Consider the following 41,643-nt stretch of genomic DNA (forward strand, 5'->3'; position numbering starts at 1 on the left):
CCAGCACCGACTACTCGGGCGACCTGAACATTGACGAAAAAATCTTGGCCCGTGTGGTGGACACCTACCGACGCGTTCGCAACACACTGAAGTTTTTGCTCGCCAACGTGAGCGACTTTGACCCCGCCACAGACAGCGTGCCGTTTAACGACTTGCTGGAAATCGATAAGTACGCCCTGTCGCGTGCTGCACAAGTGCAAGCCGACATTCGCGCCCACTTTGATGCGTATGAGTTCCACCCCGTGGTGTCGAAGTTGCAGCTGTACTGCTCGGAAGATTTGGGCGCGCTCTATCTGGACGTGCTCAAAGACCGTCTGTACACCACCGCCACCAAGTCGCTTGCACGCCGCAGCGCACAAACCGCGTTGCATCAAATCACCCACGCCATGCTGCGCTGGATGTCCCCGTTCCTCAGCTTCACGGCTGAAGAGGCGTGGACGACGTTTGGCAAGTCTGAGTCGATCTTCTTGGAAACTTTCACCGATCTCGGTGCAAGCAATGCGGCCTTGATGGACAAGTGGCGTACCGTGCAGCTAGTGCGCGAAATCGCCAACAAAGAAATCGAAAACAAACGCACCGAGGGTTTGGTGGGGGCATCGCTGCAAGCAGAGCTGACCATCCACTGCAATGGCGCAACATATGACGCGCTGGCCTCGTTGGGCGACGATTTGAAGTTTGTGTTCATCACCTCCAAAGTCACCTTGATCAAAGGCGAAGGCGAAGTCTTAACCGTCGAGGTGAAATCCAGCGCCGCAGCCAAGTGCGACCGCTGCTGGCACTACAGCGACGATGTGGGATACAACCCCGCTCACCCCACCTTGTGCGGCCGTTGCGACAGCAACTTGCACGGCGACGGTGAAGTGCGTCATTTCGCCTAAGGAGAGCACACACATGGCACGCCACACCTTCATTCGCAGCACCACCTCTTATTGGGTGTGGTTAGGGCTTGCTGCTTTGATTCTCTTGGCCGACCAATTCACCAAAGTGCTCATCGTCAGCACCTATCAGTTGGGCGAAGGGTTTGCGGTCAGCAGCTTTTTTAACATCGTGCGCGTACACAACGAAGGCGCTGCGTTTTCGTTCCTCGCCACCGCGGGTGGCTGGCAGCGTTGGTTCTTCACGGCTCTGGGTATCGTGGCCACCATCGCCATGGTGTGGATGCTCAAAAAGCACGCCGGCCAAAAACTGTTTGGCTTTGCCATCGCCTGCATCTTGGGCGGCGCTGTGGGAAACGTGATTGACCGCGTAATGTACGGTTACGTGGTGGACTTTCTTGATTTGTATTACGCTGGCATTCACTTCCCAGCGTTCAACATTGCCGACAGTGGCATCACGCTGGGTGCGGCTTGCCTCATCTTGGACGAAGTGCTGCGCGTTCGCCGCGGACACTGACTATGCAAATACTTTCACCTCAAACCGTTTCTGTTTCAGAACTCACAGCCACTGTCCAACAAAATGGCTATGCCGTCTTAAGCGCCGCCGATGTGGCCGAATGGGCGGATTGCACATTGGACGCACTGCAAGACCTGTCGCCAAGCTGGAACAACATGCCGCCCGACAACTACCTCAAAGACGGTGGCCGCTATCGGCGCCGCTTGCACAGCAGTTTTGTGTTTGAACACAAAGTCTTGGCCCAAGTGCCGCATCGCGCACATTGGCAATCGGTCGACTACAACGCACTGCACGGCGGCATGGAGCGCTGGTTTGAACCCATGCACGCAGCCACCGTGACGTCGCCAGCGTGGGCCAAGTTGCTCACGGCACTCGCCAACACGGCAAGCCAAGTGCACGGCACACCCCACACCAAATGGTGTATCGAGGCCCATCAATTCCGCATTGACACGACAGACGGAATTGGCCGCCCCACACCCGAAGGCGCCCACCGCGATGGCGTGGATTTTGTGGCGGTGTTCATGGTCAACCGCAGCCACATTAAAGGTGGCGAGACCCGCGTGTTTGAAGCCAATGGCCCACAAGGCGAACGCTTCACCCTGCATGAGCCTTGGTCTTTGCTGTTGCTAGACGACACCCGCGTGATTCACGAAAGCACGCCCATTCAGCCCTTGGCTGAGGGTGGCCACCGCGATACGCTGGTGCTGACCTGCCGCGCTGACAAGTTTCAGGACGCTGAGCCCAGCGCCTAAAAAGCCAGCGCTGTCATCACAAGGTGATGATGGTGCAACCCGTTGTCTTGCGGGCTTCCAAGTCCCGGTGCGCTTGGGCAATGTCGGCCAATGGGTAGGTTTGGTCGATGTGAATCTTCACCTTGCCGCTGGTCACCGCTTCAAACAAATCATCGGCCATCGCTTGTGTGCTTTCACGCGTAGCGATGTGACTAAACACGGTTTGACGTGTGAGGTAGATCGAACCCTTAGCTCCCAACAAGCCGGGGGCGATAGGCGCAGGTGAACCTGAGGCATTGCCAAAGCTGGCCATCAAACCAAACGGTGCGATGCAATCCAGTGACTTGTCCCACGTGTCTTTACCCACTGAGTCGTACACCACCTTCACACCCTTGCCACCTGTGATTTCTTTCACGCGAACAAGGAAGTCTTCGGTGTTGTAGTTGATCACGTGCGCTGCGCCATTGGCTTTGGCCAATTCGCACTTGGCATCGCTGCCTGCCGTGCCAATCAGTTGGTAGCCCAAAGCCTTGGCCCATTGGCAAGCGATCAGGCCAACACCACCAGCGGCAGCGTGGAACAAGATGAAGTCACCCTTGTGCAAGCCGCCTTGTGGCAAGGTGCTCTTCAACAAGTATTGAGCGGTCAAACCTTTGAGCATCATGGCTGCACCGGTTTCAAACGAAATCGCGTCTGGCAATTTGCACACGCACTTGGCAGGCATCACGCGCTCTTCGCAGTAGCTGCCGGATGGATGGCTGGTGTAGGCAGCGCGGTCGCCTACTTTCAGGTGGGTCACGCTCTCGCCCACGGCTTCGACGATGCCGGAGGCTTCCATACCCAAGTGCAGCGGCATCGGCATGGGGTACACCCCCGTGCGTTGGTAAACATCAATGAAATTCAAGCCAATGGCTTTGTGGCGAATGCGAATTTCACCAGGGCCTGGCTGGCCCACGGTGACGTCAACGAGCTTGAGCTCTTCGGGGCCGCCGTGTTGTTCGATGATGACTGCTTGGGTCATGGGGGGATGCTCCAGAGATAAATGATTTTTAGACTTTAATCCTGCCATGAATTTGGTCGCACAGATGTCACCTAAGTTATTGGGGCTCATGTAAAGTCATTTGCTTATGTCTTTCGTCCCTCATGCTTTGACGCCGCGCACGGCGGCACTTTTATTGGTTGCACCCCTTTTGTGGGCAGGCAATGCCATCGTTGGGCGAATGGTGCAAGAGTTAATCCCTCCGTTGACGCTGAACTTTTTACGCTGGGTGCTGGCCTTTGTGCTGCTCTTGCCCATCGCGCACCAAGTGTTGCGACGCACCAGTCCTTTGTGGCCGCATTGGAAGCATTACGGTTTGCTGGGCTTGTTGGGCGTAGGGTGTTACAGCAGCTTGCAGTATTTGGCTTTGCAAACCTCTACCCCTATGAATGTCACCTTGGTCGCCTCGAGCGCACCTGTGTTCATGCTGGCCATGGGGGCATTCTTTTTCAACCAAGTGGTGCGCAAGCGCCAAATATTTGGGGCCTTGCTGTCTATCGTGGGCGTTCTGCTGGTGCTGTGCCGCGGGGACTGGCATGCGCTGACCCATGTGCAATTGGTTTTGGGGGATGTGTTTGTGCTCATCGCCACCGTCTGTTGGGCTTGGTACAGCTGGCTGCTGTCGCACACCCAAGAGCCAGCCCAAGTGAGGGGTAACTGGGCTTTCTTTTTAATGGCGCAAGTCGTCTTTGGATTGGCTTGGTCTGGTGCATTCACCGCAGCTGAGTGGGCTGGCTACACAGGCATGGTGAATGTACATATCAGTTGGAGCTGGCCCTTGGTAGCGGCGCTGGTTTATGTTGCCGCGGGTCCCTCGGTTTTGGCTTACCGTTGCTGGGGCTTGGGCGTGCAACGCGTGGGCCCCAACATCACGAGTTTTTTTACCAACCTCACGCCGGTGTTTGCGGCCACCTTATCGGTCATCGCCTTAGGCGAATTGCCACAGATGTATCACTTGGCTGCGTTTGTGATGATCATCGGCGGCATTGTGGTGTCGTCACGCCAGTAACTCAATATGTCCCCGCATAAGCCCCACCATCGGTCAAGATGTTTTGACCTGTGATGTAGCCCGCTTGGACAGAACACAAAAACGCGCAGGTGTCGCCAAACTCTTGCGGATGACCAAAGCGCTGGGCAGGAATGGTTTGCTTGCGTGCCTCAGCTATGACCTCCATCGACTGCCCGGTTTTTTCGACTGCGCCTTTCATGGTGGACCTGAGACGGTCCGTGTCATAGGCGCCGGGCAGCAGGTTGTTGATGGTCACGTTGTTGGCCGCCAGCTTTGTCGTGCGTGCTAAGCCCGCCACAAAACCCGTCAGCCCTGAACGTGCGCCGTTGGACAAACCCAAAATGTCGATGGGTGCTTTCACGGCGCTGGAGGTAATGTTGACGATGCGGCCAAATCCACGCTCAGCCATGCCGTCCACTGTGGCTTTGATCAGCTCAATCGGCGTGAGCATGTTGGCGTCCACCGCCTTGATCCAATCGTCTCGCTCCCAGTTGCGAAAGTCGCCAGGCGGTGGACCGCCTGCATTGGTCACCACGATGTCAAAGTTTTTACCAGGCCCCCCCGCCACTGACCAAATGGCTTTACGCCCTTCGGGTGTCGTGATGTCAACAGCCACCGCAAGAACGGTTGCACCGAATTGGCGCAGCTCTGTGGCCGCGGCCTCCAGCGCCTCAGCTCCGCGCGCCACGATGACCACATGAGCGCCTTCACGCGCCAACGATTGCGCACAACCAAAGCCCAAACCCTTGCTTGCACCACCCACCAAAGCCCATTTGCCTTTGAGTCCTAAATCCATGAAATGACACCCCGCTTAAACCTCAAAACCTGAGTTTATGTGAGGACAACAAAAGGACAAGTCACAAACGCTCAGTACCATTGGGGCCATGTCTTCCCTTGAACTTACCCTGCTGTATCTGTGCGCTGCCGTGCTCTGCGTGGTGGCCTGCCGACTGCTGCATTTGCCCGCTATGTTGGGCTATTTGTTTGCAGGCGTGGTGATTGGCCCCAACGCATTGGCACTGGCTAAAGAGTCGGTGGCGGTAGAACACTTGGCCGAATTTGGCGTGGTGTTTTTGATGTTCGTCATTGGTTTGGAATTCAATCTGCCCAAGCTAATGCGCATGCGCAAGCTGGTGTTTGGCCTAGGGCTGGGTCAAGTGGTGCTGACGTTGATCGGCGCATTTTTACTCAACCTCGCGGTGGGTTTTGCACTCAAAGAATTGGGCCACATTTGGCGCTTGAGCTGGCAGACGTCTATTGCGCTGGGCAGTGCCTTGGCCATGTCAAGCACTGCAATTGTGGTCAAGCTCATGTCTGACCGCGTCGAGATGGAGTCGCCCCACGGCCAACGCGTGATGGGCGTTTTACTATTTCAAGACTTGGCCGTTGTGCCACTGCTGGTGCTTATCCCCGCGCTGGCTGACATGGGCGAACACAACATTTGGCGAGTGCTTGGCATCGCCATGCTCAAAGCTTCTGCGCTAGTGGGCTTGCTGCTGTGGGGAGGCCAGCGGGTCATGCGGGCGTGGTTGCAGGTCGTGTCCAAACGCAAGAGCGATGAGCTGTTCATGCTCAACCTTTTGTTCATGACGCTGGGCTTGGCATGGCTGACAGAGCTAGCGGGTTTGTCGCTGGCCATGGGTGCATTTCTAGCAGGTATGTTGATTGCAGAGACCGATTTCAAACATAAGGTGGAGGCCGACATTCGACCTTTCCACGATGTGTTGCTGGGCTTGTTCTTCATCACCATCGGCATGAAGCTGGATTGGGAAGTGTTGATTGACAGCTGGGCGTGGGTGCTGTTGCTGTCGCTGGTGCCTTTGTTTCTGAAAGCGGGTTTGGTTTTTGTGCTGGCTCGCCTCACGGGTGCGCCAGCGGGCGTGAGCCTGCGCACCGCTTTGTACCTCGCACAAGCGGGTGAGTTCGGTTTTGTGTTGTTGTCGCTCGGCTTGCAAAACTCTCTCATCCCCGCGGCGTGGATGAGCCCCATCTTGGCGTCCATGGTGTTGTCGATGATTGCCACGCCGTTCTTGGTGATGAATGCCGACCGCATCGTCAACCGCTTCATCAGCAACGATTGGCTGCTGCAATCGCTGGCCCTTACGGGCATGGCACAACGTTCGCTGAAAATTGAACACCACGTCATCGTGTGCGGCTACGGACGCAGCGGCCACAACTTGGCTGACTTGCTCAGCTTAGAAAAAATACCTTTTGTGGCGATGGACTCTGACCCTGAGCGCGTGCAAATGGGTCGCGACCACGGCCACCTCGTCGAGTTGGGCGACGCCACCCAATTCTCCAGCCTCATGTCCGCAGGCTTGGTGCGCGCCGCCGCCGTGGCTGTGACCTACCCAGACTTACCCTCTGCTTTGAAGGTGTTGGCGTGGGTCAAAGAACACGCGCCTCACGTGCCCGTGATCGTGCGCACCCACGACGATGAACACCTGGAAGACCTGCGCGCCGCGGGCGCAGCCGAGGTGGTGCCTGAAGTGATTGAAGGCAGCCTCATGTTGGCCAGTCAAACCTTGGCTCACATTGGCATTCCCCTCAAACGTGTGATTCGTTTGGTGCAAGGCCAGCGTATGACGCGCTATGCATTGATGCGCGATGCGTTGAAGCACAAAGAGGGTTTGGGCGATATTGAGCTGCGGTAACTCAGCAACTCAAACGATTCATCTCTGAATTTTCAATGCTTGGTAGCTTTTGCTAAGAAATTACGCCAGGCCTGCAACACAGCGTTCACCTCAGTCAAAGCAAATCTGCCTTCTGGCAAATTCCACCAATCCGTGTCCTCTGGCCCCACATTGCTTTGGTTGAACTGCACGCCACTGGTTTTGAAGTCCACGCAAAACATATCGCCATCGGCAAACCACTCAGCCAAGCTGTGGCTTTGCAATTGCGCCAAGGCGCTCAGCGCTTCGTCGCAACGCGCCACGTCGGTCATGTCACTGGTCAGCCAACTACATACAAAGCGGTTGATCGGATGCTGAGCATCATCCATGGCGTGTCCTTTCGGCGCACGCCATTCGCACACGGGATAAGTCACAGGCTTGGCTGTTGAGCCTGGCACTGGCAATTCTTGGTGGTAAAAAAAATGAATGTGTTGCATGGTCATTGGCTCATCATTTGGCATAAACGGGATACGCCGTGACACGCGGCGCGGTATAGCCCTCGACGCGCACACCACTGGGTGTGAGGGCGCTCCACTTGTCGCCACGGATATTTTTGTTGGGGCTGTTCCATGCAGCGTCTAACTCAGACGCCACGCGCTCGGCATTCCATGCTTTAGGAAACATGGTGTTTTGCATGGGCTTGCCATTGCGATCTGTTTTGGTCAGCCACAGGCCAGGCTTGGATGGGTCAGCCATTTGCACTTGCGCACGGTACACACCCGTGGCGTCTGGCGCTGACTCGCTGCCGGGAATGATGCGCACATCACCGTTAAGCAGGGTGTGCCCACCAGTAGGCAAACCTGTGCGACGGTTGAAATCCGCACCCAAGATGTGTTCCATATCGATGGGTGAACGTGCACTGGCCACACCTGAGGCCGCCAACACAAACACAGCAAGCGACCCCAACACAACGGAGCGCCACGTACTGATAAAACTTCGGTTCAAAAACATAGCTGACTTTCTTTCTCTTTCATCATTCACCTAAGACCGAACCTTCGCGTCGCGGATCAGCACCGCTGACCCACGACGTTGTTTGGTTGCTAGATTGTCGAACCACGGCCTGCAGACCGCTGGTCAATGCTTGTTCGCGCACCTCTTGCCCGCGCTCGCGCAAGGCCGCAAGGGTAGCAGGTGCAAAACGTCCGCCTTCCAATACCAAGGGCCCACCCACACTGCCAAAGTTGGGCAGCGCAATGGCTTGCTGTGGGCTTAGGCTCCAGTTCAACACGCCGTACAAAGTTTTGGCAGTGAAGTGAATGAGCATGGCGCCACCCGGACTGCCCACACTCATCACCAATTGGCCTGTGGCTTTGTCAAACACCAAGGTGGGCGACATCGACGAGCGCGCGCGCTTGTTGGGCTGTACACGGTTGGCCACCGCGCGGCCTTGCGGATCGCGCGGGGCAAAGCTGAAGTCGGTCAACTCGTTGTTCAGCAAAAAACCTTTCACCATTTGGCGTGCACCAAACGCGTCTTCGATGGTGGTGGTCATGGCCAGCGCATTGCCCTGCCCATCGACGATGCTGATGTGCGAGGTGCCGTACTCGGGCTGCTCAGCCATGGGCGCAAAGCTGCTGCCTTGAGCGCGCACAGGCACACCGGGCGAAGCTTGCGGCATGGCCGTGGGGCGAATGAGCTTGGCACGGTCGCGTAGATATGCAGGGGCCAGAAGGCTTTGCCACTCACCACCGGGGCCGCTGACAAAGTCAGGGTCGGCCACGTATTGGGCACGGTCAGCAAAGGCAAGTCGCGTGGCCTCGTTGTACAGATGCAACCAACGCGGGTCGGGCGCACCATCAACCGTGTCCACTGGCGAGGGCATCAAAGACGCCGGCGTGTGTTGCAACATGCCCAATATTTGCCCCATGGCAATGGCACCCGAACTAGGCGGCGGGAAACCGCACACCCGATACACGCGGCTCAGCGCTGCATGGTCAAAGCACAGCGGTATGCGTTCTCTTGCTTGGTAGTTGGCAAGGTCGCTCATCGCCAAACGGCCGGGGTTGCTGGGGTGCTGCTGCACTTTACGCACCATAGCTTCGGCGATGTCACCGCTGTAAAACGCTGGCACGCCCTCGAGGGCAATGCGTTGCAGCACCGCAGCCAACTCTGGATTGCGCAGCACATGGCCTATGGCGTGAGGCTCACCATTGGGTTGGTAAAAGTAAGCGCGGGCGGTTGGGTCAAGCCGCAAAAACGCATCGGCCTTCAGCAGTGCATGCAAGCGTGGGCTGATGGCAAAGCCTTGGCGAGCCAAACTGATGGCGGGCTCAAACAATTGGGCCCACGGCAGCTTGCCGTGTTGTAAATGGGCTTGCGCCAACATGCGCAACACACCAGGCGTGCCCACCGAACGGCCACCTACCGCAGCAGCGTGAAATGCCAAGGGCTTGCCTTCGGCGTTCAGCAACAGGTCTTCGGTGGCGGCTGCGGGCGCCGTCTCTCGGCCATCGAAGGCTTGCAACCTCGGAGCGGCGAGCACACCCTCACCCGCTGTGCTGTGCAACAAAAACGCGCCACCGCCAATACCACTTGATTGCGGCTCGACCAAGCCCAACACCATTTGCACAGCAATGGCAGCATCCACCGCCGAACCGCCAGCTTTCAACACATCAAAGCCCGCCTGCGTGGCCAATGGGTTGGCCGCCGCCACGGCAGACCTGCGCGTCACCACATCGGTTTTAGGTGTGAGGCCACTGGCAATTTCGGGCTGCAGCGGTGCAATGCCCGTAATACTAGGGGACGAAATGCATGCGCCTAACAACGCGCATAGCCCAAGGGCTAGAACGCAGCGCATACCAGAGGCGGGCAGTGCAAGGCCAGCTGTTGGGTGTGATTGATCATTGAGGTCATTCAAGTAAAACACGTTCATCCATCAATATAAACGAAGCCCCATGTTGACCAAATGAAAAACGGCACCCGAAGGTGCCGTTAGGAAAGTGCAACAGAATGAACTGAGTTACTCTTCCACGAAGGCTTCTTCGCGTTTGGATTTGATGGCCGGCAACAGCACGATCACCAAGAGCAGAGCAGCAGCAGCCAACAAGCCAGCAGACAACGGACGTGTAGCGAATACAGTCCAGTCACCACGCGACAGCAACAGGGCGCGACGCAGGTTTTCTTCCATCATGGGGCCAAGAATGAAACCCAGCAGCAAAGGCGCAGGCTCTACACCTAGCTTCATGAAGGTGTAGCCCACCAAACCAAAGCCAGCCACCATCCAAATGTCGAAGGTATTGTTGTTGGTCGAGTACACGCCGATCGCGCAAAACAGCACGATGGCGGGGAACAAGAAGCGGTAAGGCACAGACAACAACTTGATCCACATGCCGATCAAAGGCAGGTTCAGAATCACGAGCATCAAGTTACCAATCCACATCGAGGCAATCAGACCCCAGAACAACTCGGGGTTGCTGGTCATCACCTGTGGGCCGGGCTGGATGTTGTGAATGGTCATCGCACCCACCATCAAAGCCATCACGGCGTTGGGAGGAATACCCAAGGTGAGCAAGGGAATGAACGAGGTTTGCGCACCCGCGTTGTTGGCAGCTTCAGGCGCAGCCACACCACGGATGTTGCCTTGACCGAAGGGCACCTCACCAGGATGCAGCTTGGTTTTCTTTTCGATGGTGTAAGCCGCAAATGCAGCCAACAACGCACCGCCACCAGGCAACACGCCGAGCAACGAACCCAACGCAGTGCCGCGAAGCACAGCGGGCATCATGTTCTTAAAATCTTCCTTGGTAGGGAACAAACCCTCGACCTTGGCCGTGAACACTTCTCGATCGTCTTCAGGTTTTGACAAGTTCGAAATGATCTCGCCATAACCAAACACACCCATCGCCACCACAACAAAGCCCACACCGTCGGTGAGTTCGGGGATGTCAAAGCTGAAACGAGCCACGCCAGAGTTGACGTCGGTGCCGATCAAGCCCATCAAGAGGCCCAACACGATCATGGCAATCGCTTTGAGCAAAGAGCCCGAAGCCAACACCACCGCGCCGACCAAGCCCAAGATCATGAGCGAGAAATATTCAGCTGGGCCGAACTTGAACGCAAGTTCTGTCAAAGGAGGCGCGAAGGCCGCCAAGATCAACGTACCCACAGAACCAGCAAAGAACGAACCCAAACCAGCGGCTGCCAAGGCGGGGCCTGCACGGCCCTTACGAGCCATTTGGTAGCCGTCAATGGTGGTGACCACCGAAGACGATTCCCCTGGCAAGTTCACCAAAATTGCAGTGGTCGAACCACCGTATTGAGCGCCATAGTAAATACCAGCCAACATGATCAGCGCTGAAACAGGAGGCAGCGCGTAAGTGGCAGGCAGCAACATGGCGATGGTCGCCACGGGGCCGATGCCTGGCAACACGCCAATCAGCGTGCCCAAGATACAGCCGATCAAGGCATACATCAGGTTGATGGGCGTGAAGGCCACGCCAAAACCTATTGCAAGGTTTGAAATCAAATCCATTTTTTAATTCTCCAGGCTCAACCAGTGATGAAGGCGGGCCACACAGGCATCTGCAATTTCAGCAGCATGATGAAGGCGAGGTAACTACCCACAGACAAAGCGGTGGCCAGTATTAAAGATTCTTTCAGGGAAAAGGTATCGCCCGCCTTGCCAGCGATGATGACCAAAGCGTAAATAGCAGCGATCAAACCCATGGGTGGAACGCCAAAGCGTGGCAAGCCGGCCAACAAAATACCGAAAACAATGTTGGCACCCAAGATGAAAACAACGGGCTTCCAAGCAAATGCGCCCACTGGCTCGCCGTCTTCGGTGTGCTCAATCAATGAGTAAAAGGTGATGCAACCACCCAGCACGGCCAAAAAGATACCGAGCAATAAAGGAAAGTAACCAGGCCCCATGCGCGCACCCGTTCCAATGTTGTAGCTGGTTGCGCCCCAAGCAAAAGCAGCACCGACCAATGTAAACATCAGGCCAGAGAAAAAGTCTTTTTGACTTTTGATCATTTCATCTCCTCTATTCAAAAGCAAATATGCGCCAAATTATGGCGGTCTTGCTGTGCCAATATGAATGTGGGTTACACCTATTTTTAAAAGATGAAAAGCAAGGGGTAAACCCCTAAGCCCCTAGGCTTTCAAGGGCTTGAACACGCGCAACCATTTAGTGGCGGGCAATGGCCAACGCGCTTGAATAGCCTCGGCTCTCGCCATCAATTCGGCACGTTTGGGATGCACGGGCGTGCGCTGCGCCAGCACCACGGTGTTGCCTTCGCGTGTGGGCTTGAAGGCCCACAGTGCGTCTTCACCAAACGCTTTGGCCATTTTGGCAAGGCTTTGTTCATAGCTAGAACTGCGGCCAAACAAATTGACCGTCATGCAACCCTCGTCCGTCAACAGGCTGCGGCAGTCGGCATAAAACTCTGTGCTGTCCAGCACGGGTGATGCGGCTTCGTGGTCATAGAGGTCTACTTGCAAAGCATCAATCTGGCCTCGCCAATGGTCGTGTTTGGCCACCTCGTCGGCATCACCCAGCACCACTTGCAGTTTGGCGCTGTCGGCAGGTAGCTTGAACCATAGACGACAGGCGGCCACCACTTGGGGGTTGAGTTCAATCGCCGTGGTTTTCATACGCAGGTGCTTGAACGAAAACTTGGTGAGCGACGCAGCACCCAAGCCCAACTGCATGGCGTGCAGTTTGCCCACTTTGTCGATCTCCACAAACAAAAGCCACGCCATCATGCGTTGCACGTACTCTAGGTCGATCTCAAAGGGCTTGTCGATGTTCATAGAACCTTGCACCCACGGCGTGCCAAGGTGCAGATAGCGAATGTCGCCGTAGTCAGAAAAATTAACTTCTGGGAGATCGTTTTTTTTCTTGGTTGCCATTTTTATTCCGCCATGCCTTCCACCACAAAGCGCACGCGCTTGTTGCCCTGCCACTCATCGACTTCTAAGCGAAACGCCAAATGTGCCAACGCAGGCAGTGGATCGACACGGCCAAACCAAATGCCGTCCACGGGCTGACCTTGGTGGCGTAGTTTGAGCGCCAAATGTTTTTCACCCACCAAGCGCTGCCCCAACACTTCAACTTCTTCGCTGAACGTGGGCGGTGCAAAGCCTTGGCCCCACACTTCGCGTGACAAGGTGTCGACCAACTCAGGGATTCGGTATTCGGGCAACAAGGGGCCGTCCGTTTCTAAGCGGCGTTGCAAGGTGGCTTCGTCCAACCACTCTTGCGCAACTTGTTGCAGCGCTTCTTCAAAGGTGGCTAGGTTGTCTTCTTCCAAAGTGCAACCCGCCGCCATGGCATGACCGCCAAAACGCAGCAGCACCTCGGGATGGCGCTTGGCCACCAGGTCCAAGGCATCGCGCAAATGAAAGCCGGGGATGGAGCGGCCCGAACCTTTGAGCTCATGCCCCTTGCCCGCTGCTTGGCTGGGCGCAAACACAAAGGTGGGGCGATGGTGCAAGTCTTTGAGCTTGGCCGCCACGATGCCCACCACGCCTTCGTGAAAGTCGGGGTCGAATACGCACAGGGCGGAGGGCGGTTCTTCTTCTGGGTCAAACATGTCTTGCGCCAGCTCTAGGGCTTGCTCGCGCATGTCACCTTCAATCTCGCGGCGCTCGCGGTTGATACGGTCAAGTTGCGAGGCCAGTTCGGTCGCACGGCCGACGTCGTCGGTGGTGAGGCATTCAATGCCCAACGTCATGTCTGACAAACGGCCTGCGGCATTGATACGTGGGCCTAGCGCAAAACCAAAATCTTGAGAGGTGCACTTTTCGCTAGGGCGACCGGCCGCTGCAAACAACGCGGTCATACCCGCTGGCATTTGACCCTTGCGCACACGCGCCAAACCTTGGGCCACCAAGCGACGGTTGTTGGCGTCGAGCTTGACCACGTCGGCCACAGTGCCGAGTGCCACGAGTGGTAACAGCGTATCTAACTTGGGTTGCTGTTCGGCAGTGAACACCCCGCGCTTGCGCAGTTCCGCACGCAAGACCAGCAACACATAAAACATCACGCCCACACCGGCAAGTGCTTTGCTCTCGAACGTGCAACCCGGTTGGTTGGGATTGACCATCGCATCGGCCTCGGGCAATACCGCCGCTGGCAAATGGTGGTCAGTGACGAGCACTTGCAAGCCCAATTTGCGCGCGGTGGCCACGCCCTCGACGCTGGCAATGCCGTTGTCCACGGTAATGAGCACGTCCGCGCCACTGGCTTTGACGCGCTCGGCAATGGGAGGCGTGAGGCCATAGCCATCAACCACGCGGTCGGGCACGATGTAGTTCACGTGCTTCGCGCCCAACAAGCGCAGGCCGCGCAGGGCAACGGCACAAGCAGTAGCGCCGTCGCAGTCGTAGTCGGCCACGATGCAGAGTTTTTTATTCTCAGCCATGGCATCGGCCAGCAGCATAGCGGCAGCTTCAATGCCTTTCAGACTCGTGGGAGGCAACAGTTGCGCGAGTGAAGCGTCGAGCGTAACTGCATCTTGAATACCGCGTGCGGCATACAAACGCGCCAACAGCGGATGCACGCCCGCTTGCTCCAGTGCCCAAATGCTGCGAGGTGGCATGTCGCGTGGAATGAATTGCATGGGCTTAGTCTTTCAGGGGCGCAACGGCCAACACGGTGTCTAAAGAAATGGGGGCGAAGTGCGTGCGCACACGTTGCCAAAACGATGGTGCGGCGCTGTCATACACATGAAACTCATGCTCGCCGCACAACACCAAGCGCTGTGGCTCACCCGTGGCCAAGCGGGCCAGCATGGGTGCGATGACGTGGGCGTCAACGTGTTGCCACGCTTCTAACCAACCGATAAGGTCTTGTTGCAAAGCACTTTGGCGCAGGGTTGGAATGACAGTGGGTTCTGGTTGCTGCAGCGCAGACACCGGCAACGCGCCCGTGCCGTGTACCCAAAACGAGTTGATGGTTAGGCCTCGCCCTTCGTTGGCAGGATGGGTGTAGAGCAGCATTTGCATCTCGTTTTGCAAACGGCGCAGCAGTTTGGCTGCGGGGCTGAGCGCATCGGCCGCCACATGGCAGCCCACCAACCACGGGTCAATGTTGCGCCCTATGACGCGGTCAAGCGAAGCGGTGGGCAAGTCGACCAACAGCGGCGACTGCGCCAACCACTGGCCCGGCTTATAGGGGTGCAAGGCAATCCCGTCTTCGGCAAAGAAGCTTTGCATAGCTTTGAACAAGATGGCGTCTGTGGCTTCGTCCAATTGCAAATACGCGGGATCGCCCATCGTGACTTGGCCGTTGCTCACGTGCCAATTGCAAAGAGTGATGAAGGCCCAGCCAGATGGCGATGCGGTAGACGTCAAACTGACAAGGCTCGTCTGGGCTTCATGCTCGGCCGCCGCACGCGCCGCCCAAGGCAACGCACCATCCGTCGCAGGCCAGCCAACGCTAAGCGCCCAAGCACGTTCATGCGGAGGCGACAAAGTAGCGAGCAACGGTTCTTGCACGTCGTCCACTTGCACGTCGACACGTCGGGCCTTCGCCAACCACGCACGCAAATTAGGCAGATCAGCTTTGGCCAACACCGATGCTTCAGGGCCGTGCGTGGTCCACATCGAAAACGGAATCAGGGTCAGCGCAGAAGTCATGGGCTGGATTGTCCGTGATGCAGCTACACATCGCGACAAGGCTGTCTTTTCTCTACGGGATAATTCAGTCCACATGCAACCCACCTCCTCCAAACTTCCCTACGAGCTTCTCATTGGCTGGCGCTACACGCGCGCGGGCCGAGTTGCTGGCCGCAACGGTTTTATTTCGTTCATCTCAGGCGTGTCCATGTTGGGCATTGCGCTGGGTGTTGCTGCGCTCATCATTGTTCTCAGCGTGATGAACGGCTTTCAAAAAGAAGTGCGTGACCGCATGCTGGCCGTGGTGTCTCACATCGAGCTATTTGCCCCTGGTGGCGAAGGTTTTGCCGATGTCAATGCCCTGATCGCGCAAGCCAAGCAAAACTCACAAGTCATCGCTGCAGCGCCCTTCGTGTCACAACAAGCTTTAATGGCGCGCGGCGAAGACATGCGCGGCGCAATGGTGCGCGGCATTGACCCCGTGCCCGAAACTCAGGTAAGCGACTTCACCCTGCAAATCCCCCCCGAAGTGCGTGCCACTTTGCAGGCCGGTAGCTTCAATGTCGTGTTGGGCGGCGAACTGGCCATGTCCATGGGCGTGCGCGTGGGCGACCAAATTACCCTGATCGCCCCCGGCGGGCAAGTGACGCCCGCAGGTGTCATGCCGCGCTTGAAGCAACTGCGTGTATCGGGCATTTTTGATTCGGGCCATTACGAATACGACGCGTCTTTGGCGCTGCTACACATCGATGACACACAACGCATCTTTCGCCTTCAAGCGCCCACGGGCGTGCGCCTAAAAATCAAAGACAGCCAACAAGCCCGCAGCGTGGCTTATGACTTAGCACTGCAGTTAGGCCCCGATGTGATCGTGCGCGACTGGACCCGCCAAAACCGCACTTGGTTTGCCGCGGTGCAAGTAGAAAAACGCATGATGTTCATCATCCTCACGCTCATCGTGGCGGTGGCGGCGTTCAATCTTGTCACCACGCTGGTGATGACTGTCACCGACAAACGCGCCGACATTGCCATTTTGCGCACGCTGGGTGCAAGCCCAAAAAGCATCATGGCCATCTTTGTGGTGCAAGGGGCAACGGTGGGCGTGCTGGGCACGTTGGGCGGTTTGCTGCTGGGCCTGAGCGTGGCGTTCAACATTGACGTCATCGTGCCAGCCATTGAACAACTGCTGGGTGCTAGCTTCTTGCCGCGCGACATCTACCTGATTAGCCGCATGCCGAGCGACCCGCAATCGGCTGATATTTGGCCCATCACTCTTATATCTCTGGCGATGGCGTTCTTGGCCACCCTCTATCCCAGTTGGCGCGCTAGCCGCGTCAACCCTGCGCAAGCGTTGCGCTACGAATGAGGCTAAAAATGTCACACACACCTATTCTTTACGCCCGTAACATCAGCCGCCGCTTTCACGAAGGCCCGCTGGATGTGACCGTGCTTCAAAACGTCGACTTGTCGGTCAATGCTGGCGAAACGCTGGCGATCGTCGGCTCATCGGGTTCTGGCAAAAGCACCTTGCTGCATGTGCTGGGTGGTTTAGACGCACCTACCTCTGGCCACGTGTCCTTGATGGGTCATGCTTTGGCTGGCCTCAGTGCTGCGGCTTTGGGCGAGCTGCGCAACCAGCATTTGGGCTTTGTGTATCAGTTTCACCACCTGTTGCCCGAGTTCAGCGCACTCGACAACGTGGCCATGCCTTTGTGGATTCGCCGCATGGACCGCACCGCCGCCAGTGCCCAAGCGCAGGCCATGCTTGAAGCCGTGGGCTTAGGCCCACGCATCCACCACCGCCCCGCCGAACTGTCGGGCGGTGAACGCCAACGCGTGGCCATTGCCCGCGCCCTCGTCACCCGCCCTGCGTGCGTGTTGGCTGACGAGCCCACGGGCAACCTCGACCGCAGCACCGCCGACAACGTGTTTGCTCTGATGCTGCAACTGGCCCGCGAGCACAACACCGCCTTTGTGGTGGTCACCCACGACAACACCTTGGCCGCTCGTTGCGACCGCCAGCTGCACCTGAGTGCTGGCGTACTGCAAAACCATTGAACAGCACAAACCGCTGAATTCAACAACTAGCCGTTGAACAAACGTCCACGCGCGTTTTGCGTGATCGCCGCTACGCACGGGTGCGAGATACGGCGCTCCACCGATACCGCAAAAAACTCTTCCACCAGTTCGTCGCTGCGACCCAGAACCTCCACGCCAAATTGCGCCACGGTTTCGTTTTCCAAGATGCTGGGCGACATGAACACACCCCGCCCTTCACGGCCAAACGCAGTCATCAACGCCCCGTCGTCAAACTCGCCCACCACCCGCGGCTGAATTTTTTGGCGCACTAGCCAGCCATCGAGTTGTTGCCGCACAGAGGAAGATGAGCCTTGAATCAACATGGGTGCATCGTGCAAACACTTAGGAAACTTGCCTTTCAGTGTGGTGCGTAAAGCTGGCGTGCAAAAAAAACTCATGGGCGTGGAGCCCAGCTCATGGTTAAACGCCTTGACGCTGATACGTTTGGACAGCGGCTCATCGGCGATCACCAAATCCAGGCGATGCAAAGCCAGTTGCGCCAGCAGGTCTGGAAACTTGCCCTCACTGCCAATCAAGCGCACGGGCTCGGCAATCGACAACGCGGGTTCAAGCAAACGATAGGCCACCGACTTGGCCACCGAGTCGGCCACACCCACCCGAAACTCCAGCGTGCGCACCCCCGCTTGGGTCTGGGTCATGGCGGCTTTTAGCTCTGAGCCCAATGCAAAAATATCGTCGGCATAGCTCAGCGCCTTGCGGCCGTCTTCGGTCAGTTCGAGCTGTCGACCACTTTTGCGAAACAGCTTACGGCCCAAGCTTTCTTCCAGCAATTTGATTTGCCCAGACAAGGTTTGCGGCGTAGTGTGTAACTGCTCACCTGCGCGCATAACACCGCCAGCACGTGCTGTGACCCAAAAATAATACAAATGTTTGAAATTCATAATGTCATTTAACTTCGTTTTTTACGCATGAATAAATTTATAAATACGAATTTACACGAAGTAATTTCCTACGTAAAGTGATAACACCAACGATAGGAGAATTTCATGCGTTTAAGTACCAAGAGCCGTTTTGCTGTGACTGCCATGATTGATATGGGTTTGCGCCAACACCAAGGCCCCGTGTCATTGGCAGCCATCAGCCAACGCCAGCACATCTCTATTTCTTACCTCGAGCAAATCTTTAGCAAGATGCGCCAGCACGGTTTGGTGGACAGCACGCGCGGCCCCGGTGGCGGCTACAACCTCAACCGCGATGCCAACCTCATCAGCGTGGCAGACATTATTTATGCAGTCAACAGCCCCGACGAAAAAGAGGAATTGCCAGCAGATGCCGAGCAAAACGGTTATGTGTCGGCTGAAGAGCTTTGGTCTAGCTTGAATCAAAAAATGGACGACCACATGCAATCGATCAGCTTGCACAGTTTGATCGCAGCACAACTCTCCAAAGGTGGCCGTTCAACCAGTAACGGCTCTCCCAAGCGCGGTGTGTTTGCCCAAAAGCCGCAAGCTGCTGCCAAAACCAAAACGCCCAACTCGGTATTCGCGCTGGGCAACGCCTGGGTCAACAGCCACTGAGGATGTGGATTGACACACATGCCCACCTAGACGCCGCCGAATTTGATGTCGACCGCGCTGACGTGCATCGACGTGCGCGTGCCGCAGGGGTGGCAATGAGTGTGATTCCGGCCGTATCCGCCGCCAACTTTGATATTGTTCGCCTGCTAGCTCACGCGCAGCAAGACGCTTATGCGTTAGGCATTCACCCGCTTTTCACACCCGATGCCACCGAGGTGAATTTGGTCCAGTTGGATACTGCGCTGCACGCCCACCGCCACGACCCACGCTTGGTGGCCGTGGGTGAAATTGGTCTCGATGGTTTTGTGCCAGCGCTCAACTCACCCGAAGCCTTGGCCAAACAGCACTTGTTTTACAAAGCTCAACTCAAGCTAGCCCAACAACACCAGTTACCCGTCATCTTGCATGTGCGCCGCAGTGCCGACTGGCTGCTCAAAGGTTTGCGTGACATACCCGTGGTGGGCGGCATTGCTCACGCTTTTAACGGCAGCTTGCAACAAGCAGAGGCATTTATCTCAAGGGGCTTCAAGCTCGGTTTTGGCGGTGCGCTCACCTTTGACCGGGCCTTGCAACTGCGCCGATTGGCCACCGAGTTGCCGCTCTCAGCCATCGTGCTGGAAACTGATGCGCCCGACATTCCGCCACATTGGCTCTACACCAATGCCGAACAACGCGCCGCGGGACAGCCTCAAGGCCGCAACGAACCTGCAGAGTTGCCGCGTATTGCCCAAGTGCTGGCCGATCTGCGCGGCATATCCTTAGAAGCGTTGATAGCAGCCACCCGCGCCAATGCGCGAATTGCCTTGCCACGCCTACAATGAATGTGTGACTTCTTCCATCCTCAACGCCGACCTGCACTGCCACTCCGTGGTTTCGGATGGCACACTCACACCTGAGCAATTGGCCGAACGCGCCAAAGCCAACGGAGTAGAACTGTGGGCCTTGACTGACCACGACGAAGTGGGTGGCCAAGATCGCGCCTTGGCCGCAGCAAAGGCCAACGGCATGCACTACCTCACGGGCGTGGAAATCTCAATCACCTTCGTCAACAAAACGGTTCACATCGTGGGCCTTGGTTTTGACGCACACGACGCGCAGCTCCAAAAAGGCTTGCTCCAAACACGCGGTGGCCGTGGCGAACGGGCCAAAGAAATGTCTGAAGGACTCGCCAAAGTGGGCATCCACGGCGCTTACGAAGGCGCCCTCAAATACGCAGGCAACCACGAGCTGATTTCGCGCACCCACTTTGCCCGCTTCCTTGTCGAAGCGGGTGTTTGCCAAGACACCAACGAGGTGTTTCGCCGCTTTTTGACCGAAGGCAACCCCGGCTTTGTGCCACACAGTTGGGCATCGCTTAAAAACGCGGTGCAATGGATCGTGCAAGCCAAGGGTATGGCTGTCATCGCACACCCTGCGCGTTATGGTTTCACGCCCAATGAAGAGTTTGCGCTCTTCACCGAATTCAAAAACTACGGCGGCCAAGGCGTAGAAGTGGTCACCGGTAGCCACACCCCCGCAGAGTACGTGACCTATGCCGACATGGCCAAAGAGTTTGACCTTTTCGCCTCGCGCGGAAGTGATTTTCATAGCCCATCTGAGAGCCGCATCGACCTCGGCACCCTGCCTTGGCTACCCGGCCAACTCACCCCCGTGTGGGAAGCGCTTGCTGAGCGGGTTCAATAACCGCACGCCATCCCACAACTTAGGTGACCGCTGGGTGCTCAGCACCACAGCCAGCTTATTTTTCGGCGCACACGCTCATGTCTCAGTTTCTTCAAGTTCACCCCGACAACCCTCAACCCCGTTTGCTCAAACAAGCTGTCAAGTTGTTGCAAAGTGGCGGCATCGTGGCCGTGCCAACCGACTCAAGCTATGCCTTGGTCTGCCAACTTGACGACAAAGAAGCGGTCGAACACATGCGCCGCATTCGCCAAGTGGATGACAAACACCACCTCACTTTGATGTGCCGCGATTTGTCCGAACTAGCGAACTACGCCAAAGTGGACAACCGCCAATACCGCTTGCTCAAAGCGGCCACGCCAGGGGCTTACACCTTTATCTTAGAAGCCACCAAAGAAGTGCCGCGCCGCGTCAGCCACCCGCAGCGCAAAACCATTGGACTGCGCGTGCCGCTGAACAAAACCCTGCTCGATTTGCTTGAACTCCACGGCGCACCGCTGCTGGCCACCACGCTCATCGCCCCCGGCGAGACCCACCCCATGAACGACGCCGAGGAAATTCGCGACCGTTTTGAGCACGATCTTGCCGCCGTGATTGACGCCGGCGCTTGCCCGCTAGAACCCACCACCGTGGTAGACCTCACGCCCATGGACGGCGGAGGTGACCCCGAGGTGATTCGCCGAGGGCGCGGCCCGCTGAGCACATTGGGCCTGTGAACGGCTGAGCGCCTAGCCAAGCTATGCTGAATGCGACAATGATGCTGTGAATTTTTCTGAGCTGATTCAAACCGTCCTGATCTATGCCTTGCCCGTGGTGTTTGCCATCACGCTGCACGAGGCTGCACACGGCTACGTGGCTCACAAACTGGGTGACGACACCGCTTGGATGTTAGGCCGCGTGACGCTCAACCCCATCCCACACATCGACCCTATAGGTACGATTGCATTGCCTGCACTGCTCTACTTCGCCTCTGGCGGCAACTTTTTATTTGGCTACGCTCGCCCTGTGCCGGTCCGTTTTGGCAATTTAAACCACCCCAAACGCGACATGATTTGGGTCGCGTTTGCGGGCCCAGCCATCAACTTCTTGCAAGCTTTGGCTTGGTTGTTAGCCTTTTATCTGATGAAGCATTTCGGCGTGACCGAAACCTATTTTTTGAAGATGTGTTTGGCGGGGGTCGTGGTGAACGTGTCGATGTTTGTGTTCAACCTGTTTCCACTGCCGCCGCTCGATGGTGGCCGCGTGCTGGTGGGCTTGCTGCCTTGGCGTGCGGCGGTTTGGCTGTCCAAGGTTGAGCCTTATGGCATTTACATTGTGCTGGCACTGGTCGTCTTCAAACAACTTGACACCATCTGGATGGGGCCTTTGATGAAGTGGACTGTGTTCGCTTTGTCGCTCTTGCTGACGCCCTTTGAATTTATATTGCACCCCTGATTTAGAAAAAGTAAGCACGATATGAAAGAACGCGTTCTCTCTGGCATGCGCCCCACGGGTGCTTTGCATTTGGGCCACTACCACGGCGCTTTGAAAAACTGGGTGCGTTTGCAATCCGAGATGGACTGCTACTACTTCGTGGCCGACTGGCACGCCCTGACCACACACTACGAAAACCGTGAAGTGATCGAGAAGAACGTCTACGAAATGGTGATCGACTGGCTGGCTGCTGGGCTTGACCCCAACGCTTGCACCCTCTTTTTGCAAAGCCGCATTCCCGAGCATGCCGAGTTGTTCACCCTCTTGGCCATGGGCACACCGCTGGGCTGGTTAGAGCGCGTACCCACCTACAAAGACCAGCAAGAAAAACTCAAGGACAAAGACTTGTCCACCTACGGTTTCTTGGGCTACCCCCTGCTGCAAGCAGCAGACATCTTGATTTACAAAGCCAAGTATGTACCCGTGGGCGAAGACCAAGCCAGCCACGTAGAGCTGACGCGCGAAGCCGCTCGGCGCTTTAACCACCTGTATGGCCGCGAAATCAACGCAGAAGAAAAAATACAAGCGTCTCTGGCCAAGTTGTCCAAAGACAGCATCAAGCGTTTTGAAAAGTCACGCAAAGCCTATCAAGAAACGGGCGACGCCAAAGCCATGGAAGGCGCGCTGGGCTTCATCGCCTCTTCACCCGAGCTCGACGTGCAAGACCGCGAGCGCTTAGAGGGCTACTTCAAAGGCACGGGCAAGGTCATCTTGACCGAGCCACACGCTCTGCTGACCGACGCCAGCAAGCTGCCAGGCCTTGACGGCGCGAAAATGAGCAAGAGCTATAACAACTCGATTGCCATGCGCGAAGACCGCGCCACGATTGAGCAAAAGGTCAAGCGCATGCCCACCGACCCCGCACGCCAAAAACGCACAGATGCGGGCAACCCCGACAAATGCCCCGTGTGGCAGTTCCACCTCGTCTACAGCGATGCAGGCCAACGTGAGTGGGTGGCGCAAGGCTGCAAGACAGCGGGCATTGGCTGCTTAGACTGCAAACAACCCATCATTGACGCCATTCTGCGCGAGCAGCAACCCATGCTTGAACGGGCCGAGCCGTACATCACAAACCCCAAGATTGTTCGTGATATCGTGGACGCAGGTACTGAAAAAGCTCGCAAAACAGCCCGTGAGACTATGCGAGAAGTCCGGTCCGCAATGGGGCTAAACTACTAATATTGATTCAGGAGTAATAAAAATGAGTATGTACATCATTGATGACCATCCTTTGGTACGCCAAGCCATTGCCATGTTGCTGCGTCGCATGCGTCCCGCATCGAAAGTCATCGAACTGGAAAAGTTCAGCGAATTACAAGCGGCCATCATCAAAAACGGTGAGCCTGCTTTGTTTGTGCTCGATTTGTTGTTGCCTGGCGTCAAAGGCACATCAGCGGTCAAAGACATCAAGACTATGTACGCCAACGTTCCTTTGGCTGTGATTTCTTCTATGCCTGCAGGTGAGGCGGAAGAGACATGCATCGAAGCCGGGGCAGATATTTATATCGAAAAGTCCTCACCGGCTAATGAAATTTCATTAGCCATCCAAGGTTTGTTTGCTGCCGAGAACGGCGACGAAGAAGCTATTGCCGTTGGCGAGACCAAACTGTCCAAGCGCCAAAAGCAGCTCATCGTCATGCTCGACCGTGGTTTGAGCAACCGCGATATTGCCGCTGAGTTGGATATCAGCGAACACACAGTGAAAGTTCACTTGTGGCGCCTGTTCCGTCGTTTGGACGTGAAGAGCCGTACCCAGACCTTGCACTTTGCTCGCATGAACGGACTGCTGTAATTCAGCGGACACCCAAACAAAAAGCCCCGGAGTTTTGAAGACTGCGGGGCTTTTTTAATGCGCGATCACCACATCACTGCGGTGTGGATTGCAAGGTGTCTCGCACCATCAAGTTCAGGCCTTTGCTCCCAAGCTTCACAGGGGTCAGGCTGACGCCGTAGTCACCAGGCTGAGCCATAGCTTGGCCGCTCTTTGAAATACGCACACGCACCGTGACCTCGGCCATGCCCGATAGCTTGGCACTGGGGTTCATGGCGGTGCTGTCGTCCAGCACAAAGTCAAAGGGGAGTTTGTCGGCCGTGGTGCGCACAATGGCCACGGGCATGCGCGAGCCCGCCACAGGTGTGGCATAAACAAACACGGTGTCGGTGGGCGCAACCAAGCCTTGCAACTCTTTGATCAAGGTCACGCGGCCGCTGATGCTGCCGGCAGCCATGGCGGCTTTGCTGGCTTGCAGCTCGGATGCCTTTGCCGCACGCGGCGGGATGGCTGGTAAACCCATCTTATTGCGCGCTTCGGCAATGGCACGGTCTAGCTCGGGCGCATCGGGCGAATCGGCGGAAACCACTTCGCGGGCACGTTCCCAGTAGCGCAAAGCAGTTGTGAAGTTCATCTCGGCATACGACGCACTGCCGGCTAAGAACAAGGCATTGAGGTGAAGTGGGTCAGCCGTGAGGACGCGTTGAATGATGGCCCAAGGCTCTCCCGCAAAACTACCGCCATTTTTTTGCGCCAGCACCTCGGCTCGTTCAATCGACAGGTTGTCATCGCGGCTCAGTGCCAGGGCTTTGGCGTAGGCTTCGGCAGACTCTTCAAAACGGTCACGCGCACGCTGAACGCGCCCCAGCATGACCCAACCGTCCATGTTGTTGGGTTCATCTTGTAGACGGCGCGTGAGCGCAGTGGCCATTTCAGTCAGCTTTTCTGGCGTGACCTCGGCAGATGAATCCACACCTTGTTTCAGCGCCATCGGATCCAGCGCGGCAGGCTCGCCCAACACGCTGTACATAAGCATGGACGACACGGGCACCACAAACACCAGCAGGCCAATGGCCAACCAAGGCTTGCGCCAAAGCAACTTGCCGGACGCAGCAGGTGTCACAGGCGCAGAAGTCAAACCCTCGGCACCTACGTCGACCAATAAACGTTGCGACAGCTCATCACGCGCGGCTTTAAGCTCTTCGTAGTTCAGGTTACCCATCACAAATTCGCGGTCGAGCTCGGCCATTTGGTCACGGTAAACGGCTGCGTTGGCTAGGGCGGGGTTGTTGGCAGCGTCGTTTTGCTGCGACGCCATGCGCGCTCCCTGTTGAGAGCCTCGCCACAGTGCCACGCTCAACGCACCCATCACCACGGCCATCATGGCTACGGCTGAGAAAATAAAAACAAGTGGGGGATTCACATCAACCTTTCAACAGTTGCTTGGCGCGTTTGCGCTCGTCGTCGCTCATGGCCTCAGGCGCAGCCAGTGCACGGCGTTGACGCAAATACATACCGAGGAAGATGACGGCGATCACCAGCAACACAAATGGGCCAAACCACAACACCCAGGTGAGCGGTTTGACCTCAGGGTTGTACAACACAAAGTCGCCATAACGGGAGACGAGGAAGTCTTTGATCTCTCGGTCGGACTTGCCCGAGCGAAGCAGCTCACGCACTTCGCTGCGCAAGTCGTCGGCCAACTCGGCACGAGAAGATGCCAATGATTCGTTTTGGCACACCATGCAGCGCAGCTCATGCGAGAGCTCATCTAATCGCGCTTCAAGCTTGGGGTCTTCGGACATGAGCATGGCCTCACGACCCGTGCTCACAGACGCAAACAAAACGAGGCTAAGCGTCAACACGGCATTCAGGATCACACGTTTCATGACTTGTTCAACTCCGAAATCAGGGGCAAAATTTTCTCGGCCAACAAGGCTGGCGTGACAGCGCCCACAAACTTGTAGCGAATCACCCCGCCCTTGTCGATGACATAGGTTTCGGGCACGCCGTAAACGCCGTAGTTGATGCCCACACGACCATCGAGGTCCATGACCGTGGTGACGTAGGGGTTGCCATGACGCTTCAGCCAAACTTGGCTGCGCTCACGTGCAAGCTTGAGTTTGTCGTCAAACGGCGCTTTGTAGGCTGGGTCTTGAGGCTGAATTTCCTTGTAGCTCAGACCCACGATGGGTACTTGGGTTTTTTCAGAAAACGCCACCAACACGGGGTGTTCTTCGCGACACGCCACACACCAAGTGGCCCACACATTGAGCATCCACACTTGGCCTTGCAAGTCGATGGGAGAAAACTTGTTGTCGCCTTTGTCTAAGGTGAACAAAGTGAAGTGCGGCGCAGGCTTGCCAACCAAGGGGGAAGGAATGTCACGCGGGTCGCGCTTCAGGCCCACGGCCAAGAACACCACCAAAGCGACGAACAAGACCAACGGGATGAACACCTTTTTCATTTGCGGTATCTCCGGTCAAGGGCGGCCAACACGCCGCCCAACACCATCAGCAACACACCGCCCCACAACCACGGCACAAAGGGCTTGTAATACACCCGCATGCTCCACTCGGTGCGAGCGTCATTCAGCGGTTCGCCCAGCGACACATACAAATCGCGCATGAAGCCCGAGTCAATGCCCGCTTCTGTCATAGCCATGGCCGATGAGAAGTAGCGACGTTTTTCTGGCTGCAAAATTTCTATGACCTTGTCGTTGCGCAGCACTTCCACATCGGCGCGAACCGCTTTGTAGTTGGGGCCAAGCACTTCGTCAAGCGAGTTCAAGCGGAAGGTATAGGGCGCGATGGTCACCACGTCGCCAATTTGCATGCGCACATCGCGCTCCACCTCGTAGCACTTCACGCCCGTGATACCAATGACCAACACCGCCATACCTAAATGGGCCGTGTGTTGCCCCCAAAACGATGCGCCAATGCGACCCGGCTTGCCCAGACGCTCAATGACTTGCTGGCCCATACCCAAAGCCACCCAGCAACCCAGAAACAAACCAAACGCTGCGCCCATGGACCAACCGCCCAACACAAACGGCAGGAGCAGACCCAAGGCCAACGCCCCCGCAAAGGTCCAACGCAGTTTGTGTGCAATCTCACGCACATTGGCATCGCGCCAACGCGCCACCGAGCCGGGCACCATCAAAAACACCGTGGGCACAAGCAGCGGCGCAAACACCGCATTGAAATAAGGCGGCCCCACCGACAACTTGCCCATGTTTAGCGCATCAATGATGAGCGGGTAAATCGTGCCCAACAACACCGCTGCCGTGGCCACCACCAGCAACACGCTGTTGGCCAACAAAAACGACTCTCGCGATACGAGCTCCATGCGGCCACCCAAGGCCACACGCGGTGCGCGCCAAGCAAACAGCGTGAGCGACGCACCCACCACCACGGCCAAGAATACCAAAATAAACACACCACGCTTGGGGTCAGACGCAAACGCATGGACCGAAGTCAACACACCCGATCGCACAAGGAACGTGCCCAGCAGCGACAAAGAGAACGCTGCAATCGCCAACAAAACTGTCCATGCTTTGAAGCTGCCGCGCTTCTCAGTCACCATCAAGGAGTGAATCAGCGCCGTGGACACCAACCAAGGCATGAGCGACGCGTTTTCTACCGGATCCCAAAACCACCAGCCGCCCCAGCCGAGTTCGTAATACGCCCACCAAGAACCCAGGCCAATGCCAAAGGTGAGGAAGGTCCAAGCCACCACCGTCCAAGGGCGCGACCAGCGAGCCCATGCTGCATCCAAGCGGCCACTCATCAAAGCAGACACCGCAAACGCAAACGCCACGGCCATGCCCACATAACCCATGTAGAGCATGGGCGGGTGAATCACCAAGCCGGGGTCTTGCAACAAGGGGTTTAAATCCTTGCCGTCCAAGGCCGCGGGCAACAAGCGGTCAAATGGGTTGGAGGTGAGCAAGATGAACAACAAGAAGCCCACCGAGATCAAGCCCAACACGCCAATCACACGCGCCACCATGTCGAGTGGCAAGCTGCGTGAGAACACCGCCACCGCCACCGACCACAAGGCAAGCATCAGCACCCACAGCAAGAGCGAACCTTCGTGGCCGCCCCACACCGCAGCGAATTGGTAAGGCTTGGGCAGCAACGAGTTGGAATGTTGCGACACGTACAGCACCGAGAAATCGTTGTTCAAGAACGAAGTGGCCAGCGCGCCAAACGCAAACGCCACCAACGCAAACTGCAACGCGGCCGTCGGGCGCGCCAGCGATTGCAAAGTGACCTGCATCTGTGGCTGGCGCACCAAAGTGCCTGCGATGGGCAGCACGCCTTGCATCACCGCCACCAAGGCGGCAAGCATAAGTGCGAAATTACCGAGTTCTGGAATCATGGGTTGCCCTTGGTGTTCGGCTGTTCTAAGGATTTAGCGGCTTTGGCCGCAGCGGCTTGGTCCATCGCGTGTTGGGCTTCGGGTGGCATGTAGTTTTCATCGTGCTTGGCCAAAACTTCGCTAGCCACAAATAAACCATCGGTGCCCAACTTACCTTGCGACACCACGCCCTTGCCTTCTTTGAACAAATCGGGCAACAGGCCCACATAGCTCACGGGCATTTCGTTGACGGTGTCGGTGATGACAAAGCGCACGGTGTTGCCATCGCGCACCAAACTGCCCTCTTTCACCATGCCGCCCGCGCGAAAGGTACGCCCCTTGGGCGCTTCGCCATTGCTGACCTGCGTGGGCGTGAAGAAAAACACCAAATTGCTTTGGAAAGCATTCAGTACAAAAGCCGCTGCCGCGCACAACACCACAATGCCAACGGCTATCAGTGCAAATCGTTTGGTTCTTGGTTTCATCACATCAATTCTTCAACAGGTAATTGAGCCACTGCTTGCTCGGCTTTCAATTGATTCAACACTGCGCGGTGCGCCCAGCGGGCTTGCCACACTTCCAGCGCCATCAGCAAAGCCGTCACACCCACGCTGCCCCACACATACACGGCATAGCCGCCCATGGCCCAAAACTGGCTCCAGCTTTCCCATCTCATGCCTTCACCTCTTCGAGTTGGTGCACCCAAGTGGCATGGCTCTCGCGCTGCACGATCAGGGTGCGCACACGGTACAACACCAGCGCCACGGTATAAAACCAAAACGCCAGCGCCATCAGCAACATGCCCCACAACATGACCTCGGCCATGCTCGAGCCTTTGGTCATCGACACAGACGCACCTTGGTGCAAGGTGTTCCACCACTTCACCGAGAAATAAATGATGGGTACGTTGATCGCGCCCACGATGGCAATGAGGGCCCCAGCACGGTCGCTACGGCGCGTGTCGTCAATGGCAGACGTCAAGGCGATGTAGCCGAGGTAGAGGAAAAACAAAATCAACTCAGAGGTCAGGCGCGCATCCCACACCCACCAAGTGCCCCACATGGGCTTGCCCCAAAGTGCCCCTGTCCAGAGCGACAGAAATGCAAACAAGGCGCCGGTGGGGGCCAGGGCGCGGGTCATCATGCCCGACAAGCGGGTGTTGAAGGTCAGGCCCAACACGCTCCAAAAGGCCATGGCCAGGTAAATAACCATCGACATCCAACTGACGGGCACATGCACGAAGATGATGCGGTAGCCCTCACCTTGCTGAAAATCAGCGGGCGCGACGGCAAAGCCAAGCCACATACCCGCCAACATAAGCGCGGTGGCCAACACGGCAAACCAGGGCCAAGCACGTCCTGCAAAACCATAAAAGGTCTGTGGCGCAGCGTAGTGAAACCAATTGATACTTTTCATTCCAACGCGATCCTTAAAGCAGCTGCACATGCAAACGGGCTAAAAAATGCCGCAGGCAACAGCATGGCCATCAAAATCGACAAGTGCGCCTCTGCACCCAAACCACTGGCTTGCGCTTCTACAGCGCCTGCACCAAACACCAACACAGGGATAAACAAAGGCAACACCAACAGCGACAACAGCACCCCACCGCCACGCACGCCCAAAGTCAATGCAGCGCCAATACCACCCACCAAAGACAACACCGGCGTACCCAACAACAGGGCCAACGTGAGGGTGACCAAAGCATCCGATGAGAGGTCAAATTGCAACCCTAAAACTGGCGCCAATAATACCAACGGCACTCCTGACACCAACCAATGCGCCAAGAGTTTGGCACTGATCAGTAAGGACATTGGCGTGGGCGACAAAGCCATTTGCTCCAGCGTACCGTCGCGGTAATCGGCCTCAAACAAACGCTGCAAAGCCAGCATGCTCGACAGCAGCGCACCCACCCACAAGACACCGGGGGCCACGAGGCGTAACGTATTGAGCTCAGGGCCAATACCCAGCGGAAACAGCGCCGCCACCACGACAAAGAAAAACACCGCCGTCAGCACCTCGCTCTTGCGGCGCATCGCCAGCAGCAAGTCGCGCCGCAGCACAGCCATAAAAGCGCTGCCGCTCATGCCAGGCCTCTCAATCGGTAGGTTTGCACATCCATTGGCGAGCCGTTGGCAGGGGTAAGCACCACCGGCTGATGGCTGGTGAACAACACCATGCCGCCGTTGACCACATGCTCGGCCAACAGGCCGCGCAGACCGTCGACGGCTTTGGCATCCAACGCCACAAAGGGCTCGTCCAGCACCCACAGCGGGGCTTGGCTAGCCAGCAAACGTGCCAGCGCAGTGCGGCGCTTTTGGCCTTGCGACATAACACGCAGCGGCAAATGCTCGCGCCCGCGCAGCCCCATGCGGGCCAAGGCCACCAAGGCCTGTGCCTCGCTGAGTGATCGGCCCGACACCGCGGCATCTGACATGAGATTTTCTAAAGCCGTAAGCTCTTCTTTGAGCGACAAGCCGTGGCCCAAATAAAACAAGGCCGAGCGAAACGCCGCAGCGTTGTGTTGAATGGTTTTGTCGTGCCAACACACCTCGCCCGCATCGGCGGGTGACAAGCCGCAGACGATGCGCAGCAAGCTGGTTTTGCCCACGCCGTTGTCACCCTCAAGGTGCAAAGCTTGGCCCGCTTGCAACTCAAAGCTGACGTCGGCAAACAGTGGCTTGTTGCCACGGCTGCAGGAAAGGTGGGACACGCGCAGCATGGGTTAAATGAAGGTGCCAGCGCAAGTCAGCACTTGACCGCCCGTGCCTATTTTGAAACGCGCAATGCCCGCGCTGCGCGTGGTGTTGACACCACCAAGGTCAAGCGTGCGCACGCCGCGCTCGCGCAACTCTTGCATGGCGCGCCACAGGATAAGGTTGTGTGCGTTTTGCTCACGGCCTACATCGCCGCTCCAACCCACTTGGTAGGTGGCAGCCTTGCCATGAATCAAAAACATCATGCCCGCCACACGGTCACGACCCACATCGGCACGAACGGTCAAAATGGTTTGGGTGGGTTGTTGGCGCGAGGGCACATACAAATCAAAAAAGTGCAAGGGCAATCCGTGCAAACCACGTTGCTCGCGCTGCTGCATCTCGGCATCTAAAAGCCAGCGGTATTGCCCCGCATTGGTGCCGACGCGGTGGATGGTCAAATCTGCCTCTTCAGCGCGCGCCAAGCTATAACGCCAACGTCCGTCAAGCTGAGCGCGCAACACTTCTAACTCAGGCGAAAGGTCCAGCACCACGGTGCTGTGGCCCGTCATCACGCGGCGCCAACGGGACAAGCCCAGCCCTGGGCTTTGCGCCTCGTGGGGCGTGACAGCCACGACGCGCAAGTTTTTCAAGGGCATGGTTTGCTTCAAGGCTTTGTAGACCAGCGCTTTGTCAGTGCCCGACAAAGGCTGCAACCACACTGGGCCTAAGGAGCACAAAGCCATATTGGCCAAGCCGCCAACAAATCGGCGCACGATAAATTGGGCTAGGGCCACGGGTGCGCCGTCTTGCGACACAAAGGCACGCAACACGCCTACGCCCAATGTCTTCATGCATGCGCCGTAGGCCCAGTCTTGCTGCAGGGGCGCAGCGGCGGCGGCATGGTGCGCGTCCCACTCGGGATAGCTCAGGGTGTCCCAGTTGACTTTCATGCGCCTAAAATCTCCGCACCATGTTGAACAAACTTCGCCTTCGCCGCCAAGCTCAGACCGTGATGGGCCACCGCTTGGAAGAACCCCGCCTCACGCTGGTGTTGGTGCTGTGGGTGTTTGTTTACGCAGGCTTGCCCCTGCTGGCCATCAGCAGCTTGGTGGACGTGCTGATTCAACAAATCACGGGCAGTTGCACCGGTTTTTGGTGCTGGTTTTAAACACTGAAGCATTGCTGTCTTCACAGCCCTAACGGGGGGCGCTGCAAGGCCCCGTGATGTTGACGCGCACTTTTTTGCCCAGGTAGGTAGTGTCGGTGAAGGCGGTCACGATCACCGTGGCTTGCGCGATACGAATCTCTGACTCTGCACCCGACACCTTGTGTTTGCGAAACGCGCCCATTTCTTTGGCCGTGGTTAAATTTTTGCCATTGAACTCTTCTGTGCTTAAGCTGTTGGCGATCAACACATAAGGCTCGGGCCCATTCATCTTCAGAAAGATGTTGCTACCCAAGGATTGAATTTCAATCACCACTTTTTGCGGCTTGAGCTTGAGGTCCTCCATGGCAGGGATGGCACCCTCCACCTCGCAAGGCATTTTGAAAGTTTGGGCAAATGCGGTGCTTGAGAACACCGCCATACATAACAGCGTGGCTTTCAGCAAACGGGCGAGGTTCTTAGTCATAGCACCCATTCTATGAAGACTCAGACGGTGCATCGGTCTTGCGATGCCCAAGGCGTTGGGCGCGGTAAATTCCCGAATGGCCCGAGCACATGTAGCTCATCACACACGCTAACGCGGCAAACACCCCAATCTCCGCACCAAACAGCTCCATGGCCATCAGGGTGGAGGCAATGGGCGTGTTGGCGGCTCCCGCAAAAACCGCCACAAAACCCACAGCCGCCAGCAAAGGGAATGGCACATCCAACAACGGCGCCAAGGCATTGCCCAAGGTCGCGCCGATATAGAACAAAGGTGTGACCTCGCCCCCTTTAAAGCCAGAGCCCAGCGAAGCGATGGTGAACACCATCTTGCCCAAAAAGTCAGTGGGCGCGAGTGGGTGGGCAAATGCTTCCACCATCACTGGAATACCTAGGCCGATGTAGCGGTCAAAGCTACCCCACATCACCACAGTTGCAATCACCGCGCCGCCCAGCAAGGGGCGCAAGGGCGCATAGGCTATGCGCTTTGCCATCCAAGCACTCAGCGCGTGTGTGCCGTCGGCAAACAACTTGCCCGTCAACCCAAATACAGCACCCGCCAAAACCATGGCTACCAACAGCCAAGCGGTGATGCCAGGCATCACCCCCGCCATGTAATGCGTGTGTTGCACGCCCCACCACAAACCCACTTGATCGGCCAGCACCGCCGCAATCAAGCAAGGTAGCAAAGCATTTAGGCGCATGCGGCCCATGGCCAGCACCTCTAGCGCAAACACAGCGCCCGCCAAAGGCGTGCCAAACACAGAAGCAAAGCCAGCGCTGATGCCGGCCATCAACACCATACGACGGTCCGACGTGTTGAGCCTGAAAAGCTTCGTCAACTGATCGGCCAACGCCCCACCCATTTGCACCGCCGTGCCTTCGCGGCCCACCGAAGCGCCAAACAAATGCGAAATCACTGTGCCACCCAACACCAAAGGGGCCATGCGCAGGGGTACTACTTTTTTGGGGTCGTGAATTTCGTCAATCAGCAAGTTGTTGCCAGCCTCCACTTGCTGGCCAAACTTCAAATACAACCAGCCCACCAGAAAGCCCGCCACGGGCAAGCCCCAAATCAGCCATCGTTTGGCTTCGCGGGTGTGAGTGGCCCAGTCGAGCGCAAACAGAAACAGGGCTGATGCTGAGCCAGCCAGGGCGGCCACCAACGTTGCTAAAGCCACCCACTTTGCCAAGTAACGCAGGATTTTTAGCTTGGAAGATTGCTCAAGATGCGGCATCTGTCACCCTATTTATCCTTCTTATTGTTAAGGCGTTTATTTGATCGTAAATCGTACGGTCATAGTCTTGCCGCCAACGTTGCTCAGCGCAGCGACGAGTTTGTCACCTTTACCAAGCTTGACGCCCATGACGCGCAGTGTGTTGCCCCCTGCTTCTTTGATGTCGGTTTCAGTCTTGTTGCTGCCTTGCAAAACGGTGAGCTTGCCAGTAATGCCTTTGGTGACCATTGGTTTCTCATGGTCCATCAAATAAATCGTGGCGCCATCGGCCTGGGCTACCAACTCAAAGCTCAGGTCATTGACCATCTGCACGATACCGCCATGCTGGGGCTTGGCATCACCGTGGGCCAATACTGGATTCATGCTCAGGCAAGAAATGGCCAAACTAGCCACTGAAATCAAATACTTCATCTTCATATCTCTTAACTCCTTGTAGGGCGTGATGCGCTTGAAGGCGGCACCACCAAGCCTGTAGCTCAACTCGTCAAAACGCATCGTGCTCGGGTCGCTGCAGATCCTCTTCGGTGCTGCTTGGATTCAAAAGCCGATCCGTCGCCGCGGCTCCGAAGCGCCAGAATAGCAGCGGTGTAAGCAAGGTGTCCAAAAGCGTGGAACTGATCAAACCACCAAAAATAACCACCGCGACGGGGTGCAGAATCTCCTTACCCGGCGCATCACCGGCCATCAACAACGGCGTCAACGCAAAGGCCGCCACCAACGCTGTCATGAGCACTGGTGTCAGCCGCTCGATTGATCCGCGCACGATCATGCCTTGGCTGAAGGTCTCTCCCTCAAAACGGCACAGATTGATGTAATGACTGATTTTTAAGATGCCGTTACGCGTGGCAATACCCGCCAAGGTAATAAAGCCCACCATCGTTGCTACCGACAGCGTCACGCCCGCCAGCCACATCGCGACAACGCTTCCAATCAATGCAAGCGGAATGTTGGCCATGATGATGCCCGCCAGCACCGCCGAGCGATAACGCGAGTAAAGCACTAGGAACATAAGCGCCAACGACACCAGCGACAAGCCCACGATCTGGCCGGTCGCCTGCTCCTGCGCTTGAAATTGACCTTCTAGGTTGATGAAGCTGCCGCTTGGGAGCGCTGTGGCAGCAATGGCTTTGCGGATGTCTGCAACGATGCGGCCCATGTCGGAGCCATCGCTGTTGGCATAAACGACGATACGCCGACGGCCATTTTCGCGACCAATCTGGTTGGGGCCATCAGATTCCGTCACCGTGGCGAAACTCGAAACGGGCAAGCGTCCTGCCGGCGTATCTACCAGCGTGCGAGCCAGATCCTGCGGACTGCGCTTGTCGTCGGGCAGTCGCAACACCAAGTCGTAGCGCTTGGCACCATCCACAATTTGCGAGCCGTGAGCACCGTCCGTCAATGCCTTCAGGATGCGCAGTGCTTCACCCGGCGCCAGACCTGTCTGCGCGAGACGCTGTAGGTCAAGCCGAACCACGATCTGTGGAATCAGTACCTGCTTCTCAACAGTCAGGTCCACCAAGCCAGGAATGGTGGCCAGCTGGCTGCGCATCTGCTCGGCCAGCCCGCGCAAGGTGTCGGTGTCGTCGCCGTAAATCTTGACCGCAATTTGCGCCCGAACGCCGGAGAGCAGGTGATCCAACCTATGCGAAATCGGCTGACCAATCGCCACTTGCGCGGGCAATACAACCAGTTGGGCGCGGATGCGGGCCATCACTTGCTCGCGATCGACCGGCTTGCCATCGCGAATCAAGTCCACGTCAATCTCGGTCGAGTGCACACCCTCGGCATGCTCATCAAGTTCAGCTCGACCCGTACGCCGACCCACCTGACTGACGCCAGGCACCTGACCGATCAGTTGTTCGGCCACCGCCCCCATGCGGTTGGCCTCGGCCAGCGAAGTGCCCGGGTTGAACAACAGAGACAACACCAGCGAACCCTCGTTGAAAGCCGGCAGAAAAGCGCGTGGAAAAAAGGGCACACTGGCGGCGGCCAAAGCAACGGCAACAACTGCGCCAGTGATCAGGACCCGCGCACGCGGAAAGGACCAGTCCAGCAACCTTCGGTCCCAAGCCTTCAGGCGCGTCACAAGGGGGCTATCCCCGTGTCCCAGCTGTTTCATTTTGGGAAGCAGGTAACTGCACAAGACCGGGGTCACTGTCATGGAGACCGCCATCGACGCCAAGATGGAGACGATGTAAGCAATACCCAGCGGTGCGAACAGACGGCCTTCAATGCCTGGCAACGAGAACAAAGGTACGAACACCAGCACAACGATCACTGTGGCGTACACAATGCCTGAGCGCACCTCAACGCTAGCTTGCTGTACGACCGCCATCACCGAACGCGGCTGAGCTAGAGCCCGGTTCTCTTTGAGCCGACGCAAAATGTTTTCGACGTCTACCACGGCATCGTCGACCAACTCACCAATCGCAATCGCTAAGCCCCCCAGCGTCATGACGTTGATCGACTGGTCCAGCCAGCGAAAGACCAAGGCCGTGACCGCCAGCGACAGTGGAATGGCGATCAAGGAAATCAGCGTAGTGCGAACAGACAATAAAAACGCAAACAGCACGATGGCCACAATCACCGCGCCGTCGCGCAGCGCCTCCGTCACATTGCCAACTGAAGCCTTGATGAAATCAGCCTGCCGAAACAGCACCTGGGGTTTGGCCAACCCCTGTGGCAGGCCAGCTTGCAGGTCACCCAAGGCTTGCTCAATTTGCTTGCTGAGCTTGACCGTATCGGCCGCAGGCTGCTTTTGCACACTCAAAATCACAGCAGGCTGCCCTTGGTAACCCGCATCGCCACGCTTGAGGCCAGCAGCGAAGCGTACTTGAGCGACTTGCTGCAGCAACACGGGTCGACCTTCCTTCCAAGCCACGGCTATGCCTTGTAAGTCCTCCAGCCGCTGGGTACGGCCCATGTGACGAATGAGGTATTCCCGACTGTTCAGGTCTATGAATCCACCCCCAGCATTGCCGGCATATCCGCGTAGGGCCTGCTCGACTTGGCTCAGTGAAATGCCCAGTTGAGCCATTCGTGCCGGATCGGGCTCCACACGCAGCTGGCGTACCTCGCCGCCGATGGGAATGACCTGGGATACACCAGCGATACCAAGTAAGCGAGGCCGCAATACAAAGTCGGCGTATTCACGAGCCTGCATGGGCGTGGCAGCGCCCTCGCCGCCTTGCAGCGGCAATGCAATCAGCATGACCTCGCCCATGATGGACGAGACGGGGCCCATAACGGGCGTGATGTCGGCAGGCAGTTGACTGCGCAGCTGAGCCAATCGCTCGGCGACCAACTGGCGATTGCGGTAAATGTCAGTGCCCCAGTCAAATTCGGCATACACGACCGAGAGGCCAATGCCTGAGGTGGAGCGCACCCGGGTGACACCGGGCATACCGTTGAGAGCCGTCTCGATGGGAAAACTCACCAGTTGCTCGACCTCTTCCGGGGCCATGCCGCCTGCTTCAGTCAGCACCGTCACGAGCGGTTTGTTGAGGTCGGGGAACACATCGACCGGTGTGCGCCAAGCGGTCAATGCCCCATAAACCATGAGCAAAGCAGCAAAGGCCAGGACGAATAGCCGGTTGCGCAGGCTGTATTGAACGATCCAATTGAACATGATGCTTAGTCTCCGTTCAGCGAATCTGCGCGACCAGCGCCGCGCCTTGCACCAACACACGGTTGTCAGCAGCCAGTCCTTGGGTGATCAATACCGTCACAGCGTCCAGCGGCTGTACCTGCACCGGCTGCGGCATGAAGCGCTCAGCGCCCGTCTTGATCCAGACGATGGGTTCGTTCGACGGGCTGCGCACGACAGCAGACGCCGGTAAAACGATGCCCTTGCGCCGCTCCTTTAGCGCCGCGACCACTGTCACGGGTTGACCGACTGCGAGAGGTGATGCACCAGCAGCTACCGAAACTCTAAAGTTAAGTGGCAATACGCCGTCACGCAAGTAGCGGGCAGCGCCTACCAGCTGCAACTTAATGCCCTCGATCCCAGCCAGATAGGCCACGCCCAAGCGACCGCCAAGCGACACATCGGGAGTGCTAGCCTCCACCATCAGATGCGCAGGATCAACGACCTCGATCAACACCTCGCGTGTGTCCACGATCTGGCCCGCCTTCACATCGGCACGTGCAATCACACCCGAAACCGGCGCGCGCAAGGGCTCACGCGCATCCAAACTCGCTGCAATGCGCTGCTCGCGCTCAGTTAGTGACTGGACATCAATGCGTGCAGCGTCGATATCCTTTCGAGGCACAGTGCCTTCGAGAGACTCCAACCGGCGCAGGCGCTGTTCAGCCAAATCTCGCGCAGCCTTTAACTCTGCGCGCTGCGATTGTTGTGCGGCCAAGGCAAACGGATCGGCATGATGACGCACCCAAACCAGCACCTCGCCTTGCTTGACTGTTTGACCCGCCATAGGCAATCCACGCGGCCCAGGCTCAACACGTCCGCCATGGGTGGCTTGCACTTGACCACTTGCATTGGGGTCTGCCACGACTCGGCCAGGCAACTGAATGGTCGCGGCGGCCTCGGACTCGGGGGCTATTTGGGTGCGAAGCCCCATACGCCTTTGTGCAAGCTTGGGTACATTCACGCTGCCATCTGCTAAGCGGGCTAGCCCACCGGCAGCTGAAGATGTTGCTTGATCCAAGTGTTCGCCATTCGGGCCGTGAGCGCCAGGACCCGCCCAAACAGAAAAGGCACTGACCATCGACAAAATCGCTACTAGCGCACCAAAGTAAGACAGACGTTTCATACTCGACCTCCTTCGGAGAACTGACGCTGACGTTTTTTGTGCACAAGCGCGGCTGCAATGCCCAGCAGCGCAAAAATAATCAATGCACCAAGAACCCACCACGCCCAATGAATGCCGTGCTCATGATCGGCCGAGAACGTGGGCACCTGCAACACGCCATCAAGCAAGTCGCTGTCCTCGCCCGCAAGCACAGTAATTACAAGAGGATGCTCACCCGGTGAAGAGAGCTTTTTGAGCATGGCCGGGTCATCGATCGAGTAATCGCCGATATCTTCGTGAAATTTAGCCTGCGCCTTCAGACCGCCTGACTCGACCTCAACCTGCGCCCTTAGCACCGGCTCATTAGTCGCAAAGCGGTCAATCAAAATAGACAACTCGCCACCGGTCAGCGTTGCAACCAGTTCGAAGAGATCAGACCTGGCTTCAATTTGAAGGCTTGCCCGCGTGGCGTTGGCGTTGCCCATTGTTGGCGAATCCAAGTGCTCGCCGTTAGGGCCATGTGCGCCGGGCCCGGCCCAAGTGATTACAGGCATCAGCGCCAACAGGCTGACTGTCAAGCCTGTCGAAACCAATCTGGAAATAAACGTATAAATCATGGCAATAGTCCCAAAGCTTGTTCAAGGCGAGCAATCGCCGTTTGATGGTTTATGTGTTGACGCGCCGCGCCACTCTCGGCGCTGGCAGCTGCGGCTATGGCACGCAGCATTTCGGGTAGCGCCGTTTCACCGGCACGGAAGGACTTGTCAATCAAACGGGCCCGTTCGCCCAGCAATTGCACGCGCTCTCGTTCCGCTTGCAGTTGGACCTGACTCAGGTCTAGTTGGTTTTGCGCCAGCTCCAGTTCGGCCGTTAAGCGCTCGCGCGTTCGCTGCGCTTGGGTTTGTGCCATGTCCAGTTCACCGAGCGCCGCAGCGATGCGCGGCTGCTGGTAGACCTGTCCACCCACAGGCACTCGCAGCGCCACCACCACACTGCTTTGCGAACTTGAGCCTTGCCCCGGGTACTCTTGTCGCATACCCAATGTCAGTTGTGGCGAATCAGGGCGCTGAACTCGCGCCAGGTCTGCCCGACGCTGGCCTAAGTCCAAGGTTGCGCTTGCGAGAACGAGTTCGGGGTGGTTGTCCGGCAATTGCGCCAAGGCAGGGACGACACTCGTCTGCAATTTCATAGGAGCAAGGCCCGTGAGCAAGTGCCATTGGGATTTCTGCACACCCAAGGCTTGACGCGCTGCACTAGCTTGCGCCTGGGCCGCAAGCCACTCAGCCCGCGCTGCAAGTGCATCGGAGGGGGCAAGATCGCCTGCACGCATTCGTCTTTCTACATCCTGCGTCAATTGGCCTAAGACTTGGACCTGCCGTTCCACTTGCTGCAATTCGACTTCGGCCAGATTCAAGGCGCCAATTGCCTCGCGCAGCCGCCCTGCCAAGCGTAAGCGCTCGACCTGTTCAGTGACTTGAACCCAACCCGACTGAGATTGGGCTGCCTGCTCTCCAGCGGAACGCTGTCCGAGCCGCCAAAGGGGAAACGCCATCCCAAGCTCGGTCTCACGACTTCCGGCAGGCGCACCTGCGCGCGCCTCGCGTTGGCCCATGCTCACGGCAGGTGTTGCAGCCAACCAGCTTTGACTGACGGCCAAATCAGCCTGAGCGCGGGCAAAACGACCGCGTGATTCGGATACCTCCAATGAACGCAGCCAAGCAGCCTCGAGCGCTTGGTTGAGCGTAAGAATGCCCGCCGCAGCGTTGGACGAGGCTTGCGTAGTTTGTTGCGCCCGCATTGGCATTGAAGCACCGAGAGCCATGCATAGCAGCACGCAAGGCATTAAACCGAGCGACGGCTGCCATGGCTGACGCCATGTCATTTTTTTCATCATATTGATCGACTATTTACGCCCGGTCACATTGCGCCAAATACAGGCGCAGCGAAAGGGGCGGAACCAAAAAAGCACTGCGCAAGTTCAAGCGCAGGCACGGCCGAAAGTCAGGCCCTTGGTTTCGGGGGGCGATCGAGTCCGCCGGGCAGCAGTTGGCCCCTGGAGAAGAAACGCTCTACAAAGAGGTAATAAGTGCCCGCCAGCAAAGGTAAAGAACATTGCGGGGTAGGCAAGGCCGAAGAAAACTGGGAGGCGTCAGACAGGCAATGCGCAGTTGATGCCGAGGAGTTGTCTTGATGAAAGTCTTCGGCGTGGTCGTCATGATGATGGGCAACACCTTGGAAGTGAAGCAACTCGTGCTGCTCTTGCTCTTCGTGGGCCACAACCGCACCGAAACCTGCAAAGGCCAGCGACTGCCAGCCCATGCATAGGATTAAAAGAACAGTTCGTAATTTCACAGCCATAACCTCCAATATAACGGTTTTTACCATTGGATAAATAATGAACCCAAGTAGATAAAACATGACTTTAAAAATGTACTCAATGACTCTCAAAAGGCGATCACTGCTTTTAAGTTTGCTTGCAATGAGCTCTGGTTCTATCGCAGTGGCACCAAATCCTGTGCCAGTCAAAGTTTGGAAGGATCCGAACTGCGGTTGCTGCAAAGACTGGATTGATCATTTACAGAAAAATAATTTCTTAGTCAAAGTCATGGACCAAGGAAATACCGCTGCGCGTGCAAGGCTGGGCATGCCACAGACGTTTGGGTCATGCCACACCGCACTTATCGAGGGTTATGTGATTGAAGGTCATGTGCCAGCCTCAGATATCCAACTTCTTCTCAAAGAGAAACCACAAGCTTTAGGTTTAGCTGTTCCTGGAATGCCGATTGGTTCTCCGGGAATGGATGGCCCTGCCTATGGTGGCAAGCGTGACGCTTACCAAGTTTTACTGATCCACAAGGACGGGACATCCAGGGTTTTTCGTGCCTACAAACCATCAACTACTGCATAAGTGAGCTTCACTAGCCGCTTCAAATGGTGAGCCTTTGTTGCTCTGCCACCTTAAATCCGCCGTATGTTTTGGCATGTACAAATGAAAGACGCCC

The 41,643-nt window shown here is 56.9% G+C and carries 45 protein-coding genes; 16 read left to right on the forward strand and 29 right to left on the reverse strand.

What is annotated here, in order from left to right:
* The 3 genes from ABWP81_RS07315 to ABWP81_RS07325 form a co-directional block, all read left to right on the forward strand.
* Positions 1-878 (forward strand): class I tRNA ligase family protein (locus ABWP81_RS07315; RefSeq protein ID WP_353140722.1); only part of this gene is annotated, 878 nt, incomplete at its 5' end.
* Between the two features lie 13 nt (positions 879-891).
* A complete protein-coding gene (lspA, locus tag ABWP81_RS07320) occupies positions 892-1,392 on the forward strand; it encodes a signal peptidase II (protein ID WP_353131504.1) in 501 nt (166 codons plus the stop codon).
* Positions 1,389-2,144, forward strand: coding sequence for a 2OG-Fe dioxygenase family protein (locus ABWP81_RS07325; protein WP_502905522.1), 756 nt, complete (start codon positions 1,389-1,391; stop codon positions 2,142-2,144). Before lspA ends, ABWP81_RS07325 begins: the two co-directional genes overlap by 4 nt.
* A gap of 16 nt (positions 2,145-2,160) precedes the next feature.
* Here the strand turns inward: ABWP81_RS07325 and ABWP81_RS07330 are convergent, their stop codons facing one another.
* Positions 2,161-3,144 (reverse strand): quinone oxidoreductase family protein, encoded by a 984-nt coding sequence (locus ABWP81_RS07330; protein ID WP_353131506.1) that lies wholly within the window; start codon positions 3,142-3,144, stop codon positions 2,161-2,163.
* Positions 3,145-3,250: 106 nt separating this feature from the next.
* On the opposite strand from ABWP81_RS07330, the gene ABWP81_RS07335 reads away from it, so the two are divergent.
* A complete protein-coding gene (locus ABWP81_RS07335; protein ID WP_353140726.1) occupies positions 3,251-4,171 on the forward strand; it encodes a DMT family transporter in 921 nt (306 codons plus the stop codon).
* A 1-nt stretch (position 4,172) separates the two neighbouring features.
* On the opposite strand, the gene ABWP81_RS07340 is transcribed toward ABWP81_RS07335, so the two are convergent.
* Positions 4,173-4,967: an SDR family oxidoreductase gene (locus ABWP81_RS07340; protein WP_353140729.1), complete on the reverse strand. Its 795-nt coding sequence runs from the start codon at positions 4,965-4,967 to the stop codon at positions 4,173-4,175.
* An 88-nt stretch (positions 4,968-5,055) separates the two neighbouring features.
* Between ABWP81_RS07340 and ABWP81_RS07345 the strand changes: the two genes are divergently transcribed.
* Positions 5,056-6,825, forward strand: a complete 1,770-nt coding sequence (locus ABWP81_RS07345) for a cation:proton antiporter (protein WP_353131509.1) — start codon at positions 5,056-5,058, stop codon at positions 6,823-6,825.
* Positions 6,826-6,857: 32 nt separating this feature from the next.
* Here the strand turns inward: ABWP81_RS07345 and ABWP81_RS07350 are convergent, their stop codons facing one another.
* From ABWP81_RS07350 to ABWP81_RS07385, 8 genes are all read right to left on the reverse strand, one after another.
* Positions 6,858-7,280: a hypothetical protein gene (locus ABWP81_RS07350; protein WP_353140731.1), complete on the reverse strand. Its 423-nt coding sequence runs from the start codon at positions 7,278-7,280 to the stop codon at positions 6,858-6,860.
* A 13-nt stretch (positions 7,281-7,293) separates the two neighbouring features.
* Entirely contained in the window at positions 7,294-7,794 is a 501-nt protein-coding gene (locus ABWP81_RS07355) for an EndoU domain-containing protein (protein WP_353140733.1), read from the reverse strand.
* Positions 7,795-7,816: 22 nt separating this feature from the next.
* Positions 7,817-9,640 carry a gamma-glutamyltransferase family protein gene (locus tag ABWP81_RS07360; RefSeq protein WP_353140778.1) on the reverse strand — a complete coding sequence of 608 codons (1,824 nt, stop codon included), beginning with the start codon at positions 9,638-9,640 and terminating at the stop codon, positions 7,817-7,819.
* Positions 9,641-9,802: 162 nt separating this feature from the next.
* Positions 9,803-11,314, reverse strand: coding sequence for a tripartite tricarboxylate transporter permease (locus ABWP81_RS07365; protein WP_353131512.1), 1,512 nt, complete (start codon positions 11,312-11,314; stop codon positions 9,803-9,805).
* A 17-nt stretch (positions 11,315-11,331) separates the two neighbouring features.
* Entirely contained in the window at positions 11,332-11,817 is a 486-nt protein-coding gene (locus ABWP81_RS07370) for a tripartite tricarboxylate transporter TctB family protein (protein ID WP_353131513.1), read from the reverse strand.
* 120 nt (positions 11,818-11,937) lie between these two features.
* Positions 11,938-12,696, reverse strand: coding sequence for a class I SAM-dependent methyltransferase (locus ABWP81_RS07375; RefSeq protein WP_353140734.1), 759 nt, complete (start codon positions 12,694-12,696; stop codon positions 11,938-11,940).
* A 2-nt stretch (positions 12,697-12,698) separates the two neighbouring features.
* A complete protein-coding gene (gene recJ / locus ABWP81_RS07380; protein WP_353140736.1) occupies positions 12,699-14,408 on the reverse strand; it encodes a single-stranded-DNA-specific exonuclease RecJ in 1,710 nt (569 codons plus the stop codon).
* Positions 14,409-14,412: 4 nt separating this feature from the next.
* Positions 14,413-15,426, reverse strand: a complete 1,014-nt coding sequence (locus tag ABWP81_RS07385; RefSeq protein ID WP_353140738.1) for a hypothetical protein — start codon at positions 15,424-15,426, stop codon at positions 14,413-14,415.
* 73 nt (positions 15,427-15,499) lie between these two features.
* Between ABWP81_RS07385 and ABWP81_RS07390 the strand changes: the two genes are divergently transcribed.
* Positions 15,500-16,771 carry a lipoprotein-releasing ABC transporter permease subunit gene (locus tag ABWP81_RS07390; RefSeq protein WP_353140740.1) on the forward strand — a complete coding sequence of 424 codons (1,272 nt, stop codon included), beginning with the start codon at positions 15,500-15,502 and terminating at the stop codon, positions 16,769-16,771.
* 8 nt (positions 16,772-16,779) lie between these two features.
* Complete coding sequence (lolD, locus tag ABWP81_RS07395; protein ID WP_353140742.1) at positions 16,780-17,463, forward strand: lipoprotein-releasing ABC transporter ATP-binding protein LolD; 684 nt, start codon at positions 16,780-16,782, stop codon at positions 17,461-17,463.
* A 26-nt stretch (positions 17,464-17,489) separates the two neighbouring features.
* Here lolD and nhaR read toward each other — a convergent pair whose 3' ends face one another.
* Entirely contained in the window at positions 17,490-18,386 is an 897-nt protein-coding gene (gene nhaR, locus ABWP81_RS07400; RefSeq protein WP_353131519.1) for a transcriptional activator NhaR, read from the reverse strand.
* A gap of 105 nt (positions 18,387-18,491) precedes the next feature.
* Between nhaR and ABWP81_RS07405 the strand changes: the two genes are divergently transcribed.
* The 7 genes from ABWP81_RS07405 (at position 18,492) to ABWP81_RS07435 (ending at position 23,967) form a co-directional block, all read left to right on the forward strand.
* Positions 18,492-19,022: an Rrf2 family transcriptional regulator gene (locus ABWP81_RS07405; protein WP_353131520.1), complete on the forward strand. Its 531-nt coding sequence runs from the start codon at positions 18,492-18,494 to the stop codon at positions 19,020-19,022.
* Entirely contained in the window at positions 19,019-19,843 is an 825-nt protein-coding gene (locus ABWP81_RS07410) for a TatD family hydrolase (protein WP_353131580.1), read from the forward strand. The genes ABWP81_RS07405 and ABWP81_RS07410 overlap by 4 nt, the downstream gene beginning before the upstream one ends.
* A 4-nt stretch (positions 19,844-19,847) precedes the next feature.
* Positions 19,848-20,705 (forward strand): 3',5'-nucleoside bisphosphate phosphatase, encoded by an 858-nt coding sequence (locus tag ABWP81_RS07415; protein ID WP_353140744.1) that lies wholly within the window; start codon positions 19,848-19,850, stop codon positions 20,703-20,705.
* A 77-nt stretch (positions 20,706-20,782) separates the two neighbouring features.
* Complete coding sequence (locus tag ABWP81_RS07420; RefSeq protein WP_353140746.1) at positions 20,783-21,418, forward strand: L-threonylcarbamoyladenylate synthase; 636 nt, start codon at positions 20,783-20,785, stop codon at positions 21,416-21,418.
* 46 nt (positions 21,419-21,464) lie between these two features.
* A complete protein-coding gene (locus ABWP81_RS07425; protein WP_353140748.1) occupies positions 21,465-22,136 on the forward strand; it encodes a site-2 protease family protein in 672 nt (223 codons plus the stop codon).
* 21 nt (positions 22,137-22,157) lie between these two features.
* Complete coding sequence (locus ABWP81_RS07430; RefSeq protein WP_353131524.1) at positions 22,158-23,354, forward strand: tryptophan--tRNA ligase; 1,197 nt, start codon at positions 22,158-22,160, stop codon at positions 23,352-23,354.
* Positions 23,355-23,376: 22 nt separating this feature from the next.
* The gene (locus tag ABWP81_RS07435; RefSeq protein WP_353140750.1) at positions 23,377-23,967 is read left to right on the forward strand and encodes a response regulator transcription factor; all 591 of its coding nucleotides are present in this window, start codon (positions 23,377-23,379) and stop codon (positions 23,965-23,967) included.
* A gap of 73 nt (positions 23,968-24,040) precedes the next feature.
* Here the strand turns inward: ABWP81_RS07435 and ccmI are convergent, their stop codons facing one another.
* Genes ccmI through ABWP81_RS07485 form a run of 10 tightly spaced genes read right to left on the reverse strand, consistent with a single transcriptional unit; the run spans position 24,041 to position 31,954 of the window.
* The gene (gene ccmI, locus ABWP81_RS07440) at positions 24,041-25,369 is read right to left on the reverse strand and encodes a c-type cytochrome biogenesis protein CcmI (RefSeq protein WP_353140752.1); all 1,329 of its coding nucleotides are present in this window, start codon (positions 25,367-25,369) and stop codon (positions 24,041-24,043) included.
* A 1-nt stretch (position 25,370) separates the two neighbouring features.
* Entirely contained in the window at positions 25,371-25,835 is a 465-nt protein-coding gene (locus tag ABWP81_RS07445; RefSeq protein ID WP_353131527.1) for a cytochrome c-type biogenesis protein, read from the reverse strand.
* Complete coding sequence (locus ABWP81_RS07450; protein ID WP_353140754.1) at positions 25,832-26,413, reverse strand: DsbE family thiol:disulfide interchange protein; 582 nt, start codon at positions 26,411-26,413, stop codon at positions 25,832-25,834. Before ABWP81_RS07450 ends, ABWP81_RS07445 begins: the two co-directional genes overlap by 4 nt.
* On the reverse strand, positions 26,410-28,329 hold the full coding sequence (locus ABWP81_RS07455; protein WP_353131529.1) for a heme lyase CcmF/NrfE family subunit: 1,920 nt from the start codon (positions 28,327-28,329) through the stop codon (positions 26,410-26,412). The genes ABWP81_RS07450 and ABWP81_RS07455 overlap by 4 nt, the downstream gene beginning before the upstream one ends.
* The gene (gene ccmE, locus ABWP81_RS07460; protein WP_353131530.1) at positions 28,326-28,793 is read right to left on the reverse strand and encodes a cytochrome c maturation protein CcmE; all 468 of its coding nucleotides are present in this window, start codon (positions 28,791-28,793) and stop codon (positions 28,326-28,328) included. Before ccmE ends, ABWP81_RS07455 begins: the two co-directional genes overlap by 4 nt.
* Positions 28,793-28,984, reverse strand: a complete 192-nt coding sequence (ccmD, locus tag ABWP81_RS07465; RefSeq protein WP_353131531.1) for a heme exporter protein CcmD — start codon at positions 28,982-28,984, stop codon at positions 28,793-28,795. The genes ccmE and ccmD overlap by 1 nt, the downstream gene beginning before the upstream one ends.
* The gene (gene ccmC / locus ABWP81_RS07470) at positions 28,981-29,724 is read right to left on the reverse strand and encodes a heme ABC transporter permease CcmC (protein ID WP_353140756.1); all 744 of its coding nucleotides are present in this window, start codon (positions 29,722-29,724) and stop codon (positions 28,981-28,983) included. The genes ccmD and ccmC overlap by 4 nt, the downstream gene beginning before the upstream one ends.
* A complete protein-coding gene (gene ccmB, locus ABWP81_RS07475) occupies positions 29,721-30,392 on the reverse strand; it encodes a heme exporter protein CcmB (protein ID WP_353140758.1) in 672 nt (223 codons plus the stop codon). The genes ccmC and ccmB overlap by 4 nt, the downstream gene beginning before the upstream one ends.
* Positions 30,389-31,027, reverse strand: a complete 639-nt coding sequence (ccmA, locus tag ABWP81_RS07480) for a cytochrome c biogenesis heme-transporting ATPase CcmA (protein ID WP_353131534.1) — start codon at positions 31,025-31,027, stop codon at positions 30,389-30,391. Before ccmA ends, ccmB begins: the two co-directional genes overlap by 4 nt.
* A 3-nt stretch (positions 31,028-31,030) precedes the next feature.
* Positions 31,031-31,954 (reverse strand): GNAT family N-acetyltransferase, encoded by a 924-nt coding sequence (locus ABWP81_RS07485; RefSeq protein ID WP_353140760.1) that lies wholly within the window; start codon positions 31,952-31,954, stop codon positions 31,031-31,033.
* 20 nt (positions 31,955-31,974) lie between these two features.
* Between ABWP81_RS07485 and ABWP81_RS07490 the strand changes: the two genes are divergently transcribed.
* The gene (locus ABWP81_RS07490; RefSeq protein WP_353131536.1) at positions 31,975-32,172 is read left to right on the forward strand and encodes a hypothetical protein; all 198 of its coding nucleotides are present in this window, start codon (positions 31,975-31,977) and stop codon (positions 32,170-32,172) included.
* 28 nt (positions 32,173-32,200) lie between these two features.
* On the opposite strand, the gene ABWP81_RS07495 is transcribed toward ABWP81_RS07490, so the two are convergent.
* The 8 genes from ABWP81_RS07495 to ABWP81_RS07530 all read right to left on the reverse strand — a co-directional run bounded on the left by ABWP81_RS07495 (position 32,201) and on the right by ABWP81_RS07530 (position 41,059).
* Positions 32,201-32,635, reverse strand: a complete 435-nt coding sequence (locus tag ABWP81_RS07495; protein ID WP_353140762.1) for a hypothetical protein — start codon at positions 32,633-32,635, stop codon at positions 32,201-32,203.
* Between the two features lie 10 nt (positions 32,636-32,645).
* The gene (locus tag ABWP81_RS07500) at positions 32,646-33,890 is read right to left on the reverse strand and encodes a voltage-gated chloride channel family protein (protein WP_353140763.1); all 1,245 of its coding nucleotides are present in this window, start codon (positions 33,888-33,890) and stop codon (positions 32,646-32,648) included.
* Positions 33,891-33,926: 36 nt separating this feature from the next.
* Complete coding sequence (locus ABWP81_RS07505) at positions 33,927-34,307, reverse strand: hypothetical protein (RefSeq protein ID WP_353140765.1); 381 nt, start codon at positions 34,305-34,307, stop codon at positions 33,927-33,929.
* 67 nt (positions 34,308-34,374) lie between these two features.
* Complete coding sequence (locus tag ABWP81_RS07510; RefSeq protein WP_353140767.1) at positions 34,375-37,518, reverse strand: efflux RND transporter permease subunit; 3,144 nt, start codon at positions 37,516-37,518, stop codon at positions 34,375-34,377.
* Positions 37,519-37,534: 16 nt separating this feature from the next.
* Entirely contained in the window at positions 37,535-38,662 is a 1,128-nt protein-coding gene (locus ABWP81_RS07515) for an efflux RND transporter periplasmic adaptor subunit (protein ID WP_353140768.1), read from the reverse strand.
* Positions 38,659-39,258: a hypothetical protein gene (locus ABWP81_RS07520; RefSeq protein WP_353140770.1), complete on the reverse strand. Its 600-nt coding sequence runs from the start codon at positions 39,256-39,258 to the stop codon at positions 38,659-38,661. Before ABWP81_RS07520 ends, ABWP81_RS07515 begins: the two co-directional genes overlap by 4 nt.
* On the reverse strand, positions 39,255-40,463 hold the full coding sequence (locus ABWP81_RS07525; RefSeq protein ID WP_353140772.1) for a TolC family protein: 1,209 nt from the start codon (positions 40,461-40,463) through the stop codon (positions 39,255-39,257). The genes ABWP81_RS07520 and ABWP81_RS07525 overlap by 4 nt, the downstream gene beginning before the upstream one ends.
* 179 nt (positions 40,464-40,642) lie before the next feature.
* Positions 40,643-41,059: a hypothetical protein gene (locus ABWP81_RS07530; protein WP_353140774.1), complete on the reverse strand. Its 417-nt coding sequence runs from the start codon at positions 41,057-41,059 to the stop codon at positions 40,643-40,645.
* On the opposite strand from ABWP81_RS07530, the gene ABWP81_RS07535 reads away from it, so the two are divergent.
* Positions 41,058-41,549 (forward strand): DUF411 domain-containing protein, encoded by a 492-nt coding sequence (locus ABWP81_RS07535; RefSeq protein ID WP_353140776.1) that lies wholly within the window; start codon positions 41,058-41,060, stop codon positions 41,547-41,549. The genes ABWP81_RS07530 and ABWP81_RS07535 overlap by 2 nt on opposite strands.
* The last annotated feature ends 94 nt before the right edge of the window (positions 41,550-41,643 follow it).

It is taken from the genome of Limnohabitans sp., from assembly GCF_040401135.1.
Lineage (GTDB): Bacteria > Pseudomonadota > Gammaproteobacteria > Burkholderiales > Burkholderiaceae_C > Limnohabitans.

Coding starts and splice junctions, on each gene's coding strand:
- ABWP81_RS07515 (WP_353140768.1), bottom strand. CDS start 38,662: ATGAAACGTCTGTCTTACTTTGGTGCGCTAGTAGCGATTTTGTCGATG.
- recJ (WP_353140736.1), bottom strand. CDS start 14,408: ATGCAATTCATTCCACGCGACATGCCACCTCGCAGCATTTGGGCACTG.
- ccmC (WP_353140756.1), bottom strand. CDS start 29,724: ATGAAAAGTATCAATTGGTTTCACTACGCTGCGCCACAGACCTTTTAT.
- ABWP81_RS07505 (WP_353140765.1), bottom strand. CDS start 34,307: ATGAAGATGAAGTATTTGATTTCAGTGGCTAGTTTGGCCATTTCTTGC.
- ccmE (WP_353131530.1), bottom strand. CDS start 28,793: ATGAAACCAAGAACCAAACGATTTGCACTGATAGCCGTTGGCATTGTG.
- ABWP81_RS07495 (WP_353140762.1), bottom strand. CDS start 32,635: ATGACTAAGAACCTCGCCCGTTTGCTGAAAGCCACGCTGTTATGTATG.
- ccmB (WP_353140758.1), bottom strand. CDS start 30,392: ATGAGCGGCAGCGCTTTTATGGCTGTGCTGCGGCGCGACTTGCTGCTG.
- ABWP81_RS07430 (WP_353131524.1), top strand. CDS start 22,158: ATGAAAGAACGCGTTCTCTCTGGCATGCGCCCCACGGGTGCTTTGCAT.
- ABWP81_RS07330 (WP_353131506.1), bottom strand. CDS start 3,144: ATGACCCAAGCAGTCATCATCGAACAACACGGCGGCCCCGAAGAGCTC.
- ABWP81_RS07360 (WP_353140778.1), bottom strand. CDS start 9,640: ATGCGCTGCGTTCTAGCCCTTGGGCTATGCGCGTTGTTAGGCGCATGC.
- ABWP81_RS07390 (WP_353140740.1), top strand. CDS start 15,500: ATGCAACCCACCTCCTCCAAACTTCCCTACGAGCTTCTCATTGGCTGG.
- ABWP81_RS07520 (WP_353140770.1), bottom strand. CDS start 39,258: ATGATTTATACGTTTATTTCCAGATTGGTTTCGACAGGCTTGACAGTC.
- ccmA (WP_353131534.1), bottom strand. CDS start 31,027: ATGCTGCGCGTGTCCCACCTTTCCTGCAGCCGTGGCAACAAGCCACTG.
- ABWP81_RS07370 (WP_353131513.1), bottom strand. CDS start 11,817: ATGATCAAAAGTCAAAAAGACTTTTTCTCTGGCCTGATGTTTACATTG.
- ABWP81_RS07355 (WP_353140733.1), bottom strand. CDS start 7,794: ATGTTTTTGAACCGAAGTTTTATCAGTACGTGGCGCTCCGTTGTGTTG.
- ccmD (WP_353131531.1), bottom strand. CDS start 28,984: ATGAGATGGGAAAGCTGGAGCCAGTTTTGGGCCATGGGCGGCTATGCC.
- ABWP81_RS07455 (WP_353131529.1), bottom strand. CDS start 28,329: ATGATTCCAGAACTCGGTAATTTCGCACTTATGCTTGCCGCCTTGGTG.
- ABWP81_RS07500 (WP_353140763.1), bottom strand. CDS start 33,890: ATGCCGCATCTTGAGCAATCTTCCAAGCTAAAAATCCTGCGTTACTTG.
- ABWP81_RS07405 (WP_353131520.1), top strand. CDS start 18,492: ATGCGTTTAAGTACCAAGAGCCGTTTTGCTGTGACTGCCATGATTGAT.
- lolD (WP_353140742.1), top strand. CDS start 16,780: ATGTCACACACACCTATTCTTTACGCCCGTAACATCAGCCGCCGCTTT.
- ABWP81_RS07445 (WP_353131527.1), bottom strand. CDS start 25,835: ATGAAACGTGTGATCCTGAATGCCGTGTTGACGCTTAGCCTCGTTTTG.
- ABWP81_RS07525 (WP_353140772.1), bottom strand. CDS start 40,463: ATGGCTCTCGGTGCTTCAATGCCAATGCGGGCGCAACAAACTACGCAA.
- ABWP81_RS07385 (WP_353140738.1), bottom strand. CDS start 15,426: ATGACTTCTGCGCTGACCCTGATTCCGTTTTCGATGTGGACCACGCAC.
- ABWP81_RS07365 (WP_353131512.1), bottom strand. CDS start 11,314: ATGGATTTGATTTCAAACCTTGCAATAGGTTTTGGCGTGGCCTTCACG.
- nhaR (WP_353131519.1), bottom strand. CDS start 18,386: ATGAATTTCAAACATTTGTATTATTTTTGGGTCACAGCACGTGCTGGC.
- ABWP81_RS07530 (WP_353140774.1), bottom strand. CDS start 41,059: ATGTTTTATCTACTTGGGTTCATTATTTATCCAATGGTAAAAACCGTT.
- ABWP81_RS07535 (WP_353140776.1), top strand. CDS start 41,058: ATGACTTTAAAAATGTACTCAATGACTCTCAAAAGGCGATCACTGCTT.
- lspA (WP_353131504.1), top strand. CDS start 892: ATGGCACGCCACACCTTCATTCGCAGCACCACCTCTTATTGGGTGTGG.
- ABWP81_RS07510 (WP_353140767.1), bottom strand. CDS start 37,518: ATGTTCAATTGGATCGTTCAATACAGCCTGCGCAACCGGCTATTCGTC.
- ABWP81_RS07435 (WP_353140750.1), top strand. CDS start 23,377: ATGAGTATGTACATCATTGATGACCATCCTTTGGTACGCCAAGCCATT.
- ABWP81_RS07420 (WP_353140746.1), top strand. CDS start 20,783: ATGTCTCAGTTTCTTCAAGTTCACCCCGACAACCCTCAACCCCGTTTG.
- ABWP81_RS07340 (WP_353140729.1), bottom strand. CDS start 4,967: ATGGATTTAGGACTCAAAGGCAAATGGGCTTTGGTGGGTGGTGCAAGC.
- ABWP81_RS07335 (WP_353140726.1), top strand. CDS start 3,251: ATGTCTTTCGTCCCTCATGCTTTGACGCCGCGCACGGCGGCACTTTTA.
- ABWP81_RS07450 (WP_353140754.1), bottom strand. CDS start 26,413: ATGAAAAAGGTGTTCATCCCGTTGGTCTTGTTCGTCGCTTTGGTGGTG.
- ABWP81_RS07485 (WP_353140760.1), bottom strand. CDS start 31,954: ATGAAAGTCAACTGGGACACCCTGAGCTATCCCGAGTGGGACGCGCAC.
- ABWP81_RS07345 (WP_353131509.1), top strand. CDS start 5,056: ATGTCTTCCCTTGAACTTACCCTGCTGTATCTGTGCGCTGCCGTGCTC.
- ABWP81_RS07490 (WP_353131536.1), top strand. CDS start 31,975: ATGTTGAACAAACTTCGCCTTCGCCGCCAAGCTCAGACCGTGATGGGC.
- ABWP81_RS07375 (WP_353140734.1), bottom strand. CDS start 12,696: ATGGCAACCAAGAAAAAAAACGATCTCCCAGAAGTTAATTTTTCTGAC.
- ABWP81_RS07350 (WP_353140731.1), bottom strand. CDS start 7,280: ATGCAACACATTCATTTTTTTTACCACCAAGAATTGCCAGTGCCAGGC.